This window comes from Comamonas denitrificans (assembly GCF_017368815.1).
Taxonomy (GTDB): domain Bacteria; phylum Pseudomonadota; class Gammaproteobacteria; order Burkholderiales; family Burkholderiaceae_C; genus Comamonas; species Comamonas denitrificans.
Genome location: NZ_JAFNME010000004.1, coordinates 57,672 through 110,176 on the forward strand (window position 1 = coordinate 57,672; position 52,505 = coordinate 110,176).

The 52,505-nt window shown below is 59.6% G+C and carries 70 protein-coding genes and 1 tRNA gene (2 of these 71 cut by a window edge); 54 read left to right on the plus strand and 17 right to left on the minus strand.

Annotation, left to right across the window (positions count from 1 at the left end):
• Window positions 1-913: the 3' portion of a murein transglycosylase A gene (gene mltA, locus J1777_RS02730; RefSeq protein ID WP_207574303.1), read on the plus strand. It extends 257 nt beyond the left edge of the window; the window shows 913 of its 1,170 coding nt (coding positions 258-1,170); its start codon lies beyond the left edge, outside the window; the stop codon is at window positions 911-913.
• A 9-nt stretch (window positions 914-922) separates the two neighbouring features.
• On the opposite strand, the gene J1777_RS02735 is transcribed toward mltA, so the two are convergent.
• Both J1777_RS02735 and recA read right to left on the minus strand, forming a co-directional pair.
• Window positions 923-1,483: a regulatory protein RecX gene (locus J1777_RS02735; protein ID WP_207574304.1), complete on the minus strand. Its 561-nt coding sequence runs from the start codon at window positions 1,481-1,483 to the stop codon at window positions 923-925.
• On the minus strand, window positions 1,483-2,610 hold the full coding sequence (gene recA, locus J1777_RS02740) for a recombinase RecA (RefSeq protein ID WP_207574305.1): 1,128 nt from the start codon (window positions 2,608-2,610) through the stop codon (window positions 1,483-1,485). The genes J1777_RS02735 and recA overlap by 1 nt, the downstream gene beginning before the upstream one ends.
• A 107-nt stretch (window positions 2,611-2,717) precedes the next feature.
• On the opposite strand from recA, the gene J1777_RS02745 reads away from it, so the two are divergent.
• Window positions 2,718-3,212: a MarR family winged helix-turn-helix transcriptional regulator gene (locus J1777_RS02745; RefSeq protein ID WP_207574306.1), complete on the plus strand. Its 495-nt coding sequence runs from the start codon at window positions 2,718-2,720 to the stop codon at window positions 3,210-3,212.
• Between the two features lie 131 nt (window positions 3,213-3,343).
• Here the strand turns inward: J1777_RS02745 and metW are convergent, their stop codons facing one another.
• The 3 genes from metW to J1777_RS02760 all read right to left on the minus strand — a co-directional run bounded on the left by metW (window position 3,344) and on the right by J1777_RS02760 (window position 5,779).
• A complete protein-coding gene (gene metW / locus J1777_RS02750) occupies window positions 3,344-3,928 on the minus strand; it encodes a methionine biosynthesis protein MetW (protein WP_207574307.1) in 585 nt (194 codons plus the stop codon).
• Window positions 3,925-5,064, minus strand: a complete 1,140-nt coding sequence (gene metX, locus J1777_RS02755) for a homoserine O-succinyltransferase MetX (protein ID WP_207574308.1) — start codon at window positions 5,062-5,064, stop codon at window positions 3,925-3,927. Before metX ends, metW begins: the two co-directional genes overlap by 4 nt.
• Before the next feature lie 142 nt (window positions 5,065-5,206).
• Entirely contained in the window at window positions 5,207-5,779 is a 573-nt protein-coding gene (locus J1777_RS02760) for a TMEM165/GDT1 family protein (protein ID WP_207574309.1), read from the minus strand.
• 295 nt (window positions 5,780-6,074) lie between these two features.
• Here J1777_RS02760 and J1777_RS02765 point away from each other — a divergent pair, with 295 nt between their 5' ends.
• Entirely contained in the window at window positions 6,075-6,398 is a 324-nt protein-coding gene (locus J1777_RS02765; protein ID WP_207574310.1) for an RNA recognition motif domain-containing protein, read from the plus strand.
• Window positions 6,399-6,518: 120 nt separating this feature from the next.
• Here J1777_RS02765 and lptC read toward each other — a convergent pair whose 3' ends face one another.
• From lptC to J1777_RS02780, 3 genes are read right to left on the minus strand one after another with little or no spacing between them, the layout of a single operon-like run.
• Window positions 6,519-7,115 carry an LPS export ABC transporter periplasmic protein LptC gene (lptC, locus tag J1777_RS02770; protein WP_207574311.1) on the minus strand — a complete coding sequence of 199 codons (597 nt, stop codon included), beginning with the start codon at window positions 7,113-7,115 and terminating at the stop codon, window positions 6,519-6,521.
• A complete protein-coding gene (locus tag J1777_RS02775; protein WP_207574312.1) occupies window positions 7,112-7,672 on the minus strand; it encodes a KdsC family phosphatase in 561 nt (186 codons plus the stop codon). The genes lptC and J1777_RS02775 overlap by 4 nt, the downstream gene beginning before the upstream one ends.
• A gap of 11 nt (window positions 7,673-7,683) precedes the next feature.
• Window positions 7,684-8,685 (minus strand): KpsF/GutQ family sugar-phosphate isomerase, encoded by a 1,002-nt coding sequence (locus J1777_RS02780; RefSeq protein WP_207574313.1) that lies wholly within the window; start codon window positions 8,683-8,685, stop codon window positions 7,684-7,686.
• Between the two features lie 86 nt (window positions 8,686-8,771).
• Here J1777_RS02780 and J1777_RS02785 point away from each other — a divergent pair, with 86 nt between their 5' ends.
• The gene (locus tag J1777_RS02785) at window positions 8,772-9,329 is read left to right on the plus strand and encodes an adenine phosphoribosyltransferase (protein WP_207574314.1); all 558 of its coding nucleotides are present in this window, start codon (window positions 8,772-8,774) and stop codon (window positions 9,327-9,329) included.
• A gap of 21 nt (window positions 9,330-9,350) precedes the next feature.
• Here the strand turns inward: J1777_RS02785 and glcF are convergent, their stop codons facing one another.
• Window positions 9,351-10,604: a glycolate oxidase subunit GlcF gene (gene glcF / locus J1777_RS02790; RefSeq protein ID WP_207574315.1), complete on the minus strand. Its 1,254-nt coding sequence runs from the start codon at window positions 10,602-10,604 to the stop codon at window positions 9,351-9,353.
• A 10-nt stretch (window positions 10,605-10,614) separates the two neighbouring features.
• A complete protein-coding gene (glcE, locus tag J1777_RS02795) occupies window positions 10,615-11,715 on the minus strand; it encodes a glycolate oxidase subunit GlcE (protein WP_207574316.1) in 1,101 nt (366 codons plus the stop codon).
• Window positions 11,716-11,865: 150 nt separating this feature from the next.
• Here glcE and J1777_RS02800 point away from each other — a divergent pair, with 150 nt between their 5' ends.
• On the plus strand, window positions 11,866-13,368 hold the full coding sequence (locus J1777_RS02800; protein WP_207574317.1) for a YifB family Mg chelatase-like AAA ATPase: 1,503 nt from the start codon (window positions 11,866-11,868) through the stop codon (window positions 13,366-13,368).
• A 98-nt stretch (window positions 13,369-13,466) separates the two neighbouring features.
• Here the strand turns inward: J1777_RS02800 and J1777_RS02805 are convergent, their stop codons facing one another.
• Window positions 13,467-14,315 carry a M48 family metallopeptidase gene (locus J1777_RS02805; protein WP_423220533.1) on the minus strand — a complete coding sequence of 283 codons (849 nt, stop codon included), beginning with the start codon at window positions 14,313-14,315 and terminating at the stop codon, window positions 13,467-13,469.
• Window positions 14,316-14,381: 66 nt separating this feature from the next.
• On the opposite strand from J1777_RS02805, the gene J1777_RS02810 reads away from it, so the two are divergent.
• Window positions 14,382-14,747 carry a YqcC family protein gene (locus J1777_RS02810; RefSeq protein ID WP_242700350.1) on the plus strand — a complete coding sequence of 122 codons (366 nt, stop codon included), beginning with the start codon at window positions 14,382-14,384 and terminating at the stop codon, window positions 14,745-14,747.
• Window positions 14,748-14,821: 74 nt separating this feature from the next.
• Here the strand turns inward: J1777_RS02810 and ccoG are convergent, their stop codons facing one another.
• Both ccoG and J1777_RS02820 read right to left on the minus strand, forming a co-directional pair.
• Entirely contained in the window at window positions 14,822-16,216 is a 1,395-nt protein-coding gene (gene ccoG, locus J1777_RS02815; RefSeq protein ID WP_242700351.1) for a cytochrome c oxidase accessory protein CcoG, read from the minus strand.
• Window positions 16,217-16,282: 66 nt separating this feature from the next.
• The gene (locus J1777_RS02820) at window positions 16,283-16,426 is read right to left on the minus strand and encodes a hypothetical protein (RefSeq protein ID WP_207574320.1); all 144 of its coding nucleotides are present in this window, start codon (window positions 16,424-16,426) and stop codon (window positions 16,283-16,285) included.
• Here J1777_RS02820 and J1777_RS02825 point away from each other — a divergent pair.
• On the plus strand, window positions 16,425-17,762 hold the full coding sequence (locus J1777_RS02825; RefSeq protein ID WP_207574321.1) for a sigma 54-interacting transcriptional regulator: 1,338 nt from the start codon (window positions 16,425-16,427) through the stop codon (window positions 17,760-17,762). The genes J1777_RS02820 and J1777_RS02825 overlap by 2 nt on opposite strands.
• 18 nt (window positions 17,763-17,780) lie before the next feature.
• On the opposite strand, the gene J1777_RS02830 is transcribed toward J1777_RS02825, so the two are convergent.
• A complete protein-coding gene (locus J1777_RS02830) occupies window positions 17,781-18,896 on the minus strand; it encodes an alkene reductase (protein WP_207574322.1) in 1,116 nt (371 codons plus the stop codon).
• A gap of 152 nt (window positions 18,897-19,048) precedes the next feature.
• Complete coding sequence (gene hemB / locus J1777_RS02835) at window positions 19,049-20,059, minus strand: porphobilinogen synthase (protein ID WP_207574323.1); 1,011 nt, start codon at window positions 20,057-20,059, stop codon at window positions 19,049-19,051.
• A gap of 280 nt (window positions 20,060-20,339) precedes the next feature.
• On the opposite strand from hemB, the gene J1777_RS02840 reads away from it, so the two are divergent.
• The 21 genes from J1777_RS02840 (at window position 20,340) to J1777_RS02940 (ending at window position 34,908) form a co-directional block, all read left to right on the plus strand.
• Window positions 20,340-20,759, plus strand: coding sequence for a CopD family protein (locus tag J1777_RS02840; RefSeq protein ID WP_207574324.1), 420 nt, complete (start codon window positions 20,340-20,342; stop codon window positions 20,757-20,759).
• 21 nt (window positions 20,760-20,780) lie between these two features.
• Entirely contained in the window at window positions 20,781-21,878 is a 1,098-nt protein-coding gene (locus J1777_RS02845; RefSeq protein ID WP_207574407.1) for a VanZ family protein, read from the plus strand.
• A 10-nt stretch (window positions 21,879-21,888) separates the two neighbouring features.
• Window positions 21,889-22,251: a (2Fe-2S) ferredoxin domain-containing protein gene (locus J1777_RS02850; protein WP_207574325.1), complete on the plus strand. Its 363-nt coding sequence runs from the start codon at window positions 21,889-21,891 to the stop codon at window positions 22,249-22,251.
• A gap of 9 nt (window positions 22,252-22,260) precedes the next feature.
• Window positions 22,261-22,893 (plus strand): alpha/beta hydrolase, encoded by a 633-nt coding sequence (locus J1777_RS02855; protein WP_207574326.1) that lies wholly within the window; start codon window positions 22,261-22,263, stop codon window positions 22,891-22,893.
• A 52-nt stretch (window positions 22,894-22,945) separates the two neighbouring features.
• On the plus strand, window positions 22,946-24,115 hold the full coding sequence (locus tag J1777_RS02860) for a D-alanyl-D-alanine carboxypeptidase family protein (RefSeq protein WP_207574327.1): 1,170 nt from the start codon (window positions 22,946-22,948) through the stop codon (window positions 24,113-24,115).
• A 141-nt stretch (window positions 24,116-24,256) separates the two neighbouring features.
• Window positions 24,257-24,634 (plus strand): 30S ribosomal protein S12, encoded by a 378-nt coding sequence (gene rpsL / locus J1777_RS02865; protein ID WP_012202325.1) that lies wholly within the window; start codon window positions 24,257-24,259, stop codon window positions 24,632-24,634.
• 186 nt (window positions 24,635-24,820) lie between these two features.
• Window positions 24,821-25,294 (plus strand): 30S ribosomal protein S7, encoded by a 474-nt coding sequence (rpsG, locus tag J1777_RS02870; protein WP_207574328.1) that lies wholly within the window; start codon window positions 24,821-24,823, stop codon window positions 25,292-25,294.
• 149 nt (window positions 25,295-25,443) lie between these two features.
• The gene (fusA, locus tag J1777_RS02875; RefSeq protein WP_207574329.1) at window positions 25,444-27,552 is read left to right on the plus strand and encodes an elongation factor G; all 2,109 of its coding nucleotides are present in this window, start codon (window positions 25,444-25,446) and stop codon (window positions 27,550-27,552) included.
• A gap of 171 nt (window positions 27,553-27,723) precedes the next feature.
• Window positions 27,724-28,914: an elongation factor Tu gene (gene tuf, locus J1777_RS02880; RefSeq protein WP_207574330.1), complete on the plus strand. Its 1,191-nt coding sequence runs from the start codon at window positions 27,724-27,726 to the stop codon at window positions 28,912-28,914.
• Window positions 28,915-28,939: 25 nt separating this feature from the next.
• Window positions 28,940-29,251 carry a 30S ribosomal protein S10 gene (gene rpsJ / locus J1777_RS02885; RefSeq protein WP_207574331.1) on the plus strand — a complete coding sequence of 104 codons (312 nt, stop codon included), beginning with the start codon at window positions 28,940-28,942 and terminating at the stop codon, window positions 29,249-29,251.
• A gap of 202 nt (window positions 29,252-29,453) precedes the next feature.
• A complete protein-coding gene (gene rplC / locus J1777_RS02890; protein ID WP_207574332.1) occupies window positions 29,454-30,128 on the plus strand; it encodes a 50S ribosomal protein L3 in 675 nt (224 codons plus the stop codon).
• Complete coding sequence (rplD, locus tag J1777_RS02895; RefSeq protein ID WP_207574333.1) at window positions 30,128-30,751, plus strand: 50S ribosomal protein L4; 624 nt, start codon at window positions 30,128-30,130, stop codon at window positions 30,749-30,751. The genes rplC and rplD overlap by 1 nt, the downstream gene beginning before the upstream one ends.
• A complete protein-coding gene (gene rplW, locus J1777_RS02900) occupies window positions 30,748-31,062 on the plus strand; it encodes a 50S ribosomal protein L23 (RefSeq protein WP_207574334.1) in 315 nt (104 codons plus the stop codon). The genes rplD and rplW overlap by 4 nt, the downstream gene beginning before the upstream one ends.
• Window positions 31,063-31,065: 3 nt before the next feature.
• The gene (rplB, locus tag J1777_RS02905; protein WP_207574335.1) at window positions 31,066-31,890 is read left to right on the plus strand and encodes a 50S ribosomal protein L2; all 825 of its coding nucleotides are present in this window, start codon (window positions 31,066-31,068) and stop codon (window positions 31,888-31,890) included.
• Window positions 31,891-31,900: 10 nt separating this feature from the next.
• Window positions 31,901-32,176, plus strand: a complete 276-nt coding sequence (gene rpsS / locus J1777_RS02910; protein WP_207574336.1) for a 30S ribosomal protein S19 — start codon at window positions 31,901-31,903, stop codon at window positions 32,174-32,176.
• 9 nt (window positions 32,177-32,185) lie between these two features.
• On the plus strand, window positions 32,186-32,518 hold the full coding sequence (rplV, locus tag J1777_RS02915; RefSeq protein ID WP_207574337.1) for a 50S ribosomal protein L22: 333 nt from the start codon (window positions 32,186-32,188) through the stop codon (window positions 32,516-32,518).
• Window positions 32,519-32,533: 15 nt separating this feature from the next.
• Entirely contained in the window at window positions 32,534-33,394 is an 861-nt protein-coding gene (gene rpsC, locus J1777_RS02920) for a 30S ribosomal protein S3 (protein WP_207574338.1), read from the plus strand.
• 2 nt (window positions 33,395-33,396) lie between these two features.
• Window positions 33,397-33,813, plus strand: coding sequence for a 50S ribosomal protein L16 (rplP, locus tag J1777_RS02925; RefSeq protein WP_207574339.1), 417 nt, complete (start codon window positions 33,397-33,399; stop codon window positions 33,811-33,813).
• Window positions 33,814-33,824: 11 nt separating this feature from the next.
• Window positions 33,825-34,025: a 50S ribosomal protein L29 gene (gene rpmC, locus J1777_RS02930; protein WP_207574340.1), complete on the plus strand. Its 201-nt coding sequence runs from the start codon at window positions 33,825-33,827 to the stop codon at window positions 34,023-34,025.
• 9 nt (window positions 34,026-34,034) lie between these two features.
• Window positions 34,035-34,304, plus strand: coding sequence for a 30S ribosomal protein S17 (rpsQ, locus tag J1777_RS02935; protein ID WP_207574341.1), 270 nt, complete (start codon window positions 34,035-34,037; stop codon window positions 34,302-34,304).
• 100 nt (window positions 34,305-34,404) lie between these two features.
• Window positions 34,405-34,908, plus strand: coding sequence for a peroxiredoxin (locus J1777_RS02940; protein ID WP_207574342.1), 504 nt, complete (start codon window positions 34,405-34,407; stop codon window positions 34,906-34,908).
• A gap of 54 nt (window positions 34,909-34,962) precedes the next feature.
• Here J1777_RS02940 and J1777_RS02945 read toward each other — a convergent pair whose 3' ends face one another.
• Both J1777_RS02945 and J1777_RS02950 read right to left on the minus strand, forming a co-directional pair.
• Entirely contained in the window at window positions 34,963-35,409 is a 447-nt protein-coding gene (locus J1777_RS02945) for a GNAT family N-acetyltransferase (RefSeq protein WP_207574408.1), read from the minus strand.
• Between the two features lie 168 nt (window positions 35,410-35,577).
• Window positions 35,578-36,081, minus strand: a complete 504-nt coding sequence (locus tag J1777_RS02950; protein WP_207574343.1) for a TlpA family protein disulfide reductase — start codon at window positions 36,079-36,081, stop codon at window positions 35,578-35,580.
• A 147-nt stretch (window positions 36,082-36,228) separates the two neighbouring features.
• On the opposite strand from J1777_RS02950, the gene J1777_RS02955 reads away from it, so the two are divergent.
• The 26 genes from J1777_RS02955 to J1777_RS03080 form a co-directional block, all read left to right on the plus strand.
• Window positions 36,229-36,801: a hypothetical protein gene (locus tag J1777_RS02955; protein WP_207574344.1), complete on the plus strand. Its 573-nt coding sequence runs from the start codon at window positions 36,229-36,231 to the stop codon at window positions 36,799-36,801.
• 26 nt (window positions 36,802-36,827) lie between these two features.
• On the plus strand, window positions 36,828-37,235 hold the full coding sequence (locus tag J1777_RS02960; protein ID WP_207574345.1) for a PTS sugar transporter subunit IIA: 408 nt from the start codon (window positions 36,828-36,830) through the stop codon (window positions 37,233-37,235).
• 21 nt (window positions 37,236-37,256) lie between these two features.
• Window positions 37,257-37,526 carry an HPr family phosphocarrier protein gene (locus tag J1777_RS02965; protein ID WP_207574346.1) on the plus strand — a complete coding sequence of 90 codons (270 nt, stop codon included), beginning with the start codon at window positions 37,257-37,259 and terminating at the stop codon, window positions 37,524-37,526.
• A gap of 33 nt (window positions 37,527-37,559) precedes the next feature.
• Entirely contained in the window at window positions 37,560-39,311 is a 1,752-nt protein-coding gene (gene ptsP, locus J1777_RS02970; protein ID WP_207574347.1) for a phosphoenolpyruvate--protein phosphotransferase, read from the plus strand.
• Between the two features lie 177 nt (window positions 39,312-39,488).
• The gene (locus J1777_RS02975; protein WP_207574348.1) at window positions 39,489-40,058 is read left to right on the plus strand and encodes a Dps family protein; all 570 of its coding nucleotides are present in this window, start codon (window positions 39,489-39,491) and stop codon (window positions 40,056-40,058) included.
• 236 nt (window positions 40,059-40,294) lie between these two features.
• Window positions 40,295-41,656 (plus strand): porin, encoded by a 1,362-nt coding sequence (locus tag J1777_RS02980; protein ID WP_242700352.1) that lies wholly within the window; start codon window positions 40,295-40,297, stop codon window positions 41,654-41,656.
• Window positions 41,657-41,771: 115 nt separating this feature from the next.
• Window positions 41,772-42,662: a 4-hydroxybenzoate octaprenyltransferase gene (ubiA, locus tag J1777_RS02985; protein WP_207574350.1), complete on the plus strand. Its 891-nt coding sequence runs from the start codon at window positions 41,772-41,774 to the stop codon at window positions 42,660-42,662.
• 212 nt (window positions 42,663-42,874) lie between these two features.
• Window positions 42,875-43,243 carry a 50S ribosomal protein L14 gene (rplN, locus tag J1777_RS02990; protein ID WP_207574351.1) on the plus strand — a complete coding sequence of 123 codons (369 nt, stop codon included), beginning with the start codon at window positions 42,875-42,877 and terminating at the stop codon, window positions 43,241-43,243.
• A 12-nt stretch (window positions 43,244-43,255) separates the two neighbouring features.
• Complete coding sequence (gene rplX, locus J1777_RS02995; RefSeq protein WP_207574352.1) at window positions 43,256-43,576, plus strand: 50S ribosomal protein L24; 321 nt, start codon at window positions 43,256-43,258, stop codon at window positions 43,574-43,576.
• Between the two features lie 10 nt (window positions 43,577-43,586).
• Complete coding sequence (gene rplE / locus J1777_RS03000) at window positions 43,587-44,126, plus strand: 50S ribosomal protein L5 (protein ID WP_207574353.1); 540 nt, start codon at window positions 43,587-43,589, stop codon at window positions 44,124-44,126.
• 8 nt (window positions 44,127-44,134) lie between these two features.
• Window positions 44,135-44,440: a 30S ribosomal protein S14 gene (rpsN, locus tag J1777_RS03005; protein ID WP_207574354.1), complete on the plus strand. Its 306-nt coding sequence runs from the start codon at window positions 44,135-44,137 to the stop codon at window positions 44,438-44,440.
• 18 nt (window positions 44,441-44,458) lie between these two features.
• Window positions 44,459-44,854, plus strand: a complete 396-nt coding sequence (rpsH, locus tag J1777_RS03010; protein ID WP_207574355.1) for a 30S ribosomal protein S8 — start codon at window positions 44,459-44,461, stop codon at window positions 44,852-44,854.
• Between the two features lie 25 nt (window positions 44,855-44,879).
• Window positions 44,880-45,413: a 50S ribosomal protein L6 gene (rplF, locus tag J1777_RS03015; RefSeq protein ID WP_207574356.1), complete on the plus strand. Its 534-nt coding sequence runs from the start codon at window positions 44,880-44,882 to the stop codon at window positions 45,411-45,413.
• Between the two features lie 11 nt (window positions 45,414-45,424).
• The gene (gene rplR / locus J1777_RS03020; protein WP_207574409.1) at window positions 45,425-45,790 is read left to right on the plus strand and encodes a 50S ribosomal protein L18; all 366 of its coding nucleotides are present in this window, start codon (window positions 45,425-45,427) and stop codon (window positions 45,788-45,790) included.
• 15 nt (window positions 45,791-45,805) lie between these two features.
• A complete protein-coding gene (gene rpsE, locus J1777_RS03025) occupies window positions 45,806-46,324 on the plus strand; it encodes a 30S ribosomal protein S5 (RefSeq protein ID WP_207574357.1) in 519 nt (172 codons plus the stop codon).
• An 11-nt stretch (window positions 46,325-46,335) separates the two neighbouring features.
• Window positions 46,336-46,518 (plus strand): 50S ribosomal protein L30, encoded by a 183-nt coding sequence (gene rpmD, locus J1777_RS03030; RefSeq protein ID WP_054065037.1) that lies wholly within the window; start codon window positions 46,336-46,338, stop codon window positions 46,516-46,518.
• Window positions 46,519-46,528: 10 nt separating this feature from the next.
• Entirely contained in the window at window positions 46,529-46,960 is a 432-nt protein-coding gene (gene rplO, locus J1777_RS03035; RefSeq protein ID WP_207574410.1) for a 50S ribosomal protein L15, read from the plus strand.
• A gap of 21 nt (window positions 46,961-46,981) precedes the next feature.
• On the plus strand, window positions 46,982-48,301 hold the full coding sequence (secY, locus tag J1777_RS03040) for a preprotein translocase subunit SecY (protein WP_207574358.1): 1,320 nt from the start codon (window positions 46,982-46,984) through the stop codon (window positions 48,299-48,301).
• Window positions 48,302-48,436: 135 nt separating this feature from the next.
• Complete coding sequence (gene rpmJ / locus J1777_RS03045; protein WP_207574359.1) at window positions 48,437-48,550, plus strand: 50S ribosomal protein L36; 114 nt, start codon at window positions 48,437-48,439, stop codon at window positions 48,548-48,550.
• A 22-nt stretch (window positions 48,551-48,572) separates the two neighbouring features.
• A complete protein-coding gene (gene rpsM, locus J1777_RS03050; RefSeq protein ID WP_207574360.1) occupies window positions 48,573-48,938 on the plus strand; it encodes a 30S ribosomal protein S13 in 366 nt (121 codons plus the stop codon).
• A gap of 19 nt (window positions 48,939-48,957) precedes the next feature.
• Window positions 48,958-49,359: a 30S ribosomal protein S11 gene (gene rpsK / locus J1777_RS03055; RefSeq protein ID WP_207574361.1), complete on the plus strand. Its 402-nt coding sequence runs from the start codon at window positions 48,958-48,960 to the stop codon at window positions 49,357-49,359.
• Window positions 49,360-49,447: 88 nt separating this feature from the next.
• Entirely contained in the window at window positions 49,448-50,071 is a 624-nt protein-coding gene (gene rpsD, locus J1777_RS03060) for a 30S ribosomal protein S4 (RefSeq protein WP_207574362.1), read from the plus strand.
• Window positions 50,072-50,184: 113 nt separating this feature from the next.
• Window positions 50,185-51,189: a DNA-directed RNA polymerase subunit alpha gene (locus tag J1777_RS03065; RefSeq protein ID WP_207574363.1), complete on the plus strand. Its 1,005-nt coding sequence runs from the start codon at window positions 50,185-50,187 to the stop codon at window positions 51,187-51,189.
• Window positions 51,190-51,326: 137 nt separating this feature from the next.
• Complete coding sequence (gene rplQ, locus J1777_RS03070; protein ID WP_207574364.1) at window positions 51,327-51,716, plus strand: 50S ribosomal protein L17; 390 nt, start codon at window positions 51,327-51,329, stop codon at window positions 51,714-51,716.
• Between the two features lie 21 nt (window positions 51,717-51,737).
• Window positions 51,738-51,814, plus strand: a tRNA-Met gene (locus J1777_RS03075).
• 304 nt (window positions 51,815-52,118) lie between these two features.
• Window positions 52,119-52,505, plus strand: partial view of a nitrite/sulfite reductase gene (locus tag J1777_RS03080; protein ID WP_207574365.1) — the 5' portion only. The gene runs 1,398 nt beyond the window's last position; only the first 387 of its 1,785 coding nucleotides appear in the window; its start codon is at window positions 52,119-52,121; the stop codon falls past the right edge of the window.

Sequence of the window (52,505 nt, forward strand, 5' to 3'; positions counted from 1 at the left end):
CTGCACCGCGCCGCCGGCCGCGCTGGCCCGTTTGTGCCCAGACATTCGCCGCCTGGGCCTGGCCAATACCGCCCAAATTTGGCACTGGCTGCAAACGCATATGCAGCCCTACCGGGTGGAAGACCACAGCGGCAACAGCAACGGCATGCTGACGGCGTATTACGAGCCATTTTTTAATGCGCAGCGCCAGCCCGACCCCGTGTTTCGCTACCCCTTGTACGCCGCCCCCGTGGGGGTGGAGGGCTTTGGCAAGCGCAAGCCCTGGCTGTCGCGCCAGCAAATTGAATCGTCCCCCAGCGTGCAGGCGGCCTTGGCCGGGCATGAGATTGCTTGGCTGGACGACCCGGTCAAAGTGCTCGTCCTGCACATCCAAGGTTCTGGCCGTTTGAACATGACCGAGCCCGATGGCCGCCAGCGCCAAGTGCGTGCCGCTTTTGCCGCCACCAACGACCACCCCTACCGCAGCGTAGGCAAATGGCTGTTGGAGCGGGGCCTGGTGCGCGATGCCACGTGGCCAGGCATCACCGCCTGGACGCAGGCCAACCCCAGCCGCGTGCAAGAGATGCTGTGGAGCAACCCACGCTATGTGTTCTTTCGGGAAGAGGCGCTGGATGAAGTCAGCAGCAACTTTGGCCCCAAAGGGGCGCAGGGCGTGCCGCTGACCGCCGAACGCTCGATTGCCGTAGACCGGCGCAGCATTCCGTATGGCACGCCCGTGTGGCTCTCCAGCAGCGGTCCCACACAGGCCTTGAACCGTTTGGTGCTGGCCCAAGACACGGGCAGCGCCATTGTGGGGGCCGTGCGGGCCGATTACTTCATGGGTTCGGGTGAGATTGCGGGCGACATTGCGGGCCGCACCAAGCAGGATTTGCGCCTGTGGGTGCTGTGGCCCAAGGGGGCCCCGGCCCCCTAGCGCCGGCGCTTAATCTTCGGCCGCATCCTCGTGCGGTGCCTGCCCGCGCACCACTTTGCCAATCACCTCCATCGCAAAGCCCCGGCTGGCCAAAAAGCGCATCTGCCGGGCGCGCTCCTGGGGCGTGCTGGCCACCTCCCCAAATTTGCGTTGCCACACCGCCCAGCAGCGTGGGTGCTCGGTGTCGCGCAAGGTATCGGCGGCTTGGCGCACGATGGCTTCATCCAAGCCTTTTTGCCGCAACTCTTGCAGCACCCGCTGGCTGCCCAGCTTGGGGGCGCGGCGGTAAAGCACGGATTGGGCCACGCGCTCAGGCTGGATAAAGCCTTTGGCTTCGAGCTTGTCCAGCACGGCGGCCAACTCTTCTGCGGTTGGCATGGGTGCGGCCCCATCGGCATGGGCCGGGCGCTGGCTGGGCGCAGTTTCTGCCGCGCCTTCCTCTGCTGCCGATTGCTCTGCCGCCGGTTGCACAAAGCGCTGCAGCTTGCGCTGCAGCTCCAGGCGCGAATGCTCGCGCTGGGCGAGCAGGCGCAGCGCCCGGGCCGTCAGGCTCAACGGCGCGGCGGCCATTACAGGATGACACCGTCCTCATCGACTTCGCCTTTTTTGGCCTTGGTCGGTTTGGCGGGTTTTTCGGCGGCATCGGCGGCGGCTGGGGCCGCACCAGCGGCCGGGGCCACGCCCAGGTGTGCGCGCACTTTGTTTTCGATTTCGGCGGCCAGGGCCGGGTTTTCTTTCAAAAATTCGCGGGTGTTGTCGCGGCCTTGGCCAATTTTTTCGCCGTTGTAGGCGTACCAAGCGCCCGATTTATCCAAAATTTTCGCCTCCACCCCCATGTCGATGATCTCGCCCATGCGGCTGATGCCCTCGCCAAACAAAATGTCGAACGCGGCGGTTTTGAACGGCGGCGAGACTTTGTTCTTCACCACTTTGACCTTGGTTTCGTTGCCGATGACGTTGTCGCCCTTTTTGATGCTGCCGGTGCGGCGGATGTCCAGGCGCACCGAGGCGTAAAACTTCAGCGCGTTGCCGCCGGTGGTGGTTTCGGGGCTACCAAACATCACGCCAATCTTCATGCGGATTTGGTTGATGAAGATGACGGTGCAATTGGTCTTTTTGATGGTGGCGGTCAGTTTGCGCAGCGCCTGGCTCATCAAGCGCGCTTGCAGGCCAGGCAGGCTGTCGCCCATCTCGCCCTCGATTTCGGCTTTGGGCACCAGGGCCGCGACCGAGTCAATCACAATCAAATCGACCGCGCCCGAGCGCACCAGGCTATCGACAATCTCCAGCGCCTGCTCGCCGGTGTCGGGCTGGCTAATCAGCACCTCATTCAAGTTCACGCCCAGTTTTTGCGCGTAGCTGGTGTCCAGCGCGTGCTCGGCATCGATGAAGGCGCAGGTGCCCCCGATTTTTTGCATCTCGGCAATCACTTGCAAGGTCAGTGTGGTCTTGCCGGACGATTCCGGGCCGTAAATTTCAATCACCCGGCCGCGCGGCAGGCCGCCCACGCCCAGGGCCACGTCCAGCCCCAGCGAACCGGTGGAGACGACTTGGATGTCTTCCACCACCTCGCCTTCGCCCAGTTTCATGATGGTGCCTTTGCCAAATTGCTTTTCAATTTGGGCCAGGGCGGCGGCCAGGGCTTTGGCTTTTTCTTCCGAGGGGGCGGCGGCAGGGGTGCGGGCGGTGGCGTTCATGGTGAAACTCCTGTTTAAAAATACAGTGACTGGACGAATGAACAGTAATGTAAAACAACAGATGGCTATAATTTAGTCAGTTTGTTTGATTTTTAGGAAAACTGACCATGCTGCAAAATAACCCGCACGCAGATGCTTGGCGCCAAACCCATTTGGGCCAGTTGTTGGGCCATGCCCTGCGCCAGTTTGACCAGCGCGTGCGCACGCTGATGGTGCAGGATGCGGCGGTGCCGCTGGCGCTATCGAACTTGGCCGAGCGCGACAAGGTCAGCGCCGCCCACCTGCACATCACCCGGCATTTAAGCCCGCAGGGCGACCGCTTGACCGATTTGGCCGACCGCGCGGGCATGAGCAAGCAGGCCATGGCCGATTTGATTGACCAGTGCGAGGCCTGGGGCCTGGTCGAGCGCCGCCCCGACCCGCTGGACCGCCGCGCCAAGCGGGTGTGCTACACCGCCAGCGGCCTGCAGTGGTACCAGGGCTTTGCCCGCGCCACGGCCCAGGCCGAGGCCGAATTTACCGCCGCCGTGGGCGAGGAAGTGGCCACCGTGGTGCGCATTGCCCTGGAGATGTACGGGGCCGATGCGGGGCGGCTGGCCTAAGAACGTGAACACGTTCTAAGCGCAGGGGCAGGATGGGTTGTATGCATAGCTGTTTGCGCTGATTTTTATTGTCTTTCAAAGCGTTTTGTCTTTGAAATTGTTTATTTACCAGCGCAAGCAGCTCTTTTTATTTAAGCGTGTTCAAAGTGGAACACCGCCCGGCTGGCGCACAGGTTGGGCAGGCGGCGCACGATCTGGCCGTTGTCCAGACCAAAGGCATCCAGGATGCGCAGGCGGTTTTTCGTGGCCAGCACCTCAAAGTCTTTGAACGTGCCGACGCGGATGTTGGGCGTGTCGTACCACTGGTAGGGCAGGTGGCGCGTGACCGGCATGCGCCCGCGCAGCACCGAGAGGCGGTTGGGCCAGTGGGCAAAGTTGGGGAAGGCGACGATGCCGCTGCGCCCGATGCGGGCGGTTTCCTGCAGCATGGTTTCGGCGTTGCGCAGGTGCTGCAGGGTGTCGATCTGCAGCACCACGTCAAAGCTGTTGTCCTCGAACATGGCCAGGCCGTCTTCCAGGTTGAGCTGCAGCACGTTCACGCCCCGGCGCACGCAGGCCAGCACGTTGGCATCGTCCAGCTCCACACCGTAGCCGGTGCAGCCACGCTGGCGTTGCAGAAAATCGAGCATGGCCCCTTCGCCGCAGCCCAGGTCCAGCACCCGCGCTCCGGCGGGAATCAGGGCCGCAATGGCCTGCATGGTGGCGGTATCGCTCATACGCCCTCCTTGGTCAATTCGGTGGCAATGTTCTCAAAATAGGAGCGCATCACGCCCATGTAGCGTGGGTCGTCCAGCAAAAAGGCATCGTGGCCGTGCGGCGCGTCGATCTCGGCATAGCTGACCTGGCGGCCGTTGTCGAGCAGGGCTTTGACGATCTCGCGCGAGCGCTCGGGCGCAAAACGCCAGTCCGTAGAAAAACTGATCAGCAAAAACTTGGCCTGGGCGCGGGCGTAGGCCTGGGCCAATTGGCCGCCAAAGCTGCGGGCAGGATCAAAATAATCGAGCGCCCGGGTAATGAGCAGATAGGTGTTGGCATCGAAATACGTGCTGAACTTGTCGCCCTGGTGGCGCAGATAGCTCTCAATTTGGAACTCAATGTCTTGCGTGCTGTATTTCAAATCCAGCCCCTCGCGCAGCTGGCGGCCAAATTTTTGGTTCATCACATCGTTGCTCAGGTAGGTGATGTGGCCAATCATGCGGGCAATGCGCAGCCCCCGCGCCGGCACCACGCCATGCTGGTAGAAGTGGCCGCCGTGAAAATCCGGGTCGGTGACGATGGCCCGGCGCGCCACCTCGTTGAAGGCGATGTTCTCGGCCGTCAGATTGGGCGCACTGGCCACCACCACGGCGTGGCGCATGCGCTCGGGGTACTGCAGCGTCCACGACTGCGCCTGCATGCCGCCCAGGCTGCCGCCCAGCACCGCGGCCAGTTGCCCGATGCCCAGGCGGTCAAGCAGCCGGGCCTGGGCATTGACCCAGTCTTCTACCGTTACCACCGGAAAATCGGCACCGTACACCGTGCCGGTGTCGGGGTTGATGTCTTTGGGCCCGGTGGAGCCAAAGCACGAGCCCAGGTTGTTCACACCAATAACGAAAAATTTGTTCGTATCCACGCTCTTGCCCGGGCCGATCATGTTGTCCCACCAGCCCTCGCTTTTCTCCTCATTGGGGTACACCCCGGCAACGTGGTGCGAGGCGTTCAGGGCGTGGCAGACCAGCACGGCATTGGATTTGTCCGCGTTGAGCTGGCCGTAGGTTTCGTACACCAACTGGTAATCCCGAATGCTGGCCCCGCTTTGCAGCGGCAGCACCTCGGGGAAGTGCATGGTTTGGGGGGTGGCGATCAAAGACATAAAAAAACCCGGCATCGCTAAAAACGAGGCCGGGGCGAAGGAAAAGAAAACATCGCGTCGGACGGGTCTTTAGCGGAATTTATAAAGCGCCCGCAAGCTGGTGCAAATCGGCGCGACTAGCTAGTAAAAACTAGGCGGGCCATCATACTCCAAGCACCGGCGCCAGCAAGGCCAGCGCCCCTAACACGGCAAAAATCGCGGCCGAGATGCCATGCACCAGCCGCAGCGGCACCCGGCGCACCAGCTTGTGGCCCAGCCACACCACCGGCGCATTGGCCAGCAGCATGCCCAGCGTGGTGCCGATGACGACCCACACAAAGGCTTGGTACTGCGCAGCCAGCATGACGGTGGCCACCTGGGTTTTATCGCCCATCTCGGCCAGGAAAAACGCCACCGTGGTGGTCAGCAGCACGCCCCAGCCGGGGTGCTCTTTGATGCCCGCATCGTCCAGTTTGTCGGGCACCAGCATCCATAGCGCCATGGCGATGAACGACAGGCCCAGCACCCAGCGCAGCATGTCTGGCCCCAGCCATTGCGTTATCCATACGCCCACGGCCCCGGCCAGGGCGTGGTTGGCCACGGTGGCGATCAAAATCCCCGCCACGATGGGCCACGGTTTTTGAAAGCGCGCGGCCAGCACCAGCGCCAGCAGCTGGGTTTTATCGCCCATCTCGGCCAGCGCCACAATCATTGTTGAAATAAGCAAAGCATCCATAAGGGCGCGCATTGTGCTTGCAGAAGCTGCAGCCTTGCTGGAAAGCACCCCAGACGCGCAAAAACACCTCCTAAAAAGCCTGCCTATCACCCAACGCCGCCGCCGGGCTAAACACAGGTGTTGTATAGAGCACGAATTACCCGAAAAAACCTGCAGCAGCCTTGTGGATATCCTCGATAATGGCCGCGCTCTCGGCGTGCACGGGCACAAGAGCGAGTGCGTTTGCGTCTCTTGTCTTAGTGTGATTCTGGTCAGGACTCCATCGCGTTTCTTTTTTTCTTTCAGGAGTCCTGTCATGGGCAACAAACTTTACGTAGGCAACCTGCCCTACTCTTTCCGCGATCAAGATCTGGAACAGACCTTCAGCGCATTCGGTGCGGTGCAAAGCGCCAAAGTCATGATGGAGCGCGACACCGGCCGCTCCAAAGGTTTTGGCTTTGTGGAAATGGGCAGCGAAGCTGAAGCCCAAGCCGCCATCGAAGGCACCCACGGCCAAAACATGGGTGGCCGCGATCTGGTGGTGAACATCGCTCGCCCGATGGAGCCCCGTCCTCCCCGCAGCGGCGGCTTTGGCGGTGGCAACAACGGCGGCGGTTACAACCGTCGCAGCAGCTACTAAGCACGCGCTGTAGATTGCGCACCTGTTCGCAATCTCAAAAAAAAGAGCCGCAAGGCTCTTTTTTTACGTCTGCTTTGTTACGTCTGGCCATCGCGCGACACGTTCGGCCAGCGGCCAAGGCTAGCGCGTGCGCTTTGGCGCTTCGATGTGCCCGCGCACCCGGCCTTGCAAGAGCGCCACTTGGCGGGCGTTGTCGTACTCCAGGCTGTCGCCGGTAAAGCGGCTGCCCCCCCGGGTGAGGGTCACCGGCAGGTGAGAGCGCAGGCGCTCCAGCTGAGGCCAGGCATGTAAAAATTCTCCTTCCAGCACCATGGGCGGCTTGCCATTGGGGTAGTGGCGCTCCACCTTGGCAGTGCCCCACAGCTGCACTTCAGAGGCATCGCTGTTGCTAATGCCGCGCTGGGCCGAGGTGGTGGTGAGCACGCCCTGCGCCCCTTGGCTGCGGGTGCGCACTTGGTCAATTTCTAAAATATCGGCCTGCAAATAATGCCGCGCTTGCTGGCCCCAAATCTGGCTGGTCAAGTGCCCGTCAGCGGCAAATTGTTGGGTGGAAAAATCTTCCACCGTGTAGTCTTGTTGGTTTTCGGGCAGCGCCACCGCTTGGGCCGCCAGGGGGCGGGGGGCGGAGCGCACCAGCCACCAGCTGCCCAGGGCCAGCAGCCCCATCAATACGATGGGCAGGTACAAACTCAGCCGGTCGGACAGGGTGGTTTTCATGGCAAATACTGCTCCAGCAAACGGCGGTACTGGCCGCTGGCCATCAGCAGCAGATCGCACAGCTGGCGCACGGCCCCTTGGCCGCCGGCAAAGTCACTGACCCAATCGGCCAGCGCCAGGTTTTCCGGATGGGCGTTGGCCGGGGCGCAGGCCAGGGCGCAGTGGCGCAGCATGGGCAGGTCGGGCCAATCGTCGCCCATGGCGGCCGCTTGCGACCAATCCAGGCCCAGGGTGTTCAAAATTTGCTGGGCGGCGGGCAATTTATCCTCGGTGCCAAAAATGGCGTGGCGCACGCCCAATTGCTGCAGGCGCAGGCGCAGTGGAGCGCTGTCCCGCCCCGTGACGACCGCGGGGGTAATGCCCGCTTGCTGCAGCAGTTTGATGCCATGGCCATCCAGGGTGTGAAAGCGCTTGAGGGATTCGCCCGCTTCACTGAAATACAAACCGCCATCGGTGAGCACCCCATCGACATCGAAAAACACCACGCGCACCGGCTGGGCTTGTAAGAGCAGTTCCGGGGGAAAGTGCAGGGCGGGGGCTGTGTAGTTTTTAGGCATAGAGCGGGGGGTTAAATAACTTTGGCCAGCATCAGGTCACGGATATGCACCAGGCCGACCAAGGTGTTGGCGCCATCGACCACGACCACGCTGGTAATGCCGTGCTGCTCCATCATTTGGGCAGCTTGGGTGGCCAGCACATGCGGGGCAATGGTGCGCGGGCGCGGGTGCATTAAATCCTGGGCGCTGGCCTGGCGCAAATCGGCCCCTTGCTCCAGACGGCGGCGCAAGTCCCCGTCGGTAAAAATACCCAGCACTTGGTTGTTGGCATCGACGATGATGGCCGCCCCCAGGTTTTTGGCGCTCATTTCGCGCATGAGGGTAAAAAAATCGTCGTGCGCCTGCACCCGAGGCAGTTCGCTGCCGCTGCGCATGACATCGCGCACATGGGTCAGCAGCCGCCGGCCCAGCGAGCCGCCGGGGTGGGAGCGGGCAAAGTCCTCGGCCTGAAAGCCCCGGGCATCGAGCAAGGCCGTGGCCAGGGCATCGCCCAGGGCCAGTTGCACGGTGGTGCTGGCCGTGGGGGCCAGGTTGAGCGGACAGGCTTCGCGCTCGACGCTGGTGTCCAGCACCCAATCGGCGTGCTGGGCCAAAGTGGACTGGAGGTTGCCCGTCATGGCGGCCACGCGCACGCCCTGGCGTTTGAGCACGGGCAGCAGGTCGGTGATTTCATGGCTCTCGCCGCTATTGGACAGGGCCAGCACCAAATCGCTGCCACGCACCATGCCCAGGTCGCCATGGCTGGCCTCGGCCGGATGCACAAAAAAAGCGGGCGTACCGGTGGAGGCCAGCGTGGCGGCAATCTTGTGCCCCACATGGCCGCTTTTGCCCATGCCCATGACGATGACCCGCCCGCGCAGCGCCAAAATGGCCTGCACCACCGCGACGAAGGGTTCGTCCAAGCGCTCGGCCAGTGCGTGCAGCGAGGCAATTTCAATGTGCAAAGTAGCGCGGGCCGTGGCCAGCGCTTGGGAGCCGTTCACGTGCGGGATAGGGGAGGTGCCATCAGTCATAGGCGGCGATTTTAGGCGGTGGGCGGCTACACTCGCAGCCGCTTCTTTGTTCTGCGCTTTTGCGCACCCAACCCAACGCCAGCCCTATGCATTCCTCTAGCGTCCACGACTATTTGCGCGAACACATTCGCACCGTTCCCAACTGGCCCGCGCCGGGGGTGCAGTTTCGGGACATCACCCCGCTGCTGCAAGACCCGAAAGTGTTTCGGGTGCTGATTGATGCCTTTGTCCACCGCTACATGGACAAAGCCATGCGCCCCGATGTGGTGGCCGGGCTGGATGCGCGCGGCTTCATCATCGGCTCGGTCATCGCCTACGAACTGGGCGTGGGCTTTGTGCCGATCCGCAAAAAAGGCAAGCTGCCCTTCACCACGGTGGAGGAGACCTATGAACTTGAATACGGCAGCGCCACCGTCGAGCTGCACACCGATGCCGTGCGGCCGGGCGACAAGGTGCTGCTCATCGACGACCTGATTGCCACCGGCGGCACCATGATGGCGGGCAAAAAACTGCTGGAAAAATTGGGCGCTACCGTCATGGAAGGGGCCGCGATTGTGGATTTGCCCGAATTGGGCGGCTCCACACTGCTGCAAACCGTGGGGCAGCTGCCGCTGTTCACCTTGGTGGACTTTGCCGGGCACTGAGGGCGTGGCCTGAGTACGTTCTTAGCGTGCCAGCGCCTCGTCCAGCACCTCCACCCAGTGCCGCACCGGGATGCTGGTGCCGGCCTGCAGGTGGCTGATGCAGCCAATGTTGGCCGAGAGGATGGCCGCTGGCGGGCTGTCGTCGGTAAAGGCTTCGCCCAAAGCGCCCAGCTTGCGCTGGCGCAGTTGCTGTGAGATGTCGGCCTGCAGCACGGAATAGGTGCCGGCCGAGCCGCAGCACAGGTGCGCTTCGGTGCGCGCGGTTTTTAGGGTAAAGCCCAGTTTGCTCAGGTTGGCTTCCACCACGCCTTTGAGTTTTTGCCCGTGCTGCAAGGTGCAGGGCGGGTGGTAGGCCATGGCCGCTGGCGGTAGCTGGGCCTTGCCGGCGAGCTTGTCCACCAGCTCCGGCAGCAGGTCGGGCAAAAGCTGCGCCAGGTCACGCGCCAGGGCGCTGATGCGGGCGGCTTTGTCGGCGTACTGCGCATCCAGGCGCAGGGCGTGGCCGTAGTCTTTGATCATCACGCCGCAGCCGCTGGCGTTGCTCACAATGGCTTCAACCTCACCGGCTTGCACGGCCGGCCACCAGGCATCGATGTTGGCCCGCATCTGGTCTTTGCCGCCTTCTTGGTCGTTCAGGTGGAATTTCACCGCGCCGCAGCACACGGCCTGGTCGATGACCACGGTCTGGATGCCCACGGCATCCAGCACCCGGGCGGTGGCGTAGTTGATGTTGGGCAGCATCGCCGGTTGCACGCAACCGGCCAGCAGCAGCACCTTGCGCGGGTGCTCCTGCGCCGGCCAAGTGCCGTGTTCGCTTTTGGCGGGCACCTTGGCGCGGATGCCCTCGGGCAGCAGGCTGCGCACGGCCTGGCCCAGCTTCATCGCCGGGGCAAACAGGGGCGAGCTCAGGCCCTCTTTCAGCGCCCAGCGCTGCAGGCGTTCGCCCAGGGGGCGCTGCACCTTGGCATCGACCACTTTGCGGCCAATGTCGATCAGGCGGCCATATTGCACGCCGCTGGGGCAGGTGGTTTCGCAGTTCAGGCAGGTCAGGCAGCGGTCCAGGTGCAGCTGGGTGGCACGGGTGGGCGCGGTGCCTTCCATGACTTGTTTGATGAGGTAGATGCGCCCGCGCGGGCCGTCCAGCTCATCGCCCAGGGTTTGGTAGGTGGGGCAGGTGGCGGTGCAAAAACCGCAGTGCACGCATTTGCGCAGGATGGCTTCGGCCTCGAGGCCGTCGGGGGTGCCTTGAAATTCAGGGGCCAGATGGGTTTGCATGGTCGCTCCTTCAAAGGCCGGTGCGGCCAGGGTTCAACAGGCCGTGCGGATCAAATGCTTTTTTTAACTGAGCATGCACCGCTTGCAAAGTGGCACTTTGCGGGTTAAAGATCGGCCAATTGCTTAATTGATCAGCGCGTTCAGCTCTGAAAATAGTGGCGCTGCCCCCAGCGGCCTGGGCCGCTGCGGTGATGGCGCTGGCCATGGTGCGCGGGGCCTGCACCCAGCGCTGGGCTCCGTGCCATTCGATCAGCGGTGCGGCAATACCCTCGGGCAGGGCCAGGGGGGCGGCAGTTTGCGGCAGCGACAGTCGCCACAGCGCATCGGCATCGCTGCGGGCGGCAAACCAGGGGTGCTGCTGCTCGCGCAGGCTGTGCCACAGGGCTGCGGCCTGGTCGTCGGGCAGGCGCTCGCCGCCCAGTTTTTGGCAGGCGGCCTGCACGGCGGCCTGGGCACCGCACAGGCGCAGCCACAGCTGGCCTTGTGCCCAGCAACTGGCGTTCAGCGGCAGGGGCTGGCCGCCCCAGCGGTTCAGTGCCTCCAGGGCCTGCGCCTCGTTCATGGCAAAGACCAAGGTGGCCTGCGCCGGGGCCACGGGCAGCACTTTCAAGCTCACCTCGGTGATCACGCCCAGCGTGCCCCAGCTGCCGGCCATCAGGCGCGAGACATCGTAGCCCGCGACGTTTTTCATGACTTGGCCGCCGTAGCGCAGCAGTTCGCCCCGGCCGTTGATGATTTCCACGCCCAGCACGAAATCGCGCACCGCGCCGCTGCTGGCCCGCGCGGGGCCGGACCACCCGGCGGCCACCATGCCGCCCACGGTGGGCTGCTTGTCGCCCAGGGCAAAGTGCGGGGGCTCAAAGGCCAGGGCCTGGCCGGCTTGGGCCAAGGTGGCCTGCAGCTCCTGCAGCGGCGTGCCGGCGCGGGCGGTGACGACCAGCTCGGTCGGCTCGTAGCTGATGATGCCGCGCAGCGGGCGCAGCTCCAGGGGTGTGCCCTCCAGGGCCAGACCATGAAAATCTTTGCTGCCCCCGCCACACAGGCGCAAAGGGGTGGCATCGGCAGCAGCGGCGCGTACGCGCTCCAGAATGTTGTGCAAGGCGGTTTCCATAGCGGGCGATGGTAGCGGGCGGGCTGGGCGGCGGCTTGAATTTTTTGAACGCTGGCCATGAAGATGGCCGCCGGGTCTACGGGTCAATCCCCTTGGTGGGCCGCCAGGGGGGCACTAGATTGGCCACTTTTGCACTGAGAAAGGCGGGCCATGACCCTTGCGTGTGTTCAAAGTCGTGCCCTGCTGGGACTGGCCGCCCCGGCGGTGACGGTGGAAGTCCATCTGGCCAATGGCCTGCCCAGCCTGAGTTTGGTGGGGCTGGCCGATGTGGAGGTGAAAGAGGCCCGCGAGCGCGTGCGCTGCGCTTTGCAAAACAGCGGGCTGGAGTTTCCCAACAACAAGCGCATCACCGTGAATTTGGCCCCGGCCGACTTGCCCAAGGATTCGGGCCGCTTTGACCTGCCGATTGCACTGGGGATTTTGGCCGCCAGCGGGCAAATTCCGCTGGAGGCTTTGCACGGCTGGGAGTTCGCCGGGGAGTTGTCCCTCTCCGGTGCCCTGCGCCCGGTGCGCGGCGGCCTGGTCAGCAGCTTGCACGGCGGCGATCAGCGCCTGGTTTTGCCCCTGGACAGTGCCCGCGAAGCCGCTTTGGCCCCCGCCGCCCAGGTGTTTGGTGCGGCGCATTTGCTCGATGTGGTGGCGCATTTGCTGGGCCAGCCCGGCGGCGAAGGCTGGCAGCGCATCACCGCGCAAGCCCCTGTCCACCGCGCCAGCGGCCCCGATCTGGCCGATGTGAAGGGCCAGGTGCAAGCCAAACGCGCCCTGGAGATTGCCGCCGCTGGCGGGCACGGCCTGCTGCTGGTGGGGCCACCGGGGGCCGGTAAATCCATGCTGGCCCAGCGCTTTAGCAGCCTGCTGCCCGCCATGACCGAGCAAGAGGCGCTGGAGAGCGCCGCCGTGGCCAGCCTGGCCGGGCGCTTTGACCCGCAGGAATGGGGCCTGCGCCCCACCAGCGCCCCGCACCACACCGCCAGCGCGGTGGCGCTGGTGGGCGGGGGCTCCCCGCCCCGGCCGGGGGCCATTTCGCTGGCCCACCATGGCGTGCTGTTTTTGGATGAGTTTCCGGAATTTGCCCGCAGCGCCCTGGAAGCGCTGCGCGAGCCGCTGGAAAACGGCCACATCACTATTGCCCGCGCGGCCTTGAGCAGCCAGTTCCCGGCCCGCTTTCAGCTGCTGGCGGCGATGAATCCCTGCCCCTGTGGCTTTCATGGCAGCACCCAGCGGCCTTGTCGCTGCAGCCCGCAGCAAATTGGCCGTTACCAAGGCAAGTTGAGCGGCCCGCTGCTGGACCGCATTGATTTGCACGTCCACGTGCCCGCGCTGCCAGCGCAAGAGCTGCTGCAAGCGCCCACCGGGGAAAGCAGCGCGGCCATTCGCCAGCGCGTGGTGCAAGCGCGCCAGCGGGCGGTGGCCCGCCAAGGCGGGGCGAACCAGCAATTGCACGGCCAGCAATTAGAAGCCGTGCTGCAGCTGGAACCTGCCGCGCACGCCCTGCTGCACAAAGCGGCCGAGCGCCTGGCCTGGTCGGCCCGCGCCACCCACCGCACCTTGCGCGTGGCCCGCACGATTGCGGATTTGGCCGGGGGCGAGGGCATCGCCAGTGCGCATGTGGCCGAGGCCATTCAGTACCGCAACGTGTTGTTGAAAAACTGATGCTGCCCGCCTGCCGACCAGGCACCGGGGCTTAGAACGTGTTCACGATCTCCTCATGGGTGTGCGGGCGCGGCTTCATTCGAGACCATGAACACGTTTTACCGCCGCTTGGCCTGCTCGTACAAGCCCTGCACCTTGGGCACATTGGCCTGCAGTTGCCGAATGCGCTGGGGCCCGCTGGGGTGGGTGGACAAAAAGGCCAGGCCTTGCGTGCTGTTGCCGGTGGCTTGGCCCATTTTTTCCCACAGGCGCACGGCCGCTTGCGGGTTGTAGCCGGCGCGGGCGGCAATTTCCAGGCCGACCAGATCGGCATCGCTTTCGTCGCTGCGGCTGAAGTTCAGGCTGAGCAGCTGCCCGCCCAGTTGGGCAGCGTAGTTGCCGATATCGCCCAGGCCCAGCAGCTGCGCTCCCAGCGAGATGCCGATGCTGGTGGCCGAGTTTTTCGCCAGCTGCTCACGGGCGTGCTCGCGCAGGGCGTGGGCCATTTCGTGGCCCATGACCATGGCCACCTCATCGTCGGTCAGGCGCAGGGTGTCCAAAATGCCGGTGTAAAAGGCGATTTTTCCGCCCGGCATGCAAAAGGCGTTGATGTCCGGGCTGCGAATCAGTGCCACCTGCCACTGCCATTGGCTGGCGCGGCGGTTCCACTGGGCGGTAAAGGGGATCAGGCGCTGGGCAATGGCGTGCAGGCGTTGCACCTGGGCATCGCTGGTGGGCACCAAGCGGCCTTGGGCCTTGGCCTCTTGCAGCAGTTGTGCGTACTGCTGGTTGGCCGATTGTTCTAACTGCTCGGCCGGCACCAAATGGCGCAGGCGCGAGGCATCGCCCACAGCAACCTGGGCCAGGGCGGACCCGCTGAGCACCGTCGCTGCGGTCATGAGCAGCCAGCGGCGGCGAGCGGGGTGGGCAAGTGGGCGGGGGGACATAGCGCAGGCAGGTAGTGGCATAGCGGGCCAAGTGTAGAACAGCCCGCCAGCCTACGGTGCCAGCCCGGAAACGGGACAATGGCGGGCATGACTTTTGCCCACGACACCATGCCGACCCCGGCCGATTTACGCCCCCTACTGCAGGCCCTGGAAGCGGCCATGCGCGCAGCCGATTTGTGGCAGCCGCAGCCCCCACCGGCCGATGCCCTGGCCTCGCCCCTGCCTTTTATGGTCGATACCTTGCGCATCGAGCAGTGGCTGCAGTGGGTGTTTTTGCCGCGCTTGCATGCCTTGCTGGATGCGCAAGCGCCCTTGCCCGGTGCCTGCAGCGTGCACCCTTTGGCCGAACATGAATGGTCGCAGCGCTGCCCCGGTGCGGCCAGCCAAGCCGTCTTGGCAGCCTTGCTGGCCATTGATGCGCACTTGAGCCAGCCCGCGTCAGCAGGTTGTTAATCAATAAAAAAAAGAGCTGTTAGCGCATGCTGGATCAGCGCTAACAGCTCTTTTTGCTTAAAAACTACGCCGTGCTAGCGGGGCACCAGGAAGGTGGCTTTTTCCTGCACCTGGGCCGGGTGCTCCAGGGCTTGCACGGTGAAGTGGATCGGGTGCGAGCCTGGTGCTGCGCTGCCGTAGGGGATTTGCAGCTGCACCGACACCCAGCGCGCGCCGGTGGCGGGCACTTGCACGGTTGAATCCGGGGCCAGCGTCAGCCCCTCCAAGCCCTGGGCGCTGATGCGGTAGTGCTGCGGCGTTTCGGTGGCGTTCATGATTTGCAGCTGGTACACGTTTTCCAGCTTGCCCCCGGGCACGATGCGGGCAATGGCGGTGCGGTCGCGCACCACGTCCACTTTGAGCGGGGTGCGCGTGACCAGGCTCACCATCATCGCCACGGCCAGCGTTAGCAGTACCGCGCCATAGCCCAGCACGCGTGGACGGAATACGCGGCGCAGCATTTGGTGGTTGGTCCAGCGCTGGCGCATGCCGCTTTGGGTGGCAAAGCGGATCAGTCCGCGCGGGTAGCCCACCTTGTCCATCACCGTGTTGCACGCGTCCACGCACAGGCCGCAGCCAATGCACTCGTACTGCAGGCCGTTGCGGATGTCGATGCCCGTGGGGCAGACCTGCACGCACAGCGAGCAGTCAATGCAGTCGCCCAGCCCGGCGGCCTTGGGATCGACCTTTTTGCTGCGCACGCCGCGCGGCTCGCCCCGGGCGCTGTCGTAGGTGACGATCAGGGTGTCCTCGTCAAACATGGCGCTTTGAAAGCGGGCGTAGGGGCACATGTATTTGCACACCTGCTCGCGCATAAAGCCGGCAAAACCGTAGGTGGCAAACGCGTAGAAAAACACCCAAAACAGCTGCCAGCCGCCCTGCCACTGCAAAATTTCGGCCCCCAGGGAGCGAATGGGCACAAAAAAGCCGACAAAGGTAAAGCCCGTCCACAGCGCCACGCTCACCCAGGCCAGTTGTTTGAGGCCTTTTTTGGCCAGCTTTTCTGGCGAAGTCCACGCCGCCTTGTCCAGGCGCATGCGGGCGCTGCGGTCACCTTCGATGCGGTTTTCCAGCCACATGAAAATCTCGGTATAGACCGTTTGCGGGCAGGTAAAGCCGCACCACAGCCGCCCAGCCACCGCCGTAAATAAAAACAGCGACAGCGCCGAGAGGATGAGCAGCCCCGTCAGGTAGATAAAGTCCTGCGGGTACAGCACCAGGCCAAACAGGTAAAAGCGCCGGGCCCCCAGATCAAACAGCACCATTTGGCGCTCGCCCCACTGCAGCCAGGGCAGGCCGTAGAACACCAACTGGGTGACCCACACCATGACCCAGCGCCAGCGGTTGAACATGCCATCAATGGCCCGGGGATACACCTTTTTGTGTGGAGCGTAAAAACTGACGGTGGATTGGTTTTTTTCTTCAGACATAAGCATCCGATAGAGAACAGGGGGAATTTATTCTTTATCAAATTCACGATTCAATAATCGACTGTTTTACTTTGCTTTAAACGACAATAAAAACAATGTGTTAATAAAAATTTTGGCTGCTGGGTCTGCCACTGATTGTTGATTTGGCAGAGGATGACTGCCATTTTTGGCAGACTTTGGCAGCTTTGTCGCTGCGCCTGCTGTTGCCATGACCCCTCCCACCCCCCCTGATGCCCTCGATTTGCTGGCCACCTGGCTGGAAACCTTGCCCCAGCCGCATGTCTTGTTTGATGCCCAGTACCGCATCGTGGCCGCCAATAGCGCCTACCAGCAGGTCTTTGGGCAAGATGCCTCGGTGCTGGGGCGCACGTGCTATGCCGTCTCGCACCGCTCATCCGTCCCTTGTGACCAGGCGGGCGAGGCCTGCCCCCTGGCCCGTGCCCAATACAGTGGGCAAAGTGAGCGGGTGCTGCATCTGCACCACACCCAGCGCGGGCAGGAGCACGTGGCCATCACCTTGCAGCCCCTGCGCACCGGGGCCGGGCCAGCGCAGTATTTTTTAGAAAAGATGGAGCTGCTGCCCCTGGGGGCGGCCGGGCCGCAGCCTGCGGCCTTGCTGGGGCGCTCCCCGGCGTTTCAGGCGGTGGTGGAGTGGTTGGCCCGCGCCGGCCGCAGCACGGCCAGCGTGCTGCTGCAAGGCGAACCTGGCACGGGCAAAACCCTGGCTGCGCACGTGGTGCACGCGGCCAGCGCCCGGGCGGAGCGCCCGCTGGTCGTCGTCGATTGCGCCGCACTGCCCGAGGGGCTGCTGGAGCTTGAGCTGTTTGGCCAAGGCCGCACCGGCGTGCCTGCCCGCCCGGGGTGGGTGGAGGCGGCCCAGGGCGGCAGCCTGCTGTTCAAAGCGATCGAGCACTTGCCCGCCAGCCTGCACCCGCGCCTGCTGCAGTTGCTGGACGGCGGCACCTACCGCCGCGTGGGCAGCAGCGAATTGCGCCAGGCCGATGTGCGCATTGTGGCCACCACCAGCATCGACTTGCGCAGCCAAGTGCAGGCGCAGCAATGGCCCGCTGCGCTGTACTACCGGCTCAGCGCCTTGCCGTTGCTTTTGCCGCCGCTGCGCGAACGCGGGGCCGATGTGCTGCTGCTGGCCGATGGTTTGCTGCAGCGCCTGGCCCCTGGGCACACGTACACCCTGTGCGCGGCGGCCCAGCAGGCGCTGCTGCGCCACCCCTGGCCTGGCAATCTGCACGAATTGCGCAATGTGCTGCAGCGGGTGCTGCTGCTGACCGAGGGGCGCAGCATCAGCGGCCCTGCCATGGCCCAGGCGCTGGCCCTGGATGCCGCGCCCCCGCCGCCGCCCCTGGCGGGGCCAAGCCGCGCTAGCGTGCGCAGCCGCCAAGCCCAGGCCTTGCACCAGGCCGTGCAGCACACCAGCGGCACCCGCCAAGAGCAGGCCCGCGCCCTGGGGGTGAGTGAGCGTACCTTGTACCGCCGCCTGCGGGACTGGGAGAAGAATGCGGCGGCCAAGGGGCCGGCGCAGGGCTAATCTGCCCTGCGGCCGGGCTTAATCCGCCAGCCGGGGGTAGTCGGTATAGCCCTCGGCCCCGCCGCCGTAGTAGAGCTCGCGCCGGCCCGGGTTCAGCGGCGCATCGCGGCGCAGGCGTTCGACCAGATCGGGGTTGGCGATGAAGTCCTTGCCCCAGGCCACCATGTCGGCATAACCGCTGGCCACGGCCTCCAGGGCCATCTCGCGCGTGTAGCCGTTGTTCACCATCCACAGCCCCTGGCCGCCGGCGCTGCGGTAGGCAGCCTTCAGGGCGGCGTAGTCAAAGGGCTGCTCTGGCAGGCTGCGCGGCCCGCCTGTGGCCCCCTCGATCACGTGGATGTAGGCCAGCCCCAGCGGCGCAAGGCAGCGCAGCAGGTGCTCAAACAGCGGCTGCGGGGCGCTGTCGTGGATGCCGTTGGCCGGGCTGACCGGCGAGATGCGCAGCCCCACCCGGCCCGCACCGATGGCGGCGGTCACGGCCTGCACCACCTCGCACACCAGGCGCACGCGGTTCTCGATGCTGCCGCCCCAGGCATCGTCGCGCTGGTTGCTGCCGTCTTTGAGGAACTGGTCGAGCAGGTAACCGTTGGCCCCGTGGATTTCCACCCCGTCAAAGCCGCATTGCCGCGCATGGCGGGCGGCTTGGGCAAAGTCGGCCACGATGCCCGGCAGCTCCTGCGCCAGCAAGGCACGCGGGGCCGAGGTGGCGGCAAAACTGCCTGCGCCCGTGGCGGCATCGACCAGATAGGTTTTGGCCTCGGCCGTCAGCGCCGAAGGGGCCACCGGTGCGCCCCCGGCTGGTTGCAGGCTGGTGTGCGAGACGCGGCCCACGTGCCACAGCTGCGCAAAGATGGTGCCGCCTTGGGCATGGACGGCCTCGGTCACGCCCTGCCAGCCCGCCAGCTGCTCGGGCTGGTACAGGCCGGGCACGTCGGCATAGCCCTGGCCCTGCTGGCTGATGGGGGTGCCTTCCGAGATGATCAGCCCCGCGCTGGCCCGTTGGCCGTAGTAGGTGGCCGTCAGGGCATTGGGCACGTTGCCACGGGCGCGGTTGCGCGTCAGCGGGGCCATGGCGATGCGGTTGCGCAGGGGCAGATCGCCCAATTGCACGGGATCAAACAAAGAGTGCGGCATAGGTCGTTCTTTCAATGGCGAAGAGTGGCAAGGTAAAGTAATTAAATAGCTTTTACCGCTTGATAAACAATGATTGTTTGATTAATTTATGGCTAGATGAATTAATTACAAGCGGACAGTGCTATTTAAATAACAGTAACGCAGGCAGCGGCTTACTGCCCCCGCAGCCGCTTGGCCGCGTCGATGGCAAAGTAGGTCAGGATGCCGTCGGCCCCGGCACGTTTGAAGGCCAGCAGGCTTTCCAGCATCACCGCATCGTGGTCGAGCCAGCCGTTGGCGGCAGCGGCTTTGAGCATGGCGTACTCGCCCGACACTTGGTAGGCAAAGGTGGGCACCTTGAACTCGTCTTTCACGCGGCGCACCACGTCCAGGTAGGGCATACCGGGCTTGACCATCACCATGTCCGCGCCTTCGGCAATGTCCAGCGCCACTTCGCGCAGGGCTTCGTCGGTGTTGGCGGGGTCCATCTGGTACACGTTTTTGTCGGCCTTGCCCAGGGCGCCGCGCGTGCCCACGGCATCGCGGAACGGGCCGTAAAAGCTGCTGGCGTACTTGGCGCTGTAGGCCATGATGCGCGTGTGGATGTGGCCGTGCGCCTCCAGCGCGTCGCGGATGGCGGCAATGCGCCCGTCCATCATGTCGCTGGGCGCGACCATATCGACACCGGCAGCCGCCTGCGCCAGCGCCTGGGCCACCAGCATCTCGACGGTGTCGTCGTTGATGATGTAGCCGCTCTCGTCCAAGATGCCGTCCTGGCCGTGGCTGGTGTAGGGGTCCAGGGCCACGTCGGTCATGATGCCCAGTTCAGGGCATTCTTTTTTCAGGGCGCGCACCACGCGCGGGATCAGGCCGTTGGGGTTGGCCGCTTCTTGGCCATCGGGGGTTTTCAGGCTGGGGTCGATGGCCGGAAACAGCGCCATGTAGGGGATGCCCAGGGCCACGCATTCGCGCGCCACGTCCAGCAGCAAATCGAGCGACAGGCGCTCCACGCCGGGCATGGAGGGCACGGCTTCGCGGCGGTTTTCGCCTTCGTGGACGAACACCGGGTAGATGAAATCGTGCGCCGACAGGCGGTGCTCGCGCACCAGGTTGCGGGTAAAGGCATCGCGGCGCAGGCGGCGCGGGCGGTTGGCGGGGAAGGGAGTGGGGTTGGATAAGTGCATGGGCGTTGATTGTGCCGCGCCTGGCGGTCTTGGGGATAGTCCCCTCCCGGCGGCCTTGTCCCGGCTGTTAGATTGGCCCGCGAGAGCAGCTTGGCTGCCCTCCCTGCTTGACCTCCCTGAGCGGGCCTTGGGCAACCAAGGGTTTCTGCGCCCGGCCTTTGGCCGGGCTTTTTTTCGCGCATGCGGCTGTGGCTGCGCGGCGCAGGCGGGCGATGGGCCGGTGTGCAGTGTGGGGTGCGGCGTGCCCAGGTTTTGCCGGGGCACGTACACTGCGGACCCTATGTTATGGGTCAAAGCTTTTCATATCGTTTTTGTGGCCAGCTGGTTTGCTGGCTTGTTTTATTTGCCGCGCATTTACGTCAATTTGGCGATGGTGCCGCCGGGCTCGGTGGCCGAGCGTGAGCGGCTCTTGCTGATGTCACGCAAGCTGTTGCGCTTTACCACCTTGTTGGCCGTTCCGGCGGTTGGCTTGGGGCTGTGGCTGTGGCTGCAGTGGTGGTGGGGGGCCACGGGTTGGCTGCACGCCAAGCTGGTGTTGGTGCTGGTCACCATCGGCTACCACTGGGTGTGTGCCCGCATGCTGCGCCGCATTGAGGCAGGGCAGTCGATGCGCAGCCATGTGTGGTACCGCTGGTTCAACGAGCTGCCGGTGCTGCTGCTGACCGTGGTCGTCATTTTGGTGGTGGTCAAGCCGTTTTAAACCCGGGGCACACCGGCCATGCTGCATAAATCTTCTGCCTGGCCGTTGGCGCTGCTGTATGCGGCCTTGATTGTGTTTGCCAGCCTGTACCCGTTTGCTGGCTGGCGTGATCAAGAGCTGGTGTGGTGGGCTGTGTTCACCCAGCCGCTGCCGCCCCAGTATTGGACGGGGTTTGACGTGGGCAGCAACATCGCCGGCTACCTGCCCCTGGGCTTTTTGCTGGGCTTGGGCATGGTGCGCTCAGGCTGGCCGCGCGGGGCGGTGCTGCTGGCGCTGGGGGTTGGCAGTGCCTTGTCGCTGGGCATGGAGGTGCTGCAGCTGTACCTGCCCCGGCGCGTGCCCTCGAATCTGGATTGGCTGCTCAACAGCGCCGGTGCTGCGCTGGGCGGGGCGCTGGCCTGGCTGCTGCACTGGGCCGGGGGGGTGCAGCGCTGGACGGATTTTCGCCAGCGCTGGCTGGGGCAGGGCGATGCGGGTGGGATTGCCTTGCTGCTGTTGTGGCCCTGGGCGCTGCTGTTTCCGGCGGCCATTCCTTTGGGGCTGGGGCAGGTCTTGCCGCACCTGGAAGCGGGCTTGGCCCGGTGGCTGCAAGGCTCGGCATTCAGTGCGTGGCTGCCGTTGCGCTCTGCGCCGGAGCAGGCTTTAACCCCTTTGGGTTATCTATTTTGCGTAGCTGTTGGCGCTTTAATACCATGCTTATTGATGAATTTATTGGTTAAATCATCGGTAAAACGTGCGGTTGCAGCTCCTTTTTTTATAACTATTGGCGTGGGTGTCACGGCGCTGTCCTGCGCTTTGGGCTACGGGCCCAACAACGCCTGGGCGTGGCTTAGCCGCCCTGCGGCCTTGGGCTTGGTGGTGGGATTGGGGCTGGCGGTGCTGTTGGCCGTGCTGCCCTGGCGCTGGAGTGCGGTGGTGGCCTTGCTGGGGCTGGCGCTGCAATTGAGCCTGCTCAACCAAGCGCCGCAAAGTGCCTACTTTGCCCAAACCTTGCAGCTGTGGGAGCAGGGGCGGTTTGTGCAGTTCTATGGCCTGGGGCAGTGGCTGGGCTGGCTCTGGCCGTATGCCCTGCTGGTGTATGTGGCGGCGCGGCTGACCCGGCGCAGTGAGCCTCTTTAGAATCGGCCGCATGACCAACGCTGCCCCTTCTGAAACCACCCCCGTTGCTGCTTACTATGAGCGGCATATTTTTTTCTGCCTGAACGAGCGCCCCAATGGCGAAGATTGCTGCAGCCTGCACGGTGCCAAAGCCGGGTTTGACCACTGCAAACGCGCCGTACAAGCCGCCGGTTTGGCCGGCAAAGGCCAGGTGCGTGTAAACAAAGCCGGTTGCTTAGACCGCTGCGCGGCCGCCCCGGTCTGCGTGGTCTATCCCGAAGGCGTGTGGTACAGCTTTATCGATGAATCTGACATCGACGAGATTGTTGAATCCCACCTCAAAAATGGCCGCATCGTGGAACGCTTGCGCATCCCTGAGCACCTGGGCCGCTAAGCCATGCAAATGATCGCGCAAACCGAAAAAATCACCCTCGATGGCATGGTTGGCCCGGTGGAGGCGGTGCGCAACCGCCCAGCGGGCAGCGCCAAAGGGGTCGCCGTGGTGGCCCACCCCCATCCCCTGTACGGCGGCACCATGCACAACAAAGTCGTGCAAACCCTTACCCGCGCCCTGGTGCAGGCCGATTGGGAGGTGGTGCGCTTTAACTTTCGCGGGGTCGGTGCCAGTGTGGGCGAGCACGATGGGGGCCGGGGCGAGCTGCAAGACCTGCTTGCCATCGTGCAACAGGTCGCGCCGCACGGGCCGTTGGCCCTGGCGGGTTTTTCGTTTGGCGCTTTTGTCACCACCCATGCGGTGCAAGCGCTGTGGTCGCCCGAGCGCCTGCAAAAAATTGTATTGGTGGGAACTGCGGCCAGCCGTTTCGATCCAGCCCCTGTGCCGCCCCAGGCGCACGAGCGCACCCTGGTGCTGCATGGTGAGCAAGACGACACCGTGCCCCTGGCCAGCGTGCTCGATTGGGCCCGGCCCCAAGTGCTGCCGGTGACGGTGGTGCCCGGCGGCGAGCACTTTTTTCATGGGCAACTGCCCTTGCTCAAATCGCTGGTGCTGCGCCATTTGCTCAGCCCGGTTTTGTGACCGCTTTTTCCTAACCACGGCCTGCACCCGCAGGCCTTGTTGTTTTCCTCCGATGACTGCTTTGAAAAAATATTTCCGTACCCTTTTGTGCGCTGCCGCTTTGACCCCCGTATGGGCTGGGGCCCAGGTAGCAAGTTTGCCGCCGCCAGAAATTGCGGCCCGCAATTACATGCTGGTGGACGTAACGGCCAACCAGGTGCTGGCCTCCAAGGATGTGGATGCACAAATCGAGCCGGCCTCGCTGACCAAACTGATGACCGGCTACCTGGTGTTTGATGCCCTGCGCACGCAAAAACTCACCCTGGAGCAGCGCCTGCCCGTCAGTGAGCGGGCCTGGAAAATGCCCGGCTCGCGCATGTTCATCGACCCCAAGATGCAGGTGCCCGTGGATGACCTGATCAAAGGCATGATCGTCCAGTCCGGCAACGATGCCACCATGGCCCTGGCCGAAGGGGTGGGCGGCACACTAGAAAACTTTGTGCGCCTGATGAACGAGCAGGCCAAAGCCCTGGGCATGACTGGCACCACCTATCGCAACCCCGAGGGCCTGACCGAACCCGGTCACCTGACCACGGCGCGCGATCTGTCGATTCTGGCCATGCGCTTGATGCGTGACTTTCCGCAATACATGCACTACTACAAGATCAAGGACTACCGCTACGAAGGCACCCCGGCCGCCAACAGTAAAAACCGCAACACCTTGCTGTTTCGCGACCCCAGTGTGGATGGCCTGAAAACCGGTCACACCAACGCGGCGGGCTATTGCCTGGTCGCCACGGCGCAGCGGGACATGCCCCAGGTGGGCGGGCGGCGTTTGCTCTCGATTGTGCTGGGCACCACCAGCGAAAACGCGCGTGCCAATGAGAGCCAAAAACTGCTCAATTGGGGCTACACCGCCTATGACGCAGTCAAATTGTTTGAGGCTGGCCAAGCGATGGAAGATGCGCTCCTCTGGAAAGGCAGCCAAAGCAGCGTCAAACTGGGGCGCGAAGCCGCCACGGTGGTCACCGTGCCCTCGGGCAGCAGCGGCCAACTGAGCACGCGCATTGAGCGCCAAGACCCGCTGATTGCCCCCATTGCCAAAGGCCAGCAGATCGGTACTTTGCATGTGCAACTGGGAACGGAGACGCTGGCCCAGCTGCCCGTTTTTGCCTTGGAAGAAGTGCCAGAAGGTGGCTTCTTTCGCCGCGTCTGGGATGCCATTCGCTTGTGGATTCGGTAATTGGCTTTGGGTTTAAATTCACAGACACTTGCACCAAATTTTTTGGACTGCTATATTTACGGGCTTTTCGGAATTTTCCGAAGGGTTTCACGTTTGCGCTTTTTAAAGCGCTTCATGTTTTCACGTTGAGGGACGCTATACATGCCAACCATTAACCAACTCGTGCGCCAGGGCCGCACGGTCGAAGTTGTTAAATCCAAAAGCCCTGCTATGGAAAACTGCCCCCAGCGCCGTGGCGTGTGCACCCGTGTGTACACCACGACGCCCAAGAAGCCTAACTCCGCTTTGCGTAAGGTTGCCAAAGTGCGCCTGACCAACGGTTTTGAGGTCATCTCTTACATCGGCGGTGAAGGCCACAACCTGCAAGAGCACAGCGTGGTGCTGGTGCGCGGCGGTCGTGTTAAAGACTTGCCTGGTGTGCGTTACCACATCGTGCGCGGTTCGCTGGACCTGCAAGGCGTGAAAGACCGCAAGCAGTCGCGCTCCAAATACGGTGCCAAGAAGCCCAAGGCCAAGTAATCCCTGGCCCACAGGTTTTAAAAAATTTTCGGTGCTGTTTTGCCGCAAAAAGCGTGACCTGCGTGGCGCGGTAACAGCGTAGTGGCCCTAACGTACATGGTGTGCGCGGGTCGAGTAAGTAAGAATTCTGCTGGATTCTTGCGGTGCCTGAAATGGTGCCAACTGAAGCAAAGATAGAGGTGAAAAATGCCACGTCGTCGCGAAGTCCCTAAACGTGAAATCCTGCCGGATCCTAAATTCGGTAACGTCGAGCTGTCCAAATTCATGAACGTGATCATGGAAGGCGGCAAAAAAGCAGTTGCCGAGCGCATCATTTACGGCGCTCTGGAACTGATCGAGAAAAAACAGCCCGAGAAAAACGCTCTGGAAGTGTTTATCACCGCTGTGAACAACGTCAAACCCATGGTCGAGGTGAAGTCCCGCCGTGTCGGTGGTGCCAACTACCAAGTGCCCGTGGAAGTGCGCCCCGTGCGTCGCCTGGCGCTGTCCATGCGCTGGCTCAAAGAAGCTGCCCGCAAGCGCAGCGAAAAGTCCATGGCCCAGCGCCTGGCCAACGAGCTGATGGAAGCCACCGAAGGCCGTGGCGGTGCCATGAAAAAGCGTGACGAAGTGCACCGCATGGCCGAAGCCAACAAGGCCTTCAGCCACTTCCGCTTCTAAAGCCTTGGCCTCTGGGGCCCGAAGAGGTCGCCCGCAAATCCTTGCTGGCGACCTTGTTCAGGTTCTAGGGATACCCTTTGCAGCTGCTGCTAAACAAGTGCCATCTGCACTGTAGGCAACAGCTTTCCTTTGATCATCAAGGATCCATCATGGCTCGCAAAACCCCTATTAGCCGCTACCGCAATATCGGTATCTCGGCCCACATTGACGCAGGTAAAACCACCACGTCTGAACGCATCCTGTTTTACACCGGCGTGACCCACAAGCTGGGCGAAGTGCACGACGGCGCTGCCACCACCGACTGGATGGAGCAAGAGCAAGAGCGCGGTATCACCATTACGTCCTCGGCCGTGACCTGCTTCTGGAAGGGCATGGACATGTCCCGCCCTGAGCACCGCATCAACATTATTGACACCCCCGGCCACGTGGACTTCACCATCGAGGTGGAGCGCTCCATGCGTGTGCTGGACGGTGCCGTGATGGTGTACTGCGCTGTGGGTGGCGTGCAGCCCCAGTCCGAAACTGTGTGGCGCCAAGCCAATAAACACAAAGTGCCGCGTCTGGCCTTTGTGAACAAAATGGACCGTACCGGTGCTAACTTCTTCAAAGTTGTCGATCAGATGAAGCTGCGCCTGAAGGCCAACCCCGTGCCAATCGTCGTGCCCATTGGTGCGGAAGATAACTTTGAAGGCGTGGTGGACCTGCTCAAGATGAAAGCCATCATCTGGGACGATGCCAGCCAAGGCATGAAGTTCGAATACGGTGAGATTCCTGCCAACTTGGTGGAAACCTGCAACAAGTGGCGCGAAAACATGGTGGAAGCGGCTGCTGAAGCCAACGAAGATCTGATGAACAAGTACCTGGAAGAAGGTGACTTGTCCGAAGAAGAGATTTTGGCGGGTCTGCGTCAGCGCACCATTGCCACCGAAATCCAGCCCATGCTGTGCGGTACGGCCTTTAAAAACAAAGGCGTGCAGCGCATGCTGGACGCGGTTCTGGACCTGCTGCCTGCGCCGACCGACATCCCTGACGTGGCCGGTACCGACCCCGACGATGAAGAAAAGCGCATCACCCGCAAGGCCGACGACGCTGAGAAATTCTCTGCGCTGGCCTTCAAGCTGATGACCGACCCCTTTGTGGGCCAGCTGACCTTTGTGCGCGTCTATTCGGGCGTGCTGACCAAAGGTGAGACCGTGCTGAACGCCACCAAAGGCAAAAAAGAGCGCATTGGCCGTATCGTGCAGATGCACGCCAACGAGCGCCAAGAAGTCGATGAAATTCGCGCCGGTGACATCGCCGCTTGCGTGGGCCTGAAAGACGTGACCACGGGCGAGACCCTGTGCGACGTGTCCGCTCCCATCGTGCTGGAAAAAATGGTGTTCCCTGAGCCTGTGATTGCCCAGGCCGTCGAGCCCAAAACCAAGGCCGACCAAGAGAAGATGGGCATTGCCCTGTCGCGCTTGGCGGCAGAAGACCCGTCTTTCCGCGTACGCACCGACGAAGAATCGGGCCAGACCATCATCGCCGGTATGGGCGAGCTGCACCTGGACATCATCATCGACCGCATGAAGCGCGAGTTCAACGTGGAAGCCAACGTGGGCAAGCCCCAAGTGGCCTACCGCGAAACCATTCGCAACACCGTCAAGGATGTGGATGGCAAGTTCGTGCGCCAGTCCGGTGGTAAAGGCCAGTACGGCCACGTGGTGTTCCGCCTGGAGCCGAACGAAGCTGGCAAAGGCTTTGAGTTCCTGGACGAAATCAAAGGCGGTGTGGTGCCGCGCGAATACATCCCTGCTGTGCAAAAGGGTGTGGAAGAGGCCCTGACCAGCGGCGTGCTGGCTGGCTACCCGGTGGTGGACGTGAAGGTTGCACTGACCTTCGGTTCTTACCACGATGTGGACTCGTCCGAGCAGGCGTTCAAGATGGCCGCCATCTTTGGTTTCAAAGAGGCTGCACGCAAAGCCAACCCCGTCATCCTGGAGCCCATGATGGCCGTGGAAGTGGAAACCCCCGAAGACTACGCCGGCACGGTGATGGGCGATTTGTCCAGCCGTCGCGGCATGGTGCAGGGCATGGACGACATGGTCGGTGGCGGCAAAGCCATCAAGGCGGAGGTGCCCCTGTCCGAGATGTTTGGTTATGCCACCCAGCTGCGCTCCATGACCCAAGGTCGTGCGACCTACACCATGGAATTCAAGCACTACTCGGAAGCACCGCGCAACGTGGCAGATGCCATTGTGTCGGCCCGCGCTAAATAATAGTGAAATAGGCTGCTAGCGCTTATCCAGTAAGCGTTAGCAGCTATCAATTAGCAAAATATTTTTGCAATCTGCGATTCGGTGCCACCCTGTTGTCCTGTGCAGGGTGAGACAGCAATCGAGTGCAGACGTTAAACCCCACACAGGCGAAGCTCTTTTGGAGAATTTGCAATGGCAAAGGAAAAATTTGAACGGTCGAAGCCCCACGTAAACGTGGGCACCATCGGCCACGTGGACCACGGTAAAACCACGCTGACCGCTGCTTTGGCAACGGTGCTGTCCAAGGCCTTCGGTGGTGAAGCCAAAGACTACTCGCAAATCGACAACGCGCCTGAAGAAAAAGCCCGTGGTATCACCATCAACACCTCGCACGTGGAATACGAAACGGCCACGCGCCACTACGCCCACGTCGATTGCCCCGGCCACGCTGACTATGTGAAAAACATGATCACCGGCGCTGCCCAGATGGACGGTGCTATTTTGGTGTGCTCGGCCGCTGACGGCCCCATGCCCCAGACTCGCGAGCACATCCTGCTGGCCCGCCAAGTGGGCGTGCCTTACATCATCGTGTTCCTGAACAAGTGCGACATGGTCGATGACGAAGAGCTCCTGGAGCTGGTCGAAATGGAAGTGCGCGAGCTGCTGGACAAATACGAATTCCCTGGCGACGACACCCCCATCATCCGTGGCTCGGCCAAGCTGGCCCTGGAAGGCGACCAATCGCCCATCGGTGAAGCGGCTGTGATCAAACTGGCAGAGGCCCTGGACAGCTACATCCCCACGCCTGAGCGTGCTGTGGACGGCGCATTCCTGATGCCTGTGGAAGACGTGTTCTCCATCTCTGGCCGTGGCACCGTGGTGACCGGTCGTATCGAGCGCGGCATCATTAAAGTCGGCGAAGAAATCGAAATCGTCGGTATCAAAGACACCCAGAAAACCACCTGCACGGGCGTCGAAATGTTCCGCAAACTGCTGGACCAAGGCCAAGCCGGTGACAACGTGGGTCTGCTGCTGCGCGGCACCAAGCGTGAAGACGTGGAACGCGGCCAAGTGCTGTGCAAGCCCGGCTCCATCAAGCCGCACACCCACTTCACCGCTGAGGTGTACGTTCTGTCCAAAGACGAAGGTGGCCGTCACACGCCTTTCTTCAACAACTACCGTCCCCAGTTCTACTTCCGTACCACGGACGTTACCGGCTCGATCGAGTTGCCTGCTGACAAAGAAATGGTGATGCCTGGCGACAACGTGTCGATCACCGTCAAGCTGATCGCCCCCATCGCCATGGAAGAAGGCCTGCGCTTTGCTATCCGCGAAGGTGGTCGTACCGTGGGCGCTGGCGTGGTTGCCAAGGTCATTGCTTAATTCTTAGCACAACTAGGAATTAATAATGTCCAAGCAAAAAATCCGTATCCGCCTCAAAGCCTTCGATTACAAGCTGATTGACCAATCGGCCGCTGAAATTGTGGAAACCGCCAAGCGCACTGGCGCGATTGTCAAAGGCCCCGTGCCTTTGCCGACGCGCATGAAGCGTTTTGACGTCCTGCGCTCGCCGCACGTCAATAAGACCAGCCGCGATCAGCTTGAAATCCGCACACACCAGCGCCTGATGGACATCGTCGATCCCACCGATAAAACAGTGGATGCTTTGATGAAGCTCGACCTGCCAGCCGGCGTGGATGTCGAAATCAAGCTGCAATAAAATTTAAATCCTGCCTGAATGGGTGGGATTTGATCAATTTTTTAACGCGAACTTGCTCACTTGGGCAGTTCGCGTTAAAATTCTGTGCTTCGTGTTTTTGCACGAAGTTTCATCAACCTTCTTTCGTGCGCTGGAAGTCTTTTTACTGAGCGCAACGCTGGGCCAATTGCAGTTGCAGCGGCGAAAGTATTGGAGTAATTAAATGAGTCTGAGCAACTCCCTAGGGTTGCTGGGCCGCAAGGTGGGCATGATGCGTCTGTTCACTGATGACGGGGGCGCGATCCCTGTCACAGTGGTGGATGTGTCGAACAACCGCGTGACCCAGGTGAAAACCCAAGAGAATGATGGCTATGTGGCCTTGCAGGTCACGTTTGGTTCGCGCAAAGCTTCGCGCGTGTCCAAGCCAGAAGCTGGCCACCTGGCCAAAGCCGGTGTTGAAGCCGGTGAAATCACCCGCGAATTTCAAGTGACCGAGGAAACTGCTGCCAAGTACGCCGCTGGCGCTACTTTGCCTGTGGCCGATCTGTTTGCTGTGGGCCAAAAAGTGGACGTGCAAGGCACTTCCATCGGTAAAGGTTTTGCGGGCACGATCAAGCGTCACAATTTTGGCGCACAGCGCAATTCGCACGGTAACAGCCGCTCGCACCGCGTACCTGGTTCTATCGGTATGGCACAAGACCCCGGTCGCGTGTTCCCCGGTAAGCGCATGACCGGTCACATGGGTGATGAGACCGTGACCACCCAGAACCTGGATGTGGTGCGCATTGATGAGGCCCGTCAGCTGTTGCTGATCAAGGGTGCCATTCCTGGCTCCAAAGGTGGGTTCGTCTCCGTGCGGCCTGCCATCAAGGCCAAAGCTAGCAAAGGAGCGAACTAATGCAGCTCGAACTCCTGAATGAACAGGGTCAAACCGCAGCGCAAATCGATGCGCCTGAGACTGTTTTTGGTCGTGCTTACAACGAAGACCTGATTCACCAATTGGTTACGGCTTACCGTGCCAATGGCCGTCAAGGCACGCGTGCCCAGAAAGACCGCCAGCAGGTTAAGCACTCGACCAAAAAGCCCTTCAAGCAAAAAGGTACGGGTAACGCCCGTGCTGGTATGACCTCTTCTCCGCTGTGGCGTGGGGGCGGACGTATTTTCCCGAACCTGCCAGAAGAAAACTTCACGCAGAAAATCAACAAAAAGATGTACCGCGCTGGTATGGCTGCCATTTTCTCGCAGCTGGCCCGTGAAGGTCGTCTGGTCGTGGTTGAGTCGCTCAAAGTTGATTCGCCCAAGACCAAGGTGCTGGCCGATAAGTTCAAGGCCATGAACCTGCAATCGTCGGTGATGGTGATCGCTGAAGAAGTGGACGAAAATCTGTACTTGGCCTCGCGCAACTTGAAGAATGTCTTCGTGGTTGAGCCGCGCTATGCAGACCCCGTCTCGCTGATCCAATTCAAGAAAGTGCTCGTCACCAAGGGCGCAATCGACAAACTCCAGGAGATGTTCGCATGAATGCCCCCAAGTTTGACGAAGGTCGTCTGATGCAGGTGTTGGTTGCTCCTATCGTGTCCGAAAAAGCCACGATGGTCGCTGAAAAATCCAATGCCGTAACTTTTAAAGTGCTGCAAAACGCCACCAAACCTGAGATCAAAGCTGCTGTTGAGCTGCTGTTCAAGGTCGAAGTTAAAGGCGTTTCCGTAGTGAACACCAAAGGCAAGACCAAGCGCTTTGGCAAGACCGTAGGCCGCCGCGACAATGTGCGCAAGGCTTATGTGCTGCTCAAAGAGGGTCAAGAGCTGAACCTGTCTGGGGAGGCTGCGTAAACCATGGCTGTGATTCAAATTAAACCGACTTCGCCTGGCCGTCGTGGCATGGTGAAAGTTACGCGTGACCACCTGCACAAGGGTGATGCTTACGCCCCGCTGCTGGAGCCGCAATTCCAGAAAGCTGGTCGTAACAACAACGGTCACATCACCACCCGTCACAAGGGCGGTGGCCACAAGCACCACTACCGCGTAGTGGACTTCAAGCGCAACAAGGACGGTATCCCCGCCAAGGTTGAGCGCATTGAGTACGACCCCAACCGTACGGCCCACATCGCTTTGGTGTGCTATGCCGATGGTGAGCGTCGCTACATCATTGCCCCCCGTGGTTTGGAAGTGGGTGCGACAATTCTGAGCGGTGCAGAAGCCCCGATCCGCGTTGGTAGCACCATGCCGATTCGCAACATTCCGGTGGGTTCGACCATTCACTGCATCGAACTGAAAATCGGCGCTGGTGCGCAGTTGGCCCGTTCCGCTGGCGCCTCGGCAACGCTGCTGGCCCGTGAAGGCACATACGCCCAAGTGCGTATGCGTTCTGGCGAAGTGCGTCGGATTCATATCGAGTGCCGCGCCACGATTGGTGAAGTGTCCAACGAAGAGCACAGCCTGCGCCAGTTGGGTAAAGCTGGTGTGAAGCGCTGGATGGGTATTCGCCCCACCGTTCGCGGTATGGTGATGAACCCGGTCGATCACCCGTTGGGTGGTGGTGAAGGTCGTGTCAAGGGTGGTCGCCATCCTGTTGACCCATGGGGTAACTTGACCAAAGGCTACCGCACCCGTAACAACAAGCGCACACAAAACATGATTGTGTCGCGTCGTAAAAAGTAAGGGGTAGCCAATGACACGCTCTATTAAAAAGGGTCCATTTGTTGACCATCACTTGCAGGCTAAAGTGGAAAAGGCGGTTGCCGGTAAGGACAAACGTCCTGTTAAAACCTGGTCGCGTCGTTCCATGGTGTTGCCCGATTTCATCGGTTTGACCATTGCCGTGCACAACGGTAAGCAACACGTGCCCGTGTACATCACCGACCAAATGGTAGGTCACAAGTTGGGCGAATTTGCTCTGACGCGTACCTTCAAAGGTCACCCTGCCGACAAGAAGGCCAAGAAATAAGGAATGAACATGTCTGAAACACGTGCTGTTCTCCGTGGCGTGCGCTTGTCGGTAGACAAGGGCCGCTTGGTAGCCGATCTGATCCGTGGCAAGCAAGTGGATCAAGCTCTGAACATCTTGACGTTCACGCAGAAAAAAGCTGCTGGTATCGTTAAAAAAGTGCTGGAGTCCGCCATTGCCAACGCCGAGCACAACGATGGCGCTGATATCGACGATCTGAAGGTCAAGACCATCTTCGTCGAACAAGGCACCACGCTCAAGCGTTTCACCGCCCGCGCCAAAGGCCGTGGCAACCGTATCAGCAAGCCCACCTGCCACATCTACGTGACCGTGGGTAACTAAAAGGCCAGAAAGACTATGGGACAGAAAATCCATCCTACCGGCTTTCGCCTTGCTGTAAGCCGCAACTGGGCTAGCCGTTGGTACGCCAGCAATCGTGACTTCGCCGGCATGCTGGCCGAAGACATCAAAGTGCGCGAGTACCTGAAGGCCAAGTTGAAAAATGCCGCCGTTTCGCGCGTCGTGATTGAGCGTCCTGCCAAAAATGCTCGCATCACCATTTTCTCGGCGCGTCCGGGTGTGGTGATCGGCAAAAAAGGCGAGGACATCGAGAACCTGAAAAAGGAACTCGCAACCCGTCTGGGTGTGCCGGTCGCTGTGAATATCGAAGAAGTGCGCAAGCCTGAAACCGATGCCAAGCTGATCGCCGACTCCATCTGCCAGCAGCTGGAAAAGCGCATTCAGTTCCGTCGGGCCATGAAGCGTGCGATGCAAAACGCCATGCGTCTGGGTGCTCAAGGCATCAAGATCATGTCTTCGGGCCGCTTGAACGGTATCGAAATTGCCCGCACTGAGTGGTACCGCGAAGGCCGCGTGCCGCTGCACACGCTGCGTGCTGACATCGACTATGGCTTCTCTGAAGCCCACACCACCTACGGCGCGATTGGCGTGAAGGTCTGGGTGTACAAAGGCGACACCCTGGGTCGTGGCGATCTGCCGGTCGTGGAAACCCCGCGTGAAGATGAGCGTCGCCCTCGCCGCGATGGCCGTCGTGATGGTCGCCGTGATGGTGACCGTCGTGGTGGTGGCGGTGGTGCTCGCCGCCCCGTTGGTACCAATGCCGCCCCTGCTGATGGCAGCGATAAACCCGCTGTGGCAGTGGATTCCGTTAAGCGCGTGAACGCGCCCGCTACAGCGGCGGACGGTCAAGGAGAATAAACATGCTGCAACCCGCACGCCGTAAGTTCCGCAAGGAACACAAAGGCCGCAACACCGGTATTGCCACCCGTGGCAATGAAGTGTCGTTTGGCGACTTTGGCCTGAAATCCACAGACCGTGGCCGTCTGACTGCTCGTCAGATTGAAGCTGCGCGTCGCGCGATTTCGCGCCACGTTAAACGTGGTGGCCGTATCTGGATCCGCGTCTTCCCGGACAAGCCTATCTCTACCAAGCCCGCCGAAGTGCGGATGGGTAACGGTAAAGGCAACCCCGAGTACTACGTGGCTGAGATCCAGCCCGGCAAGGTCATCTACGAAATCATGGGTGTACCTGAAGAGCTGGCTCGCGAAGCGTTCCGCCTGGCTGCGGCCAAGCTGCCGCTGCGTACCACTTTCGTGACCCGTCACATTGGTGCTTAAGGAGAATCAACATGACTAATAAAGCTGCTGAACTCCGCGCCAAAGACGAGGCTGCCCTGAAAGAGGAAGTGAAATCCTTGCAAAAGGCTCACTTTGCCCTGCGCATGCAAAAAGCTACGCAACAGCTGGGCAATACGACCACGCTGAAGACCACGCGCCGCGATATCGCTCGTGCCAAAACCATTCTTGCTCAAAAGCAAGCCGCCAAGTAAGGAGCCGACATGACGGAAGCTAAACCATCCCTCAAGCGCACCTTGGTTGGCAAGGTTGTAAGCGATAAACGCACTAAAACCGTGACAGTTCTGGTGGAACGCCGTGTGATGCACCCCATCTACGGCAAGATCATGATCAAGTCCAGCAAGTACCATGCTCACGATGAGAACAATGAGTACAAACTGGGCGATACCATTGAGATCACTGAAAGCCGCCCGCTGTCCAAAACCAAGAATTGGGTGGCTACCCGCTTGGTGCAAAAAGCTGCTCTGGTGTAATCGAAGGTTGCACTAAAGTAAGCTAAGGCCTTAAGGTCTTATAAAGCGACTCACAATGTGAGTCGCTTTTTTTATTTCCCAATTTCGAAAGGAAAACACCATGATTCAAATTGGTGATGCGCTGCCTGCTTGCACTTTGATGGAGTATGTTGAAGTGCCGGGCGATGGCTGCAGCATTGGCCCCAATCCTGTGGCCCTGCCTGCTGCTTTGCAAGGCAAAACAATTGCCTTGTTTGCTGTGCCTGGGGCGTTTACGCCGACCTGCTCAGAAACCCATTTGCCCGGTTTTGTGGCCCAGGCAGATGCGTTTAAAGCCGCCGGTGTGGATGAGATTTGGTGTGTAGCCGTGAACGATGCCTTTGTCATGGGGGCGTGGGGCCGCCAGCAGCAGGTAGCAGGCAAGGTGCGCATGCTGGCCGATGGCGATGCTGTGTTTGCCAAAGCGACCGGGCTTACGCTGGATTTAACCGGTAAAGGTTTGGGTTTGCGCTCGGCACGTTATTCCATGCTGGTGCGTGATGGCAAGGTGGCGCAGTTGAATGTTGAAAACGGTGCGGGGCTCTCCGTAAGTGATGCCGCAACCTTGCTGGCCCAGATTCAATAATCAATAAAAAAGTAGCTGCTAACGCTTGCCTGTTAAGCGTTAGCAGCTCTTTTTTTATAAAAAAATATCGGCTTTCAGGTAATGGCTGCCTTCAATCGGGCTGTGGTAGTAGGGCGGAATTTCTTCAAACCCCAGTTCCGCGTAGAGGGCGCGTGCCGCCTCCATGTCATCCAGCGTATCAAGCAGTACGCTGGCGTAACCTGCCAAGCGGGCAACATCCAAAATTTTCTCGGCCAAGTGCCGCCCTAAGCCAAAGCCTCGAAAGGCCTTGCGGACATACAGGCGTTTCATTTCTGCGGCGTTGGGGTAGTCCGACGCATCCAAGGGCCGCAAAGCGCAGCAGCCTGCCGGGCAGCCATCGACCCAAGCCAACAGCACGGCCCCGCGTGGGGGGGCATATTCGCCAGGCAGGGTGGCGATTTCTTGCTCGAAATCTTGAAACCCGAGGTCGATGCTCAAGTCGGCGGCGTACTCTTGAAACAGGGTGCCGAGCAGCTGCATCTCTTGTGCTGTGACCGCGTGGCGGATGTCGAAAAGGGGGATGTCCTCGGGCAAGGTCGTAGTCGCAAAAGGTCTGGAACGTGGGGCAGTTTACTGGTTGCGGGTTGGGCTGCGATCAATACCCCTGCAGCGCGGGCAGGGATCTTGCGGTAGCCACTTGGTGGCAGTCTATGTCTCGGCCAATAGTTTTTCAATCAGCTGGTGCAGCTCGGAAAAGTTGGGCGCTCCCACATAGGTTTTGACGATTTCGCCACGCTTATTGACCAAGTAAGTGGTGGGCGTGATTTTGATATCGCCCCAGGCTTTGGCGACTGCGCCGGTGTTGTCCAAGGCAACTTTAAAGGGCAGCTGGCGCGATTGCGCGTAGTTCAGGACATATTGCGGCGGGTCGTACTGCATGGCCACGGCCACGGTGTCAAAACCTTGATTTTGGTATTTGTTGTAGGTGGCGACGATGTCTGGCATTTCGGCCACACAGGTGGTGCAGCTGGTGGCCCAAAAATTAACCAGGGTGACCTTGCCTTCAAATGCTTTGGTGTGGGTGGTGCTACCGTCCAGCAATACAAATTCAGAAGCAGGAGCCGCTTGTCTGGCTGAATTAAAGTAAACGTAAGCCCCAAAAATTACGAAAACAGAGAGGATGATGCTAGCAATTAAACGAGAGGTTTTCATGGCATGAATTGTGCCCCGGTTCAAAGCCCGGGGCAGAGGGGGCGCAGTGGGTTGTTGGTCATTCTGGTCGCTGATGGCGGTTATGGAGTGCTATGGCACGGGAAAGTTCGCCCTAGCGCGCAGCCAAACGGTGTCAATAATGTAGGCATGCATACATTCATTCAAATTTTACGCAGTGGGATGCTGGGGGGGCTGGTGTTGTTGTTGCTGGGCTGTGGGCCAGACCAGCAGGAGTTGCCGTGGCGCCAAGTGCAGCTGGCGGAGGTCAAACTGCGCGTTGATTTTCCCTGTGAGCCTGAAGTTGGGCGTACCAAAGTTGATTTTGGTATGGGCGATGGCCCGGTGCTGGTCAGCATGATGGGGTGCGATGCGGTGGATTCCACTTATGCGCTTTCCGATTGGGTGCTCGAGGATGCCAGCCGTGCGGATGAGGCCTTGGCGTTTTGGCAAGCGGCGGCGCTGACCAAGCTTAAAGCGGTGGATGGGAAAAATAGCAAGAGTGGAGCCCCCTTTATTCCGGATGGAGCCATGGCACTGTCGCGCTCGATACAGGCCACGGTTGAAGGTGAAGGCCCCTCGGGCTGGGTGATGACCACCCACGGTGTGTGGTTTGCCCGGCAAGAAGGCGATTCAGCGCGGATTATTCATGCCGTGATTTATTCGCCCAAGCCCAACCACGAAGTGGCGCAACGGTTTTTTGGCAGTCTGGTGCTGGAATAATCCAAAGGATGGTGAATAACTGCCCTATGACTGATTCCCTTGCCTTCGGCCATGTGGTGCTGGTTGCCCATGCGCCCCTGGCCAGTGCCCTGCTGGCCTGTGCTGCCCATGTGTTTCCTGAGGCGCTGAGCTTTGTGCATGCACTTGATATTCCTGCGGATGAGCCCCCGGAGGCCAGCTTGGCCCGGGTCCAGGCGTTGCACTCGTCCAATGGGCTGGAGCGTTGCCTAGTCCTGACGGATGTGCTGGGGGCCACGCCGTGCAATATTGCCGTGCGCTGGGCCCAAACTGCAGGCTGGCCGGTGCTGGCCGGGGTGAATGTGCCCATGTTGCTGCGCGCTATTGCGTATCGGCATGAGGCCGGGGCAGCGTGGGTGCAGCGGGCCGTCGATGGCGGGCACAACGGTATTGCCTTGCCTGGTGCGGCCCGTTAAATGTTGGGCGATAAGAAAATTATGCAAACACAAGAAATTACCATCGTAAATAAATTGGGCTTGCACGCCCGTGCTTCGGCCAAGCTGACCAAATTGGCCGGTAGCTTTCAGTGCGATGTCTGGATGAGCAAAGGCCAGCGGCGCGTCAATGCCAAAAGCATCATGGGGGTGATGATGCTGGCTGCCGGGCTGGGCTCCCAAGTGGTGCTTGAGACCGATGGGCCTCAAGAAACGGAGGCGTTGCAGGCATTGGTCGCCTTGATTGAAGATAAATTTGGCGAAGGCGAGTAAGCCTTTGCCAGCCGATCAGCCCAAGGAGCGGGTATGAGTTTTTCCCTGCACGGTTTGGCCGTAGCCCGAGGCATTGCGATTGGGCAAGCGGTGGTGGTGACCAATAGCCGCACAGAAGTTAGGCGTTACTTTATTGAGCCTGCTCAGGTGGAGTCCGAGCTGGCCCGCGTCCGTGCGGCGCGTGATGCCGTGGTGGCCGAGTTGCAGCACCTGGTGCAAGACCTGCCAGCCGATACGCCGCCTGAGCTGGGTGCCTTGCTGGAAGTGCACCTGATGCTGCTGCAAGATGAGTTGCTCACAGGCGGCGTTCGCCAGTGGATTACCGAGCGGCTGTACAACGCTGAATGGGCGCTGCTCACCCAGCTGGAACAGGTGGCGCGGCAGTTCGACGAAATGGAAGACGACTACCTGCGCGAGCGCAAAGCGGATTTGGAACAGGTGGTCGATCGCGTGCTGCGTTATATGCATGGGCAAGAGCTGTTGCAGCAGCCCAAGGGCCAGCTTTCCCCGCAAGCGAGTTTGGCCGATGGGGCGGACGCGCCGCCCTTGATCCTGGTGGCCCAAGACCTGTCGCCGGCCGACATGCTGCAATTTAAGCGCAGCGTGTTCGCCGGGTTTGTCACCTCGGTCGGGGGCAAAACCAGCCACACCGCGATTGTGGCCCGCAGCATGGATATTCCTGCCGTGGTGGGCGCGCGGGCCGCCCACCAGCTAATTCGCCAGGATGATTGGCTCATTGTCGATGGCGATGCGGGGGTGGTGCTGGTCGATCCCTCCCCGGCGATGATTGAGGAATACCGTTTCCGCCAGCGCCAAGTGGCTTTAGAGCGCAGCCGTTTGGCCCGCTTGCGCCACACGCCGGCCATTACCCGCGATGGTGTGGTGATTGAACTGCTGGCCAATATTGAACAGCCTGCCGATGCGGCCGCCGCCGTGCAAGCCGGGGCGGAAGGGGTTGGGCTGTTTCGCAGTGAATTTTTATTCATGGGACGCGCTGGCCAGCTGCCGGATGAAGAGGAGCAGTACCAAGCGTACCGGCAGGCGGTTGAGGGGATGCAGGGGCGGCCCTTAACGATTCGCTCTATCGACATTGGGGCCGATAAACCGTTGGAAAAGCACGGGCGCGATGTATTTTTAAACCCCGCCTTGGGCTTGCGGGCGATTCGTTGGAGCCTGGCCGAGCCGGCGATGTTTCGCACCCAGCTGCGGGCCATTTTGCGGGCGGCCGCGCATGGCCCGGTGCGCCTGATGTTTCCGATGCTGGCCCATCGGCAGGAGATTTTGCAAACCCTGGCCCAGGTGGCCCAGGCGCGGCAAGAGCTGCAGGCCAAAGGCCATCGATTCGGGCCGGTGCAATTGGGGGCCATGATTGAAGTGCCGGCCGCGGCCATCATGGTGGACTACTTTTTGCAGCACTTTGATTTTTTATCGATTGGCACTAACGACCTCATCCAGTACACCTTGGCCATTGACCGTGCCGATGAAGCCGTGGCCCATTTGTACGACCCCTTGCACCCGGCGGTCTTGCAGCTGGTGGCGCAAGTGATAGCGGCGGGGCAGGCCGCTGGCAAGCCCGTGTGCGTGTGTGGTGAAGTGGCGGGCGATGTGAGCATGATTCGGCTGCTCTTGGGCATGGGGTTGCGCAGTTTTTCCATGCATCCCGCCCAGTTGTTGGCCGTCAAACAAGAGGTGCTGCGCGCCGATACCCGCAAACTGGCCCCCTGGGCAGCCCAGGTGTTGCGCGCTGACCACCCTGCAGAGGTATTGGCCCACGAGGTGGCGTAGGCAAGCACGAGATGCACGACGGCTACGAAGGTGCTAAATACCTAGTGGAGTATCCTTGTTTCAAGCTGATATTACAGTTAAAAAGTGCTTAAATTCATATAAATAAAGCGCAAGCAGCTATAGTTATTTTTGTGCGTTGCATGGTGCAGCGCATTTTCCTCCGGAAAGGCAGTAAGCATGGCAAGCAAATCCACGACAGTCCCCACTAAAAAATCAGCAACGGTCAAACCAGCCAGCAAAACGGCGGCCAAGCCCACCGCATCGCCTCGGGGCTTGGCCATCAACATCGGTATCAGCGACAAAGACCGCGCGGCCATCGCCCAAGGGCTTTCGCACCTGCTGGCCGATACCTACACCCTGTACCTGACCACGCACAACTTCCACTGGAACGTGACGGGCCCCATGTTCAACACCCTGCACACCATGTTCATGGGGCAGTACACCGAGCTATGGAACGCGACCGATCCGATTGCCGAGCGCATCCGCGCCCTGGGTCATCCGGCACCAGGGTCGTACGCTGCGTTTGGCAAACTTTCCTCGTTGCCTGATGCCCCGGCCACCCCGCCCAAGGCGCTGGAGATGGTGCGCATCTTGGTTGAGGGCCATGAAGCCGTCGCCCGCACGGCCCGTGGCATGCTTGACTTGGTTGATGATGCCGATGACGAACCCACCACCGACTTGCTCACCCAGCGCTTGACGGTGCATGAGCAAACGGCCTGGATGCTGCGCTCCCTCCTTGAGGAATAAGCCTCTTTGGTTCCCCCCCTGCCAAGCCCGCCCTGTGCGGGCTTGGTGGTTTTTGCTGCGTTGCAGCATGCACAGATCGGTATTTTCTTCTGCCAAAGTTTGATGCAAGTCCTAAAACCAAGGGCTTTCCAGCGTAAGCAAAAAACAACAAGGTTATTTTTGGCACGGTTGTGCTTTTTAGAATGAATTTGCATTTTGTGACTGAAAGCTAAGGAGACAAACCAATGCAAATGAAAATGAAAACCGTAGTTGTGGCCGCGATGGCGGCATGTGGCATGGGCGCTGCGCTGGCCCAATCCACTCCCAGCAAAGTTGAGCTGTGGGGCGTTGTGGATGCCGCCGTGCGCCACACCACCAACGAAGGCGCAGACAAAAGCGGCCTGACCAAGATGATTGGCGGCGGCATGTCGCAAAGCCGCTTCGGCATCAACGTCGAAGAAGACCTGGGCGGCGGCAGCAAAGCCATTGCCCATCTGGAGCATCGCTTCAACGCCGACACCGGCATGAAGGACGACACCGCCCCCTTCTTCCAGCTGGCCTACGTCGGCCTGCAAGGCCCCTATGGTCGCCTGACCATGGGCCGCCAGTGGAACGTGCTGTTCGATGTGGTGACCAGCACCTACGCTTCCTTTCCGTACTCGCCGTACATGGATGCTTACAAGCCTGAGCTGGGCATGGCCGCTGGTGCGCGTACCAACAACGCTTTGAAATACACCCTGGCCACGCCGGATCGCAAGTGGGTAGGCACGCTGCAGTATTCGTTTGGCGAGAAGAACGACACCTCGTCGGTCGCCAACATGGCATTGCCTGCTTTGGGGGCGGCGACAGGCGGCCAATTGACAGGCGGATCCAATTTGAATCAAGGAATTTTTGCACCCGTTGGCCCTGGTGGCGCTTTAGTGAAAGTGAACACCGTCAAAGGCGTGATTGATGGTGCGGTTGCTAACGCTGCCAACGATCCCAATCCCAATGCACTGAAAAATGCCGTCGAAGACGTCGGCATGGGCGCCATGAAAACCTTTGGCGGCTTCCTGCGCTACTCGGCCAACGGGCTGTCTTTGGGTGCTGGCGCCATGCGCACCACCTTGCCTGGCGGCTCTGATCTGGATGCCTACACCCTGGGCGGCTCCTACCGCACCGGCCCCTGGTACTTCAACGCTGGCTATGGCTTGAACAAATACAAGGCCGTGGGTACTGGCACCACTTCTGGTTCTTACATCAACTATCTGGTCGATCGTCAGATCCTGAACAAGATGTGGAGCGGTCAGACGAACGGCGGCTTCTCCGGCGGCTACTTTGAAAATGCTGCCACCAAACGCCAGATGATCAAGCTGGGCTTTGGCTACCAAGCCACCAAACAGTTGAATTTGGGAGCGCACTTTTTCCGCGCCAAACAATCGGGTTCTAGCGATGGCTCGTTCAACGGCAATGCCAATTTCATGATCTTTGCTGCCGACTACGCCTTTAGCAAGCGCACGGATGCCTACGCTGCCATCGACTACACCAAAGTCAGCGGCGGCAAAGGTCTGATCCTGGATGTTGCCAGCCAAGCCCGCAGCCGCACCGGTATCACCATCGGTCTGCGCCACCGCTTCTAAGCCTTACAGCGCTGTACTCCAAGGTCCAACAGCGCCCAGGGACATGCCGCAAGGTGTGTCCCTTTTTTGTTCCCGCCCCTGCACCCAGCCGCCTTTGTGCGCACAATCGGTGCCTATGTCCGTGATTGCACCTTCTTCCCCCCCCGCGCCGCGCTCCCGGCTGGCGCTGTACTTGGATTTGATTCGCTTCAACCGCCCGGCTGGCTGGTTGGTGTTGATTTGGCCAACGCTGACGGCACTGTGGGTGGCTGCCGATGGTTTTCCCGGCTGGCACTTGCTGCTGGTGTTTGGCCTGGGCACGGTGCTGATGCGCAGCGCCGGCTGCACCATCAACGACATTGCTGATCGCAATTTTGACAAGCACGTTAAGCGCACTACGGCCCGCCCCATCACCAGTGGGGAACTGGGTGTGAAAGAGGCCGCCCTGGTCGGGGCCGTGCTGGCGCTGCTTGCCCTGGGCCTGGTGCTGACCACCCGCTGGGAGGCGGTGGCCTGGTCGGTGCCTGCGGTGCTGTTCACCATTCTCTACCCCTACACCAAGCGCTTTTTTGCCATGCCGCAGGCGTTTTTGGGTATTGCATTTAACTTCGGCATCGTCATTGCCTTTGCTGCGGTGGTGGGCGAGGTCGGCAGCACCGCCTGGGTGCTGTGGCTGGCCAATATGTGCATGGTGCTGGCGTACGACACCGAGTACGCCATGGTTGATCGCGACGATGACCTGAAGATCGGCATGAAAACCTCGGCCATCACCCTGGGCCGGTTCGACGTGGCCGGGGTGATGGCATTTTTCATCGTCTGCCTGGGACTGACGGCCTGGGTGCTGCAGCCCTATGGCCTGGGCTGGCCTCTGTGGGGCGGCTTGGGTGTGGCGGCAGCGCAGGTGGTGTGGCATTACACGCTGATCCGCAGCCGCCAGCGGCCTGGCTGCTTTACCGCATTCAGCAAAAGCCACTGGATGGGCGCGGCGTTGTTTGCCGGCGTCGCGCTGGGGTTTGCGCTGCGCTAACGCCGGGTGACCTGGCTTGACGGTTGTTTTTTCTTTTGCCATAATGCAAGGCTTCGTATTAAAAAATGCGAAGAACTATCTGCCCAGCGGGAAGTTTTTCGGAATGGTCCGAAAAATGGACGACGGGCCCAAGACTGACCGGCTGCCAAGTTCAGCCCTTGAGAAGACTCTGGGGCTGCTCGTAACTGCTGGAGCAAGTTGGGAATATTGAAATGATCCAAACAGAATCTCGGTTAGAGGTTGCCGATAACACCGGCGCGAAGTCTGTACAGTGCATTAAAGTGCTGGGCGGTTCGCATCGACGCTATGCCAGTGTTGGTGACATCATCAAGGTGAGTATTAAGGAAGCCGCTCCACGTGGTCGCGTCAAAAAAGGTGACGTGTACAGCGCGGTGGTGGTGCGTACTGCCAAAGGAATCCGTCGTGCAGACGGCTCTTTGGTGAAGTTCGACTCCAATGCCGCCGTGTTGTTGAATGCCAAGCTGGAGCCCATCGGTACCCGTATTTTTGGCCCCGTGACACGTGAACTGCGTACCGAAAAGTTCATGAAGATCGTGTCTTTGGCTCCTGAAGTTCTCTAAAGGAAAAACACTATGAACAAGATTCGCAAAGGCGACGAAGTCATCGTGTTGACCGGTCGTGACAAGGGCAAACGCGGCGTAGTGAGTCTGCGCAAGGATGAGTCCCGCATTGTCGTGGACGGCATCAACCTGGTGAAGAAGCACGTCAAGCCTAATCCTATGAAGGGCACTAACGGCGGTATTGTGGAAAAGGCCATGCCTATTCATCAATCCAACGTGGCTATCTTCAATGCCGCTACTGGCAAGGCTGACCGTGTAGGTATCCAGGTGAATGCAAACGGTGCACGTGTGCGCGTGTTCAAGTCCACCGGTGCCGAAATCAAGACGGCCTAAGGAGTAAGACATGGCACGACTGCAAAAACTGTACCGCGAAAAAATCGCGGCTGAACTGAAAGAAAAGTTCGGCTACACCTCCGTTATGGAAGTACCTCGTCTGAGCAAGATCACCCTGAATATGGGTGTCGGCGAAGCCGTGGCCGACAAAAAGGTGTTGGACCATGCTGTGGCTGACTTGACCAAAATTGCTGGTCAAAAGCCCGTGGTGACCAAGGCCAAAAAAGCTATCGCTGGTTTCAAAATCCGTGAAGGCCAAGCCATTGGCTGCATGGTGACCCTGCGCGGCGTTCAGATGTATGAATTCCTGGACCGTTTCGTGACTGTGGCATTGCCCCGTGTGCGTGACTTCCGTGGTATTTCTGGTCGCTCGTTTGATGGTCGCGGCAACTACAACGTGGGTGTCAAAGAACAGATCATCTTCCCTGAAATCGAATACGACAAAGTGGATGCTCTGCGTGGTCTGAACATCAGCATCACGACGACGGCGAAGACGGACGATGAGTGCAAAGCACTGCTCGCCGCATTCAAATTCCCCTTCAAGAACTGAGGTGGCGCATGGCTAAGAAAGCACTGATCGAGCGCGAACTCAAGCGCGAAAAACTGGCTGCCAAGTACGCTGCCAAATATGCAGAACTGAAGGCGATCGCTGGCGACGCAAAGCGTAGCGACGAAGAGCGCGATGCTGCCCGTCTGGGTCTGCAGAAGCTGCCACGCAATGCCAATCCGACCCGCCAGCGTGCGCGTTGTGAGCTCACGGGTCGTCCTCGTGGCACTTTCCGTCAATTCGGTCTGGGTCGCATCAAGATTCGTGAACTGGCTTTTGCTGGTGACATCCCCGGTGTCACCAAAGCCAGCTGGTAAGCAAGTAGGAGAAATAAGATGAGCATGAGTGATCCTATCGCCGACTTGCTGACCCGCATCCGTAACGCACAAATGGTGTCGAAAGTCACTGTGGCAGCCCCCGCTTCTAAAGTGAAGGTGGCCATTGCCCAAGTGCTGAAGGATGAAGGCTACATCGACGGTTTTGAAGTTAAAACCAACGAAGGCAAGTCTGAACTGGTGATTAGTCTGAAGTACTACGCTGGTCGTCCTGTGATCGAGCGCATTGAGCGCGTCAGCCGTCCTGGCCTGCGCGTGTACAAGGGCCGTCACGCAATCCCTCAGGTCATGAATGGCCTGGGTGTGGCCATTGTCACTACCCCCAAGGGTGTGATGACTGATCGCAAAGCACGTGCTACCGGCCTCGGTGGTGAAGTGCTGTGCTATGTGGCCTAACGAGCATTGAAGGAGTAATACTGAAATGTCTCGCGTAGCAAAAGCAAATATTGCCATTCCCGCAGGTGTGGAAGTGGCACTGAGCGCTGGTTCCATCCAGGTTAAAGGCAAGGGCGGTGATCTGTCCCTGGCTGTGCATCCCTTGGTGAATATCGGCAACAACGACGGTAAGCTGTCTTTCGCACCCGCCAACGATTCTCGTGATGCAGATGCACTGGCCGGTACCTTCCGTCAGTTGGTAAACAACATGGTCAAAGGCGTGACCGAAGGCTTTGAAAAGAAACTGACTCTGATTGGGGTGGGTTTCAAAGCAGCAGCCTCGGGTAACAAGCTGAACTTGAACGTGGGTTTTTCTCACCCCGTTGACTTCGTTATGCCTGCTGGCGTGACGGTGGCTTGCCCTACGCCCACTGAGATTGTGATCAAAGGTGCAGACCGTCAAGTCGTTGGCCAATTGGCTGCCGACATTCGCGCTGTCCGTCCTCCTGAGCCTTATAAAGGCAAGGGCATCCGTTATGCGGGTGAGAAGGTCACGATCAAAGAGACCAAGAAGAAGTAAGGAGCTGCATGATGTTGAACAAAAAAGAACAGCGTCTGCGCCGTGCTCGCCAAACTCGCATCCGCATTGCCCAGCAAGGTGTTGCCCGTTTGAGCGTCAATCGCACCAATACGCATATCTATGCCAGCGTGATCTCTGGTTGCGGCACCAAAGTGTTGGCTGTAGCTTCTACCGCCGAAGCAGAAGTGCGCACCCTGTTGGGCGCTCCAGGCAAAGGTGGCAACGTCGCTGCGGCAACCCTGATTGGCAAGCGTATTGCCGAGAAGGCCAAAGCAGCTGGTGTTGAGAAGGTGGCCTTTGATCGTGCAGGTTTTGCATTTCATGGCCGTGTTAAGGCCTTGGCAGAAGCCGCTCGCGAAGCGGGTCTGCAGTTCTAAGCGGAGCGGATAGAAATGGCAAAATTTTCTCCTAAAGTGCAAGACGAAGGTCGTGATGACGGTCTGCGCGAAAAGATGATTGCGGTTAACCGCGTCACCAAGGTGGTTAAGGGTGGTCGTATTCTCGGCTTCGCTGCGCTGACCGTGGTAGGCGATGGTGATGGCCGTATGGGCATGGGTAAAGGCAAGTCGAAAGAAGTGCCTGCGGCTGTGCAAAAAGGGATGGAAGAGTCGCGTCGCAACATGGTGAAAGTGTCTTTGAAAGACGGCACGATCCACCATAGCGTGACCGGTCACCATGGTGCTGCTCGCGTTGAGTTGCACCCCGCCCCGAAAGGTACCGGCATCATTGCTGGTGGCCCGATGCGTGCAGTTTTCGAGGTGGTTGGTATTACCGACATTGTGGCTAAAAGCCATGGCACTTCGAACCCCTACAACATGGTGCGTGCTACGTTGGACGCACTGAAAAACGGCAACACGCCGGCTGAAATTGCTGCCAAGCGCGGCAAGTCGGTCGAAGACCTGTTCGTTTGATTGGAGTGACAATGTCGACACAACAAACTATCAAGGTTCAGCTGGTTCGTAGTCCTATTGGCACCAAAGAGTCGCACCGCGCGACTGTGCGTGGCTTGGGCTTGCGCAAGCTGAACAGCGTTAGCGAACTGCAGGACACTCCTGCGGTGCGTGGGATGATCAACAAAATCGCCTATTTGGTGAAAGTTCTGTAAAGGATTGATGATGGAACTCAATAGCATCAAACCCGCAGAAGGTGCCAAACACGCTAAGCGTCGCGTTGGCCGTGGCATTGGTTCGGGTCTGGGTAAAACCGCTGGCCGTGGTCACAAAGGTCAAAAGTCCCGCTCTGGTGGCTACCACAAGGTGGGCTTTGAGGGCGGTCAAATGCCTTTGCAGCGTCGCCTGCCCAAGCGCGGCTTTAAATCTGTTTCCTTGAAGTACAACGCAGAGGTAACTTTGCGTGCATTGGAACAGTTGGGTGCCGCTGAAGTGGATGTGGCAATGCTTAAGCAAGCCGGCTTGGTTCCGTCTTTGGCCCAAGTGGTCAAAGTGATCAAGCAAGGCGAAATTACCAAGGCCGTGAAGTTGTCTGGTATCGGTGCAACCGCCGGTGCTAAGGCTGCTATCGAAGCCGCAGGCGGCACTGTCGCCTGATATCACTGAAAGAAGGCATCCGTGGCTACTAGCGCAGCTCAAATGGCAAAAACCGACAAATTTGGCGACTTGCGCCGTCGTCTGGTTTTTCTGTTGCTCGCGTTGGTCGTGTACCGCATCGGGGCGCATATCCCGGTGCCGGGCATTGATCCAGTGCAACTGCAGCAGCTGTTCAATGGCCAGCAGGGCATTCTCAATTTGTTCAATATGTTCTCGGGTGGAGCGCTGGAGCGCTTCACAGTCTTCGCATTGGGGATCATGCCGTACATTTCGGCATCGATCATCATGCAGCTCATGACCTACGTCGTGCCGATGTTTGAGCAAATGAAGAAAGAAGGAGAGGCTGGGCGCCGCAAGATCACCCAGTACACCCGCTATGGCACTTTGGGCCTGGCGCTCTTTCAATCGTTGGGGATTGCTGTTGCTTTGGAGAGCCAGGCAGGGTTGGTACTTTCTCCAGGGTTTGGTTTCCGTATGACGGCAGTGGTCAGTTTGACCGCTGGAACCATGTTTCTAATGTGGTTGGGCGAGCAGATCACCGAGCGTGGTTTGGGTAACGGTATTTCCATTTTGATCTTTGCTGGTATTGCCGCAGGCTTGCCTAGCTCGATCGGTGGTTTGCTGGAGCTGGTTCGCACGGGCGCAATGGGTATTCCTGCTGCTATCTTTATTGTTCTTGTAGTGGCAGCGGTAACGTACTTCGTTGTGTTTGTCGAACGAGGACAACGCAAGATACTGGTGAATTACGCACGTCGCCAAGTTGGTAATAAGGTGTATGGTGGGCAGTCTTCGCACTTGCCGTTGAAACTGAACATGGCCGGGGTCATCCCTCCCATTTTTGCTTCATCCATCATCTTGCTGCCGGCCACCGCGGTAAACTGGTTCAGTGGTTCCGGTGAAAGTTGGTTCTCGCGCACGCTAAAGGATATTGCAAGTACGCTGACCCCTGGTCAGCCGATTTATGTGATGCTCTACGCTGGCGCAATCATCTTTTTCTGTTTCTTCTACACGGCACTCGTATTCAATAGCCGCGAGACAGCCGATAATCTGAAGAAGAGTGGTGCCTTCATTCCCGGGATTCGTCCTGGGGACAACACCGCTCGCCACATCGACAAAATCTTGGTGCGTTTGACACTGGCTGGTGCGGTTTACATCACCTTTGTGTGTTTGCTGCCGGAATTTTTGATCCTCAAGTACAACGTCCCGTTCTACTTTGGGGGCACATCGCTACTGATCATTGTGGTTGTAACGATGGATTTCATGGCGCAGGTACAAAACTACATGATGAGCCAGCAGTACGAATCCCTGCTTAAAAAGGCCAACTTTAAAACGGCCCTTTAAGAGAAAGTGCGCTCTTGCATCTTCGGGTGCAAGAGCGATGAACAGATAAGTAAGAGTTGACACGGCTTGAAGCGGTGCACAGTAAGTAAACCCGCTAAAAGTGCAGTGCCGGATGGAAAGTTTTAGGAGAAAGAAATGAAAGTTTCGGCTTCGGTCAAAAAAATCTGCCGTAACTGCAAAATCATTCGCCGCCACGGTGTGGTGCGTGTGATTTGCACGGATCAGCGCCATAAGCAGCGCCAAGGTTGATTAAAGGTATCAGAGGACATATATGGCTCGTATAGCTGGCATTAATATTCCGCCGCACAAGCATGCTGAGATCGGCCTGACTGCTATTTATGGCATCGGTCGCCCTACAGCCCGCAAAATTTGCGAAGCGTGTGGCATTGATTACTCGAAAAAAGTCAAGGAATTGACCGATGCGGATCTGGAAAAGATCCGTGATCAGCTCAATGGCATGACTTTGGAAGGCGATCTGCGTCGTGAAACCACCATGAACATCAAGCGTTTGATGGACATTGGTTGCTACCGTGGTTTCCGTCATCGTCGCGGTCTGCCGATGCGCGGTCAGCGCACTCGTACCAATGCACGTACCCGCAAGGGCCCGCGCAAAGGCGCCGTGACCCTGAAGAAATAAGAATTGAGAGTTACTGACTATGGCTAAAGCTCCCAATAACGCAGCAGCACGTGTTCGCAAAAAAGTTCGCAAGAACATTGCCGATGGCATTGCACACGTTCATGCTTCGTTTAACAACACCATCATTACCATCACCGACCGTCAAGGTAACGCTTTGTCGTGGGCCTCTTCGGGCGGTCAAGGCTTCAAGGGTTCGCGTAAATCCACACCGTTTGCTGCCCAGGTAGCTTCCGAAGTGGCTGGCCGTGCCGCCATGGAGCAAGGTATCAAGAATCTGGAAGTGGAAATCAAAGGTCCCGGCCCTGGCCGTGAATCTTCGGTTCGTGCTCTGGGTGCTCTGGGGATTCGCATTACGTCGATCGCTGACGTAACACCCGTTCCTCACAACGGTTGCCGCCCTCAAAAGCGTCGTCGTATTTAATTTTTGTAAGCCCACCGCCGCCCCGTTTGCTTTGCAGCGTGGGCGGCTCCCGCGTTTTCCGCGCGGAAGTTTTGTAAAGGAATAAAAAGTGGCACGTTATATTGGCCCCAAGGCTAAACTTTCCCGCCGCGAAGGCACCGATCTGTTCTTGAAGAGCGCCCGTCGCTCGATCGCTGATAAAGCCAAGTTTGACACCAAGCCTGGCCAGCATGGCCGCACTTCGGGTCAGCGCACTTCTGACTACGGTCTGCAATTGCGTGAAAAACAAAAAGTCAAGCGCATGTACGGTGTGCTGGAAAAGCAGTTCCGTCGCTACTTTGAGGAAGCCGATCGTCGCCGTGGCAACACCGGTGCCAACTTGCTCGGTTTGCTGGAAACCCGTTTGGACAACGTGGTGTACCGCATGGGCTTTGGCTCTACCCGCGCAGAAGCACGTCAGATGGTTTCGCACAAAGCGATTACCGTGAACGGTCAGTGCGTAAATATTCCTTCGTACTTGGTGAAAAGCGGTGACGTGATTGCCGTGCGTGAAAAATCCAAAAAGCAAGCCCGCATTGTTGAGGCTTTGCAATTGGCTGCGCAAGTGGGCTTCCCCGCTTGGGTTGAAGTGAGCCAGGATAAGGTTGAGGGCACTTTCAAGCAAGTGCCTGATCGCGATCAGTTTGGTGCCGATATCAACGAATCGCTGATTGTTGAGTTGTACTCGCGTTAATTAGCGGGTTGATTCTTCGCCTAATCCTGTTCCCAGGCCGCAGTGGTTGCGGCCTGGGCGCTTCACCAGCCTTACCGGTGTAACGAGCCGGGGGTATTGAGAGGAAGTTTTGCATGCAAACAAATCTGCTGAAACCCAAGACGATCAATGTTGAGCAGCTGGCTGCCAACCGTGCCAAAGTCACGTTGGAGCCTTTCGAGCGTGGTTATGGCCACACTCTGGGCAATGCTTTGCGCCGTGTGCTCCTGTCGTCCATGGTGGGTTATGCGGCAACGGAAGTGACCATTGCTGGCGTGTTGCATGAATACTCGTCCATCGATGGGGTGCAAGAAGATGTGGTGAACATTCTTTTGAACCTCAAGGGCGTGGTGTTTAAGCTGCAAGGCCGCGATGAAGTGACTTTGAGCCTGCGCAAAGAGGGCGATGGCATCGTGACTGCGCGTGATATTCAAACACCGCACGACGTTGAAATCATCAACCCGGATCACGTTATCGCCACGCTGTCGCACGGTGCCAAGCTGGACATGCAAATCAAGGTCGAAACAGGCCGTGGTTATGTGCCTGGCAACATGCGCCGCTTTGGTGACGAGCCGAACAAGTCGATTGGCCGCATTGTGCTGGATGCTTCGTTCTCGCCGGTGCGCCGCGTCAGCTACGCCGTCGAGAGTGCCCGCGTTGAGCAGCGTACCGATCTGGATAAATTGGTTCTGGAAATCGAAACCAATGGTGCCATCAACGCTGAAGATGCGGTGCGTGCTTCGGCCAAAATTTTGGTGGAGCAACTGGCGGTGTTTGCCCAGCTGGATGGTGATTTTGCCGATACCGGCATGTTGCTCCAGGCTGGCAGCAGCAGCCGCGCCAGCGCCCAGACGTTTGATCCGATTCTGCTGCGTCCGGTCGATGAGCTGGAGCTGACGGTGCGCTCGGCCAACTGCCTGAAAGCGGAAAACATCTACTACATCGGTGATCTGATTCAGCGCACCGAAAACGAGCTGCTCAAGACCCCGAACCTGGGTCGTAAGTCGCTCAACGAAATCAAAGAAGTTCTGGCTTCGCGTGGCTTGACGCTGGGCATGAAGCTGGAAAACTGGCCACCGGCTGGTTTGGAAAAACGCTAAAAAAGCATTGATCCAGTTTTTTTGATTAAAATGCGCGGTTTCCCTGGGCTGTAAGCCCTTGGAAACCGTTTTTACCCTGTGCACCGGGCAGTACCTGATACGGCTTGCCCGATTGAACGAATGAAAAGGAAAGCACTATGCGTCACGGCAACGGCCTGCGTAAATTGAACCGCACTTCTGCACACCGCAAAGCGATGCTGCAAAACATGATGAACTCGCTCATTGAGCACGAAGCCATCAAAACCACTGTTCCTAAAGCCAAAGAGCTGCGCCGCGTGATCGAGCCCATGATCACTTTGGCCAAGGTGGACACCGTCGCCAATCGCCGTTTGGCATTTGACCGCCTGCGTGACCGCGACAGCGTCACCAAGCTGTTCAACGTGCTGGGCCCCCGCAACGCCCAGCGTCCTGGTGGTTACACGCGCATCTTGAAAATGGGCTTCCGCGTGGGTGACAACGCCCCGATGGCCTATGTTGAGCTGGTCGAGCAAGCCCCTGAAGCGGCTGCCGAGCAAGCTGCTGAATAATAGAGTACAATGAACGCTTATCGCGAGGTGGAGCAGCTTGGTAGCTCGTTGGGCTCATAACCCAAAGGTCGGAGGTTCAAATCCTTCCCTCGCAACCAAATAAAAAAACCTGTGCAGTTGCTGCACAGGTTTTTTTTCGTCCAAGTTTTCTCTGGTGCCTGGTGGCCCAAGCTGGGTCAGGCTGGCAGCAGCGGCGATGCTTTTAAAAACATAGCTTTTACCGCTTTACCTGATTGATTATTTGATCAAAATACTTATTTTTTATTGCTAGACAAGCGTAACAAGCTCTTTTTTAACCTCTTATATACATATTTGTTTATATAAGAAGCATTAAATAATATTTTGTATCTATAAAGAAGTCTTCTACAGTGGCGGCCTGCGTTCTATCGCTTGAGCACCACCATGTACCAATACACAGAATTTGACCGTCAATTTGTAAAACTTCGCGCCGAGCAGTTTCGGGACCAGTTGGAGCGCTGGGAGCGTGGCGAGCTGACCGATGAGCAGCTGCTGCCGTTGCGCCTGCAAAACGGCTGGTACATCCAGCGCTACGCGCCCATGGCCCGCATTGCGGTGCCTTATGGCGAAATCAGCAGCACCCAGCTGCGCATGCTGGCCCGCATTGCGCGGGAGTACGACCAGCCCGATCCGGTGCTGTTGGCCCAGGCTCAGGCTACGCAGGATGCGCTGCAGGCCTCCCAGCCTGGGGCGACCCTGCCGGCCCCGCCGTTGCGCTATGGCTATGGTCACTTCACGACGCGCACCAATTGCCAGTTCAACTGGATTCCT

Coding starts and splice junctions, on each gene's coding strand:
- J1777_RS02735 (WP_207574304.1), bottom strand. CDS start 1,483: ATGGCCGCCGCGCCGTTGAGCCTGACGGCCCGGGCGCTGCGCCTGCTC.
- recA (WP_207574305.1), bottom strand. CDS start 2,610: ATGAACGCCACCGCCCGCACCCCTGCCGCCGCCCCCTCGGAAGAAAAA.
- J1777_RS02745 (WP_207574306.1), top strand. CDS start 2,718: ATGCTGCAAAATAACCCGCACGCAGATGCTTGGCGCCAAACCCATTTG.
- metW (WP_207574307.1), bottom strand. CDS start 3,928: ATGAGCGATACCGCCACCATGCAGGCCATTGCGGCCCTGATTCCCGCC.
- metX (WP_207574308.1), bottom strand. CDS start 5,064: ATGTCTTTGATCGCCACCCCCCAAACCATGCACTTCCCCGAGGTGCTG.
- J1777_RS02760 (WP_207574309.1), bottom strand. CDS start 5,779: ATGGATGCTTTGCTTATTTCAACAATGATTGTGGCGCTGGCCGAGATG.
- J1777_RS02765 (WP_207574310.1), top strand. CDS start 6,075: ATGGGCAACAAACTTTACGTAGGCAACCTGCCCTACTCTTTCCGCGAT.
- lptC (WP_207574311.1), bottom strand. CDS start 7,115: ATGAAAACCACCCTGTCCGACCGGCTGAGTTTGTACCTGCCCATCGTA.
- J1777_RS02775 (WP_207574312.1), bottom strand. CDS start 7,672: ATGCCTAAAAACTACACAGCCCCCGCCCTGCACTTTCCCCCGGAACTG.
- J1777_RS02780 (WP_207574313.1), bottom strand. CDS start 8,685: ATGACTGATGGCACCTCCCCTATCCCGCACGTGAACGGCTCCCAAGCG.
- J1777_RS02785 (WP_207574314.1), top strand. CDS start 8,772: ATGCATTCCTCTAGCGTCCACGACTATTTGCGCGAACACATTCGCACC.
- glcF (WP_207574315.1), bottom strand. CDS start 10,604: ATGCAAACCCATCTGGCCCCTGAATTTCAAGGCACCCCCGACGGCCTC.
- glcE (WP_207574316.1), bottom strand. CDS start 11,715: ATGGAAACCGCCTTGCACAACATTCTGGAGCGCGTACGCGCCGCTGCT.
- J1777_RS02800 (WP_207574317.1), top strand. CDS start 11,866: ATGACCCTTGCGTGTGTTCAAAGTCGTGCCCTGCTGGGACTGGCCGCC.
- J1777_RS02805 (WP_423220533.1), bottom strand. CDS start 14,315: ATGCCACTACCTGCCTGCGCTATGTCCCCCCGCCCACTTGCCCACCCC.
- J1777_RS02810 (WP_242700350.1), top strand. CDS start 14,382: ATGACTTTTGCCCACGACACCATGCCGACCCCGGCCGATTTACGCCCC.
- ccoG (WP_242700351.1), bottom strand. CDS start 16,216: ATGTCTGAAGAAAAAAACCAATCCACCGTCAGTTTTTACGCTCCACAC.
- J1777_RS02825 (WP_207574321.1), top strand. CDS start 16,425: ATGACCCCTCCCACCCCCCCTGATGCCCTCGATTTGCTGGCCACCTGG.
- J1777_RS02820 (WP_207574320.1), bottom strand. CDS start 16,426: ATGGCAACAGCAGGCGCAGCGACAAAGCTGCCAAAGTCTGCCAAAAAT.
- J1777_RS02830 (WP_207574322.1), bottom strand. CDS start 18,896: ATGCCGCACTCTTTGTTTGATCCCGTGCAATTGGGCGATCTGCCCCTG.
- hemB (WP_207574323.1), bottom strand. CDS start 20,059: ATGCACTTATCCAACCCCACTCCCTTCCCCGCCAACCGCCCGCGCCGC.
- J1777_RS02840 (WP_207574324.1), top strand. CDS start 20,340: ATGTTATGGGTCAAAGCTTTTCATATCGTTTTTGTGGCCAGCTGGTTT.
- J1777_RS02850 (WP_207574325.1), top strand. CDS start 21,889: ATGACCAACGCTGCCCCTTCTGAAACCACCCCCGTTGCTGCTTACTAT.
- J1777_RS02855 (WP_207574326.1), top strand. CDS start 22,261: ATGATCGCGCAAACCGAAAAAATCACCCTCGATGGCATGGTTGGCCCG.
- J1777_RS02860 (WP_207574327.1), top strand. CDS start 22,946: ATGACTGCTTTGAAAAAATATTTCCGTACCCTTTTGTGCGCTGCCGCT.
- rpsL (WP_012202325.1), top strand. CDS start 24,257: ATGCCAACCATTAACCAACTCGTGCGCCAGGGCCGCACGGTCGAAGTT.
- rpsG (WP_207574328.1), top strand. CDS start 24,821: ATGCCACGTCGTCGCGAAGTCCCTAAACGTGAAATCCTGCCGGATCCT.
- fusA (WP_207574329.1), top strand. CDS start 25,444: ATGGCTCGCAAAACCCCTATTAGCCGCTACCGCAATATCGGTATCTCG.
- tuf (WP_207574330.1), top strand. CDS start 27,724: ATGGCAAAGGAAAAATTTGAACGGTCGAAGCCCCACGTAAACGTGGGC.
- rpsJ (WP_207574331.1), top strand. CDS start 28,940: ATGTCCAAGCAAAAAATCCGTATCCGCCTCAAAGCCTTCGATTACAAG.
- rplC (WP_207574332.1), top strand. CDS start 29,454: ATGAGTCTGAGCAACTCCCTAGGGTTGCTGGGCCGCAAGGTGGGCATG.
- rplD (WP_207574333.1), top strand. CDS start 30,128: ATGCAGCTCGAACTCCTGAATGAACAGGGTCAAACCGCAGCGCAAATC.
- rplW (WP_207574334.1), top strand. CDS start 30,748: ATGAATGCCCCCAAGTTTGACGAAGGTCGTCTGATGCAGGTGTTGGTT.
- rplB (WP_207574335.1), top strand. CDS start 31,066: ATGGCTGTGATTCAAATTAAACCGACTTCGCCTGGCCGTCGTGGCATG.
- rpsS (WP_207574336.1), top strand. CDS start 31,901: ATGACACGCTCTATTAAAAAGGGTCCATTTGTTGACCATCACTTGCAG.
- rplV (WP_207574337.1), top strand. CDS start 32,186: ATGTCTGAAACACGTGCTGTTCTCCGTGGCGTGCGCTTGTCGGTAGAC.
- rpsC (WP_207574338.1), top strand. CDS start 32,534: ATGGGACAGAAAATCCATCCTACCGGCTTTCGCCTTGCTGTAAGCCGC.
- rplP (WP_207574339.1), top strand. CDS start 33,397: ATGCTGCAACCCGCACGCCGTAAGTTCCGCAAGGAACACAAAGGCCGC.
- rpmC (WP_207574340.1), top strand. CDS start 33,825: ATGACTAATAAAGCTGCTGAACTCCGCGCCAAAGACGAGGCTGCCCTG.
- rpsQ (WP_207574341.1), top strand. CDS start 34,035: ATGACGGAAGCTAAACCATCCCTCAAGCGCACCTTGGTTGGCAAGGTT.
- J1777_RS02940 (WP_207574342.1), top strand. CDS start 34,405: ATGATTCAAATTGGTGATGCGCTGCCTGCTTGCACTTTGATGGAGTAT.
- J1777_RS02945 (WP_207574408.1), bottom strand. CDS start 35,409: ATGCAGCTGCTCGGCACCCTGTTTCAAGAGTACGCCGCCGACTTGAGC.
- J1777_RS02950 (WP_207574343.1), bottom strand. CDS start 36,081: ATGAAAACCTCTCGTTTAATTGCTAGCATCATCCTCTCTGTTTTCGTA.
- J1777_RS02955 (WP_207574344.1), top strand. CDS start 36,229: ATGCATACATTCATTCAAATTTTACGCAGTGGGATGCTGGGGGGGCTG.
- J1777_RS02960 (WP_207574345.1), top strand. CDS start 36,828: ATGACTGATTCCCTTGCCTTCGGCCATGTGGTGCTGGTTGCCCATGCG.
- J1777_RS02965 (WP_207574346.1), top strand. CDS start 37,257: ATGCAAACACAAGAAATTACCATCGTAAATAAATTGGGCTTGCACGCC.
- ptsP (WP_207574347.1), top strand. CDS start 37,560: ATGAGTTTTTCCCTGCACGGTTTGGCCGTAGCCCGAGGCATTGCGATT.
- J1777_RS02975 (WP_207574348.1), top strand. CDS start 39,489: ATGGCAAGCAAATCCACGACAGTCCCCACTAAAAAATCAGCAACGGTC.
- J1777_RS02980 (WP_242700352.1), top strand. CDS start 40,295: ATGAAAACCGTAGTTGTGGCCGCGATGGCGGCATGTGGCATGGGCGCT.
- ubiA (WP_207574350.1), top strand. CDS start 41,772: ATGTCCGTGATTGCACCTTCTTCCCCCCCCGCGCCGCGCTCCCGGCTG.
- rplN (WP_207574351.1), top strand. CDS start 42,875: ATGATCCAAACAGAATCTCGGTTAGAGGTTGCCGATAACACCGGCGCG.
- rplX (WP_207574352.1), top strand. CDS start 43,256: ATGAACAAGATTCGCAAAGGCGACGAAGTCATCGTGTTGACCGGTCGT.
- rplE (WP_207574353.1), top strand. CDS start 43,587: ATGGCACGACTGCAAAAACTGTACCGCGAAAAAATCGCGGCTGAACTG.
- rpsN (WP_207574354.1), top strand. CDS start 44,135: ATGGCTAAGAAAGCACTGATCGAGCGCGAACTCAAGCGCGAAAAACTG.
- rpsH (WP_207574355.1), top strand. CDS start 44,459: ATGAGCATGAGTGATCCTATCGCCGACTTGCTGACCCGCATCCGTAAC.
- rplF (WP_207574356.1), top strand. CDS start 44,880: ATGTCTCGCGTAGCAAAAGCAAATATTGCCATTCCCGCAGGTGTGGAA.
- rplR (WP_207574409.1), top strand. CDS start 45,425: ATGTTGAACAAAAAAGAACAGCGTCTGCGCCGTGCTCGCCAAACTCGC.
- rpsE (WP_207574357.1), top strand. CDS start 45,806: ATGGCAAAATTTTCTCCTAAAGTGCAAGACGAAGGTCGTGATGACGGT.
- rpmD (WP_054065037.1), top strand. CDS start 46,336: ATGTCGACACAACAAACTATCAAGGTTCAGCTGGTTCGTAGTCCTATT.
- rplO (WP_207574410.1), top strand. CDS start 46,529: ATGGAACTCAATAGCATCAAACCCGCAGAAGGTGCCAAACACGCTAAG.
- rpmJ (WP_207574359.1), top strand. CDS start 48,437: ATGAAAGTTTCGGCTTCGGTCAAAAAAATCTGCCGTAACTGCAAAATC.
- rpsM (WP_207574360.1), top strand. CDS start 48,573: ATGGCTCGTATAGCTGGCATTAATATTCCGCCGCACAAGCATGCTGAG.
- rpsK (WP_207574361.1), top strand. CDS start 48,958: ATGGCTAAAGCTCCCAATAACGCAGCAGCACGTGTTCGCAAAAAAGTT.
- J1777_RS03065 (WP_207574363.1), top strand. CDS start 50,185: ATGCAAACAAATCTGCTGAAACCCAAGACGATCAATGTTGAGCAGCTG.
- rplQ (WP_207574364.1), top strand. CDS start 51,327: ATGCGTCACGGCAACGGCCTGCGTAAATTGAACCGCACTTCTGCACAC.